This is a genomic window from Rhizobium sp. RSm-3 (genome assembly GCF_001854685.1).
GTDB lineage: Bacteria > Pseudomonadota > Alphaproteobacteria > Rhizobiales > Rhizobiaceae > Rhizobium > Rhizobium ecuadorense.
In genome coordinates this window covers 1-55749 of record NZ_MAWZ01000010.1, presented here as the reverse complement: position 1 = coordinate 55749, position 55749 = coordinate 1, and the positions used below count along the sequence as shown (strand labels likewise).

Below are 55749 nucleotides of genomic sequence, written 5' to 3'. Positions count from 1 at the left end.
GGCCGGCTATCTCTTCCTTGCCGAGGATGAACGCGGCGATCAGGTCTTGCGACGCAATCACGGGACCCAGCGCTCCTGCGGCGCCGAGGTGACGCTTCTCGATCCTGACGGCCTCGGCCGGCGGTTTCCCTGGCTCAATCTCGAAGGGCTGACGCTCGGCAGCACCGGTGAGCGTGGCGAGGGCTGGTTCGACAGCGTCGGCTTGCTGCAGGGCTTTCGCAAGAAAGCGCGTTCGCTCGGCGTCGAATACATCGAAGACGAGGTCGTCGCCGTTAACAGAGAGGGAGACCGCATCGTTTCCGTGTCGACGAAGGGCGGCCAGACGATTGCCTGCGGCACGATGGTCAACACGTCGGGCACCAACGGCAGACAAGTTGCGCAGATGGCCGGGCTGGACGTTCCCGTGGAGCCGCGGCGCCGTTCGCTGTTCGTCGTCGATTGCCGCACGCCGCTTGAGGGAAAAGTCGGCCTGACGATCGATCCCACCGGCGTTTTCTTCCGGCCGGAGGGCAAGTTTTATCTGATGGGCACCTATCCCAAACACGATCCGGAAGTGGACCCGAACGATTTCGACGTCATGTATGACGAATTCGATGAGGAAATCTGGCCGATCCTGGCGAACCGGGTTCCGGCCTTCGAAGCGATCAAGGTCGTCAACTCCTGGGCCGGTCATTACGACTACTGCACCCTAGACCACAATGTCGTCCTCGGGCCGCATTCGGAAGTCGGGAATTTCCTCTTTGCAAACGGCTTCTCCGGCCACGGCCTGCAGCAGTCGCCCGCAATGGGAAGGGGGCTTTCGGAACTGATCGCCTATGGCGGCTTCAGGACGCTTGATCTTTCGCCATTCGGCTACGAGCGGGTGACAGCAAACCGGCCCTTCCTTGAAGACGCGGTCATTTAACGAACAGGAGAGGGGAACCCGATGAGAAACGAAACATCCAAGCGCAGCGGCGGCCAGGTGCTCGTCGATGCCTTGCGCATCCACGGTGTCGATCGCGTGTTCGGCGTGCCGGGCGAAAGCTATCTTGCCGCCCTCGATGCCTTCCACGATCTGGAAGACGCCATCGAATTCGTCATCTGCCGCCAGGAAGGCGGTGCAGCCTATATGGCGGAAGCCTACGGCAAGATGACGGGCAAGCCCGGCATCTGCTTCGTGACCCGCGGGCCGGGCGCCACGAATGCGTCCATCGGCGTGCATACGGCTTTCCAGGATTCGACGCCGATGATCCTGTTCATCGGCCAGGTGGCGCGCGACCAGATGGAGCGCGAAGCCTTCCAGGAGATCGATTATCGCCGCATGTTCGGGCAGATGGCGAAGTGGGTTGTCGAGATTGAGGATGCCGCCCGCATTCCTGAACTCATCAGCCAGGCTTTCCATCGCGCCGTCAACGGCCGCCCCGGCCCCGTGGTCGTCGCCCTTCCCGAGGACATGCTGACCGACATGGTCGACGTCGCCGATACCCCGCCTTACAAGAAGGTTGAGGGCTTTGCCGGCGAACGGCAGCTGGAAGAATTGCTCGGCCTTCTCTCCCAGGCAAAACGGCCGATGGCCGTCGTTGGCGGCGGCGGCTGGACGCAGCAGGCCGTGGATGACCTTAAGGTCTTTTCCGAAGCCTTCAGCCTGCCGATCGCCGCGTCCTTCCGCTGTCAGGACCTGTTCGATAACCGCCACGAAAACTATGCCGGCGATCTCGGCCTTGCCGCAGGGCCGAAGCTGATCCGGCACATCAAGGATTGCGACCTGCTGATATCGATCGGCGCCCGTCTCGGAGAAATGACGACAGGCGCCTATACGCTGATCGACATTCCCGTCCCGAAGCAATTGCTCGTTCACATCCATCCGGGCGCAGAAGAGCTGGGGCGGGTTTATCATGCAAGCCTGCCGATCAACGCCAGCGTCGCCGGTTTCCTTTCGCAGGCGGCCAAGCTGAAGCCGTCCGTCGCTCCGGCATGGACGGACTGGACCAGAGCGGCCCATGCCGATTACCTGGAAAACCTCGTCCATCCGGAGGTGCCGGGTCCGGTGCAGATGGGTGATATCATGGAATGGCTGCGCGGCCATCTGAAGCCCGATGCGATCCTGACCACAGGCGCCGGCAATTATTCCGCCTGGGCGCACCGCTTCTATCAGTACCGCACATTCCGCACCCAGCTCGGGCCGACCAACGGTTCCATGGGGTATGGGGTGCCGGCGGCGGTCGCCGCCAAGATCACCGACCCTTCGCGCACGGTGGTTGCCTTTGCCGGCGACGGATGTTTCCTGATGAACGGCCAGGAACTTGCAACCGCCATGCAATATGACGCGCGGGCGATCTTTCTCGTCATCAACAACGGCATGTACGGCACGATCCGCATGCATCAGGAGCGCAGCTATCCCGGCCGCGTTTCCGGCACTCGACTGACGAACCCGGACTTTGCCGCGCTGGCGCGGTCCTATGGTCTGCATGGCGAGGCCGTCGAAAAGACGGAGGATTTCGCCGGCGCTTTCGAACGCTGCGAAGCGTCAGGCAAGCCCGGCCTCATCGAAATCCGGATCGACCCGGAAGCGCTGACGCCGAAAATGACCTTGACGCAGATTCGCGAACAGGCGATCGCCCAAGGCAAGTGATTGCGGGGAAGTGTTTGCGCTAAAACGCGCCGTCCGGAAAGACGGGCGGCGCGTATCAATCCTCTGTTTCGCTGTTCGCCGGCTCGTCCAGCATAGTGCGGTAACGATGGAGGCTTTCTTCCAGATGGGTGATCAGCGCGTTCTTCGCGGCCTTGACGTCCCCCTGGGTGATCGCTGCCAGAATGGCGGCATGTTCCTTGTTGATCTTCTTCAGATAGCCGCTATAGCCGCGCGCCGATTGCCGATGCTTGAGCACGAGATCGAAATTGATGCTCTCCATCACCGCTTCCAGAAAACTCGGGAAATGCGGATTGCGGGTGGCGCGGGCGATCGCGAGGTGGAATTCGTAATCGGCGCGCGCCTCGACGACGGCATCCTCGGTGACGAGGTTTTCGAGGTAATCGTAGGCGCGGGCGATTTCGGCCAGCGCCTCCGGCGTGCGTCTTGCGGCCGCGAGCGCGACGGACTGGATCTCCACACCGAGCCGCAATTCCAGGATCTGCATCGCCGAGCGTATGTCCTCGATGCGGCTGATCTCGAAATTGAGGGTCTTGGCGTCCTTCTCGGAGACATAGACGCCGGCACCCTGGCGCGCGATTACCCTGCCGCCGACCTTGAGGGAAGTGAGCGCCTCGCGAATGACTGTTCGGGAAACGCCGAATTCTTCGCAGAGCTGGGCACTTGACGGAATTTTCTCGCCGGGCGCATAAAGGCCGGAGTCGATGCGTTCCATCAGCTTCGCAACGACGATTTCAGCGAGATTGCCTCGTTGCGTGATGATTGACACTTTGTGCGCTCCGGTTTGGACAACCAGATTTAGCACATATCACATGTCATGCCACATCCGCTTATGCGATGGCGGCTTTATCCGACATTATCTTGTCGATGACCTGAAACGGATGAGGGATCCGTTTGTGATCGATTTCCTTCACCTGCGAACGGCACGAATAGCCGGTGGCCATGAGGATATCGGTATCGCCGGCCGCATCCAGCTCCGGTTTCCAGCTCATCGCGTAGAGACGCTCGGAGATCGGCCGGTTGCGGGCCTCGTGTCCGAAGGTGCCGGCCATGCCGCAACAGCCGGTTTGCGCTGCCCGAAGGTCGATGCCGAGCCTTTCGAATACTTTTTGCCATTGTCCGACGGAGGCAACCGCATTGGTACGCTCAGTGCAATGGGCCATCAGCCGAAAGCTTTTGCCTTCGGCGGCTGAAGGTGAGGCTGCAAGCCGGCCGAGATTGGCGATCAGCCATTCCTGCGGAAGCAGGACGGTCGCCTTCAGCATCCCCTTATATTCGCTGCGAAAGGCGAGTGTCATCGATGGATCGAGCCCGACGAGCGCCAAGCCTGTCTCGTCCAGTCGCTGCAGATAGCGGGCAGTCCGCTCGGCTGCGGCCGCGAAGCGTCCGAGATAGCCGTGAACATGCAGGGCTTTGCCATTGACATGGGAGGCGGCAAGAAAGGGCGTCAGCCCCATTTTCCGAGCAACCCGGATGGCCGCGAGCGCCACATCGGGATCGAAATAGGCGGTGAAGGCATCGGTGACGAAAACGACGCTCTGCTGCCTTTCCTCGCGCGACAGGGCTTCGATTGCCTGAGCGGTCGCAAGCGGCACGCCGAGGCGGGCGGCTTCCTTTGCCAGCGAAATCTGCGGCAGATGCGGCAAGGAGGTCAGCCCGGCGACACGCATCATCGTCCTGCCGGCGCGCGTGCCGACGATGAGGTTATAGGCAGGCCGGATGCGCCGGACGAGCGGCAGGGTGGTTTCGATCGCCGCGACCAGCGGATCCTTCAGCGGGCGGAGATAGCGTCCATAATAGAGTTCCAGGAATTTCGAGCGGAAGGCCGGTACGCTCACCTTCACCGGACATTGCCCAGCGCAGGCCTTGCAGGCGAGACATGTGTCCATCGCCGCGCGCACCTCATGGGAAAAGTCATCCCGATTGGCCGGGTTCAGCGAGTTGAAGGCGCGGTGCGCGAGACTTACGAGGGACGTGCCGCGTCGCAGGCGTGTCGCCTCCTGGCGGGGATCGATGCCTTTTTCGGCAAGCAGCCTCAGCCATTCCCGCATCAGCGCAGCGCGGCCCTTGGGTGAAAAGCGCCGGTCGCGCGTCGCCTTGTAGGAGGGGCACATCGGGCTCGTTTCGTCGAAATCGAAACAGGCGCCGTTGCCGTTGCAATAGGCGGCGTTGTCGAAGGCGGAGCGGATCTCGTTGCCGATGATGCGGTCGGTATCTCCGCGCAGCGGGACATCGTCGATCTTGGTCAGCACTTCCGCGGAAGGGGTCGCGATCTTGCCCGGATTGAGCCGATTCTCAGGATCGAACGCCCGCTTGATCTCCTGCAGGCTTGGATAAAGATCGCCGAAAAATTCCGGCACATATTCCGAACGCACGCCCTTGCCATGCTCTCCCCAGAGCACGCCGCCATATTTGCGGGTGAGCGCCACGACGGCGTCGCTGATGTCGCGCACCAGGCTGATATGATCGTCGCGGGTGAGGTCGAGCGCTGGCCGCACGTGCAGGACGCCGGCATCGACATGGCCGAACATGCCGTAGGAAAGGCCTGCGCCATCGAGAAGCGCACGGAATTCGCGAATATAGGCCGCAAGGTTTTCCGGCGGCACGGCCGTATCCTCGACGAAGGCGACGGGTCTGACCGGCCCCTCCACATTTCCGAGCAGGCCGACCGCCCGCTTGCGCATCGACCAGATCGCTTCGGCGTCGGCATGGCCCCGGGCGATCGTATAGCCGGCATGGCGCGCATTCGCGTCCGTGTCGAGCGCGGCGGTGACTTCCGAAAGCTTGCGCTCGAGTTCCTCTTCATCATCGGCGAGCACTTCGGCGATGTTGATGCCGTTGGTCGCGCTCGCCGGATCGTCGGGAAAGAAGCGGGCAATGCCGGTCCAGACGATATCGCCTTTCGCGAGGCCGAGCACTTTCTCGTCGATCGTCTCCACCGAGGCGACCTTCAGCGCCACCAGCTTGCGGGCATCCTCCAGGGCGGTGTTGAAGTCCCCGTAGCGGATGTTGATCAGCGCCGCATGGGCCGGGATCGGCAGAAGGTTGAGTTCGGCTTCGGCGATCATCGCCAGCGTTCCCTCCGAGCCGCAGAGAACGGCGTTGAGGTCGAAGCGTCCGTCGCCGCGCCTGACATGGGCGAGATCGTAGCCGGTCATGTAGCGGTTCAGCTTCGGAAAGATCTCGGTAATCCGCTCGCGCTTTTCCCGCGCGATCCGTTCAACCGTCCTGTGGATCTCGCCGATGCGGCCCTCTCGCGCGGCGATCCCCGCGAATGCCTCTGCGTCGAGCGGACGCGACCAAAGGTCGGACCCATCCGTAAGCACGATGCGCAGGCCGAGGACGTGGTTGCTCGTCTTGCCGTAGAGGCAGGAGCCCTGGCCGCAGGCATCGGTGGAGATCATGCCGCCGATGGTGGCGCGATTGGAAGTGGAGAGTTCCGGTGCGAAGAAGAGACCGTAGGGCTTCAGCGCCCGGTTCAGCTCATCCTTGACGACGCCGGCCTGGACGCGCGCAATCCTTCGGACCGGATCGATTTCCAGAATGGACGTCATGTGCCGCGAGCAGTCCACCACGACGCCCGATGTCAGGGATTGACCATTCGTGCCGGTGCCGCCTCCGCGTGGTGCGATGCTTATCCCCCGGAAGGCCGGTTCCGATAGAGTGGCCGCCACGAGCTGCAGGTCTTCGATGCCCCTCGGAAAAACGATGCCGGTCGGCTCGATCTGGTAGATTGAGTTGTCGGTCGAAAACACCGTTCGGCTGGCCGCGCCGGTCTCGATATCGCCGCTAAACCCCGCCTCGACGAGGCGCTGGAAGAAATCTGCGGGAGGAAGGGAGATCGAGACCTTCGGCTGCAGGCGTGGAATCATTTCGAAACCTTCAGAATGCACTTGAGCTTTGCTAAACTTGGCATATAAGTGATAACATACAATACTGATGGCGCAACGCCAAACAACGAGGTGGAACTTTGAAGAACCAGACCGCAATCATCGTCGGCGGCGCTTCCGGGCTCGGATTGACGACCGCGAAGCTCATGATCACCCATGGGGCCACCAGGATCGGGCTCATCGATCGCAATGAGGAACTGCTGGCCTCGTCGGCTGCGGCGCTGCGCGCGCTCGGCGCCGAGGTTGCGACGGCCGTTGCCGATATTTCCCGGGCGGAAACGGCGCATCGCGGCTTCAACCAGATCGCCGGCACGCTCGGCCGCATCCATGTGCTCGTCAACAGCGCCGCCATCTATCCCAGGCGGCCTATCCTTGAGATCACCGACGAGGAGTGGGATCTCGAAAATGCGATCAACGTCAAGGGCACCTATCATATGATGGTCGCCGCCGTCCTGCATATGCGCCAGTACGTGAACGCGCCCGAGGTGACGGGGCGGATCGTCAACGTGACCTCGGTCGATGCTTTCAAGGCCCACCCCCAAAACGCCCATTATGCCGCAACCAAGGCGGCCGTCGTCAGCCTGACGAAATCCTTCGCCCAGGAATGCGCCAAGGACCAGATCCTTGTCAATTCCGTGGCGCCCGCGGGTTTTGCCACGGATCGGGCGAGGGAACTCGGATTCCTGCCCGAGCTCGCCAAGGCCAGCGCGCTCGGCCGTGCGGCAGAGCCGGTCGAGATGGCGGAATGGATCGTCATGATGGCGTCGAGCCGCAACACCTATGCCACCGGCGAAAACGTCGTCGTCAGCGGAGGCTATATCTATGTCTGAGCCGCTGCCCTATCGGGTCGCCGTCGTCACGGGTGCGACGAGCGGCATCGGCCGCGCCACCGTCGGCAGGCTGCGCGACATGGGGCTGACGGTTTATGCCGTCGGCCGAAACGCCGAAGCGCTCGATGAACTGGCCGGGGAGAGCGGGGCGAAGCCGATCCGGGCCGATGTCCGCGATACCGCTGAAATCGTGCGGCAGCTTGAAGGCGTTGACGTCGATATCCTGATCAACAATGCCGGCATTCTCTCGACGCGGGCGACTTTCGCCGAGATCGAACCTTCCGAGATCGATGCCATGATCGATATCAATCTCAAGGCGCCGATGCATCTGACCCGCGCATTCCTGCCTGCCATGGTCGAACGAAAGCGTGGCCACCTCATCTACATCGGTTCGAGCGGCGGTCAGGCGCCATATCCGAATATGGGCGCCTACGGGCCGTCGAAGGCCGGGCTCAGCCTGTTTTGCGACAATCTGCGCTGCGACCTGCTCGGAAGCTCGGTGCGGGTGACGGAGGTGGTGCCGGGCCGCGTGCAGACGGACCTCTATCGAACCGCAATGGCCGGCAATCAGGCGCGAACTCTGCTTTACGACGGCTACCGCCCGATACAGCCCGCTCACATCGCCTCGATCATCGCGAATGCCATCGAGCTTCCTGTTTTCGTCGACGTGTCCCGGATCGAGGTCTTCCCGACCGACCAGGCGACCGGCGGCGGCACGATGGTCAAATTCTCTGAGCAGTAAGCGGGCGATCCGCAGACGTGCCAACGATGGCCGAGCCTTCCGCACCGGCATTCCGGCGCCTCGATCGCACGGCAAACGATGCCGACACCGAGGCGCCGGTCTCCCCCTCCAGGGAACAGAAGTGCTGCTCCGGCGTTCGAAATGAAAGAAGATGATTCCCACGTCTTTCCGGAGTGCCTGTCATGGAAGAAAAGGCCAATACAATCAAAGATCTCAGCGTCGAGGAACGCGAGGAGATCTTCGTTGACATCGCCCGTACGCTGGAAGACACGGCACGTGAGGCCCTTGTCGAGGGCGATGCGCAATTTGCAGAACTTTCCATCAACATGGCTGAAGCAATTCGGGTCAGCGCCGACGAACTGGCCCGTGACGATCCCGAGAATGCCGAGCGCGTGCTGCTGCGGGCAACGGCGATGATCTCGCAGTTCGAGGCCTTGCACCCCTATCGCATGGTGAGTATCGCCGTTCATTGACGGCCGGGATAGCGCCCGGGCGCTCCGGCCCGAGCCTCCACTCAAATCATTGCCATCGGTGGGAACTCTTGCAACCCCGCGAGGGTTATCGGATCGAAATATCTTTGCATGAGTGGAAGGATGACCGGTATGACACGCAGATCCGCCGTGCCGCCGGAAAGCGGCACTGACGACGCACGCTCCGCCGACACGCAGCAGGCGGCGGATGATCGTCGCAGGACGTTGGAGAATGCCCGCAGGAATGTAGGCACGGTGATAGGCGGAGCCGACACCGAAACACCCAGCCTGAAACTTGCGAAGGAATATTTGAGACTCGGTGGCTGCCGCCGGTCCAAAATTGACGACAACATCACCGAAGTCCGCCAATGGGACGAGGATCCGCCGGAGGCCGAACGGTTCTGGAAGGAACGGGTGGAGACGCTTTCGAAAGATGAGCGTAAACAGGTGGAGGATTTTCTTCCGACCATCAACACACCCTGAATGGCTGATTCAAATGTGCTTGGAGGAGATCATGGCTATAGACAAGCACGAGCAGATACGTCGCCGTGCTTACGAAATCTGGGAGGCCGAGGGTCGCCCGGATGGTGCGGACCAGCGCCATTGGCTGCAAGCCTGCGATGAACTGGCCGGCGAGGACGAGCATGAGACGCTGCAGGACCTGCTCGATGAAGACGACAGGGATGATGCGGCGCTGCTTCAGGGCGCCGGTGAGAGCGGCGATTTCGATCGGCCGCCACCAAAGCGCGGCCGGGTTACCCAGGTTTTTCCCGTGCCTGATATCGAAATGACGACGGGCGAAAAGCCGTCCCAGCGGAAGATCAGGAAGACCGAAGGGCCGTGATCCGATGCAGCATCTCGACCACGCCATCCAAATCGCTCTCGAGGCGCATGAAGACCAGGTTGACAAGACTGACCGGCCGTTCTTCGAGCACTGCCAGCGGGTAGCACTTCTCGTTTCCGGCGACGATACCCGAACGGTCGCCTATCTTCATGACGTCGTCGAGAAGGGAAGCGGGTGGACGCTCGACAGGTTGAGGGAGGAAGGCTTTCCGCCGGCAATTATCTCCGCGGTCGATGCCCTGACGCGGCGGCCCGACGAGCCGGATGACGATTTCGTCAGACGTGCGGCATCCAATCCGCTGGCCCTGCCGGTCAAACAGGCCGACCTCGAAGACAATCTCCGCCAGGCCGAACATGCCGGCAAGAAAACGGAAAAATACCAGCGCGGCCTGGATCTCCTGCGTACCCTGAGGAACTGGCAATAAGAGCGCTCGGCAGCGCGCGCGCGCGCTACTGCGCCTTCATCTCATGTGCCGCGAGCGGCCACGGGCGTTTGCCCCATTTCACGTTTTGTTGGCAAACCACACGATCGGAGTGCCGAGCACCCCTCCCTTGCGCATCGCTGCCTTCAGTTCTTCCAGCTTACTGAAAGCCTGAGCCGCTTCCAGCGTGGCAAACTCGTGCGTAACGGTAATGTCGTTCGGATTGTCGGTGGCCCGGTAGACGGCTTCCGCCGTAACGCCATTGGCCTTTTGCACCTGTTGAAACGCATCGTATGTCTTGCGCCAGGTGGCGTAGTCGGAGACCTCGTGTCTGACGAATAACGTCGTCATATCATCCTCCCTCGTTGCGTTTCCAAGTCTCGTTGAGATGTGTGCTACGATTGAACCAGGAACATCATGGTCTCGGGCAGGACGCCGTCACTCGCCATCGCATCAGCCGCGGCCTTGGTCTGCATGAAGTCCATCAACTTTTGCATGTCCGCAACGTCCATGACCAAACCGACGCGGTTAGAGGTTTGCGGGTCTGTAAAGGTGCGAATATTCGTGACGCCGATGGGTTCTAGCACCTGCTTGCGAACAGGCGAGGCGAGCCAGTGTTTCGTGTCTTTGACGTCGTGATAGATCATTATGGTAGGCATTGCATCCTCCTCCCATAGTTCCAAAATGAAATCATAGTATACCACCAAGCCTGTCAGGATTTCACTTCAATAATATTTATTTAGGAGAATTAAGTTATGAAATTGAGAGGGTAGGTATGATTATTATCAGTAATCCGAAAATATTAATGGCGCACGAGAAGGTAAATACATAGCTCGGAAAATCTGAAAGATGGGTACGCACTTTAGTATACGATGACAATATCGGTCGACGTATCATCGACAATCGAAGCCGCGCAGGAGAGGTTCAGCAATGAACGAACGCCTACCATTTGATCTCAAGGCCTATGTGCGCGGCATTGAAACAAGGCCATGTTTTATCTGCGGCTTGGTCAGGAACGAGCCCGCTTGCTTTCATCATCGCATTTTCGAGGACGATGAGACCATCATCTTTCTGAGCAAATATCCGACTCTTCCGGGTTATTGCCTGGTCAGTCCGAAGGAGCACCGTGAGGATCTGGCGCAAGATATATCGACAGACGAATATCTTCGATTGCAGGAGAAGGTTCACATCTTGTCGCGCGCCCTCAAAAGGCTGTTCGACGCCGAGCGAATTTATGTGCTTTCACTCGGCAGTCAGCAAGCCAATAGCCATTTACATTTTCACGTTGTTCCCTTGCCTTCAGGCGTGCCGCTTGAAAAGCAGCAATACCATGCGTTGATGGCAGAGCATGGCGTTCTGCAGATACCGGACGATCAAATGGCAGAATGGGCGCAGCAGATCGCTGAGGCGTACCATTCCGAGCTGATTAATCGCAGTTAGGCCTCACCACGCCCGAGTGGTCCGAGGATGGTGATGCCTTCGCTGCGTGCGGCGTCCGCCATCTTTCGGTCGGCCGTCGCCAGAGGTTGGTCTTGTGTTTTCGCCAGGGCGACGTAACTCGCTTCATATCCCGACGATGTGATCCGCGAAGTGTAATGAGTTGGTGTGGTGGCGGGATTGCAGCTACATCAGGAGAGCAAAGGCCGGCACGCGCATGCCGTTTTCGCGAAAGTGCCGCTGCAGTTCGTCGAGATCCGGGCAAGCCGGCGGATTGGCGAGCGCCTCTGCCCAGTTCTCCCCGCTGGGCAATGCCATCGCCGCGGTGACGAGGACGGTGGTCCCTGCGCCGATTTCGCCGCGGAGCTGCGGCAGAAGGGTCTTGGCGTGGATGAGGTTGGTGTTGGGGATCGGGCTCATCGCGTGGCCGGCCCTCGGACGGGCCGACAGATCCACGATCGCGCTGACATCCGTGCGTCCGTACCAGACGGCCCTGCCTTCCGCCTGTTCGGATCGATCGGCATTGAAATCGGCGCGTTCGATCGCAAAGCCACCCTCGATGGTGCTGAGCGTACGCGGCGTGGCGATGCGGTGGATGCGGATGTGCCAGGGGTTTGCGGGAACGAGCCAGGTTTCGATGGTGACATCATTCCAGGGGCGCCAGCGTGAATAGAGCCGGTCGCCTGCTATCAGCGCCTCGTCGAGGGTTTCGCGCATGCGGAAATGGGTGCCGTCGTCGGAGAGGCCGAGCATGCCCTCAAAGCTTGCGGCGGCAAAATTCCGGTCGTCGGCTTCGATATTGAAGGCGTAGCGGGTGGAATAGACGAATTTCGAATATTTCTCGTTGGCGCCGCGCATCTTGTCGTGCTGCTGGCCGGAGGAGAGCACGACGACATTTCCGGGCGTGTGCATGGCGACCATACCCGCCGGCTTCAACGTCACCGCTTCCGGGAATTGCGGCTGCGGCGCCTCTTCGGCGGTCCAGAAGGGATGGTCCTCGGGCAGGGCGAGCGGCAGGAAGAATTTCAGCGCCCAATAAGGCGAGCCGGGAGAATTATAACTCTCGCTCATCAGCAGGTTCGGATAGCCGTAGCCGATGGACAGAACGCCGTCGCGGTCCGCGATCGGCAGTACCGACCACCAGCGGATATGGCGCATGTAATAGCCCTTGATCTCCGCCCAGGGCAGCGCCTCGACGCCGGCAAAGGCAAGCGCGCCCCAGAAGCCGCCGGCCGCGAAACGGTAGGTCTGGCTGCGGCCGAATGCAAGGGCAGCGCCATCCGGGCCGAACCAATGGCGGACATCCCTCGCGAAGGTCCGGGCGCGATCGCGGAAGCGATCCTTGCGGGCATCGTCGCCGCGCGCCAGCACCGTATGGATCAGGCCGTAGAAATGCATGGCGAAGGGGATGTAATGATCGACCCGCCGCACCGGCCCGTCGCGATACCAGCCCTCGCCGAGATCGAAAGCCTCCAGCTCGTCGAGATAGGCGACGGTCTTCCCGTAGTCGAAAGGAATACCAACGCGCTCCAGCCCGAGATCGATGAGGACGCGGAAGAATTTCCAGTTGTTGTCGATGAATTCCAGTTCGCGTGCCGCGATGAGGTAGGCAGAGACCGTCTTCTTGTCGGTGTCATCAAGCGGCTCCCAGATATGTTCGGGCACGAGCGCCAGCGCAAAGCCGACGGCGGCAAGCTCGACCAGCCGCTGGTTGCGGTCGGCGAGATCGCCCCAATATTCGGGATGATCAGGGTTGGTCCCATTTGCGAGGCCGCGCCGATAGAGATCCCAATGCGGAAAATGGCCGCCGCCGGCGGCAAGGGGGACGATGCCCCAGAGCGGCCGCGCAAATCCTTCCAGATCCGCCGCCGCCCGGTCGAAGATCGCGCCGGTGGCGCCCAGGCGCACACGGGCGCCACCTTCGGAAAAATAGGGCAGAAGCGGCTCGAAGAGATCGTTGACGGCCTTTGCCAGATCATCGCGAGTCTTCAGGGGATTGCCGGAAAGCGGATTGGCTCTGGTGGGATCATATATCATCGTCAGCTCAAAATTTCCTGAAACAGGATCGGCCGCGGGCCATGTGATGGTCCGCGGCCGCCGGCATTTCGTGAGGCTACTTGATGGCCTTCACGCCTTCGGTCATTTCCTTCAAGCCGTCATCGATGGGGGTGTTGTCGGTCATGATCGCATCGTGGACGCGGTTGAGCACGACTTCGATCTTGGCGGCGTTCGGATTGACCGCCATTTCCAGATAGGCCTTCGATGGTATCAGCGCCTCCTTGCTGGCCTCGTCTGCGGGGAAACCGGGTGTCGCCGCGATCTTTGCACTGACGTCGGCGGTCTTGAGCGCCGGGAAGGTGCCCGTCGACGCGACGACTGCCGCGCCTTCCGGGCCGGTGACGAACTTGATGAAGTCGAGGGCGGCAGCCTTGTGCTCGGAATTGGCGTTGACCGCCAGCCCCGAGATCTGTGCGGCCGTCGTGCCGGCTGCCACACCGTCGGGATGCGGGAACTTCACGATGCCCCAGTTCTTGCTCTTCGATTCACCCGATTTCACCTTGGCGATCTGGGTGCCGACGAACCAGGTTCCCATCGGCAGCATGCCGATCGTGCCGTTGAAGAAGAGCGCCGAGTAATGCGTGTTCGATGTCTTCAGGAAGGCATAAGAGGGGATGGCGCCATCCTTCTGCAGGGTGAGCGCGCGCTCGTACCAGGACTTCAGGAAGGCGTAATCGCCATCGACCAGCGTGTGTTTTCCATCGAGGATGCCGGGCAATTGGACGGTCGAGCGCCATGTATGCAGCAGCGCGCCATAGGTCTTGTTGGTGCCCATGCCGCCCGTGAGCTTCTCGGCGGTCTCGTCGAACTGCGCCCAGGTCATGTCGTTGCTGGGGTAGGGGACACCTGCCTTGTCGAAGATGTCCTTGTTGTAATAGACGATCCAGAAGTCGGAGCGGAACGGCAGCGAATAGATCTTGCCGTCGATGGTCAACTCCTCGATCAGGCCGCCATAGGGCGCCGGATCGATCTTCTGATCGGTCACAAAGCCGCTGAGATCGGCGATGTTGCCGGCGCGCACCAGATTGGTGTAGCCCGGCACGTCCTTGATGGTGACGATGTCGATATCTTTCGAGCCGCCGGTCAGCTGCGTCGAGATCATCTGCTGGTAGTCCTGCGAGCCGAGGTCCATCGGCTCAAACTTCACGTTCGGATGCTTGGCCTGATAGGCTTCGATCAGCGGCTTGTAGTAGGCAGTCTTGTCCCAGTCCCACAAAGCCCATTTCAGCGTCACGGCGTCCTGAGCAAGCGCTGCGCCTGCCGTCGTCGCGGCCAGAGTGAAACCTGCCACGGCAAGTTTCACCGTCCTCCCGATATTATCCAAATACATTCCTGTTCTCCTTCCCTGGATCAGTTATTTATGAAGCGTCTTGTGCATGCGGTTTGGCGTGCGTCGGCAAGTCCAGGACCATCTCCGCCGCGCGATGGGCGGCGAATGCGACGGCGAACATTCCGAGTGAAAAATTGAAGGTCGCCGGCATGAACACGGAAACCGGATAGAAGAGGATGTGCGCCAGCCACAGCGCGGCGTTGAAGGCGAGCGCGGCAAGCGCTGGGAGAGGGCGGGCGACGGAGGCAAGTGCGGCGAGGCGAAAGAGTCGTAGAGCCGGCAGGTCGCGCATCACCATCAGGACGATGAGATGGCAGGCGGTGACCGCGAGGAAAGCGGCCGCGACGAGGGCGATCGCCAGCGGGGCGGCGAGCGCCAGATTGTCCCGGGCGCCGGCGGCATATGTGGCAATCGCATGGACGCCGATGGCAAGCGCGCCCGCCAGGACCAGGCCGCAGGCGGTGGCGCGCCAGAAATAGCGCAGGAACGCCTCGGTGAAATCGCGCAGGAGATAAGTGTTGCGGTCTTCCACCAATGCCACCGAGACGCGGGCCGTGGCGGCGAGTGCTGCCGGCAGTGTCACCACGAAGAGTGAAGCGAGAATGAACAGGATGTTGAGCTTGACCATCTCCCACCATTCGCGGACGAGGATTTCGGCAAACAGAGCAAGGCCGGTCCTCTTCGGAGCATCCTTGGGAATGCCCGGCCCCTCCTTCGTCCACATCTCCCGCAACCATTGCATGGCCATCTCTCCAGGCGCTCAGTAGAGAATCGAGCGTTCCGTTTCCGTGTCGAACAGCTGCGCATTGCTCATGTCGGCGACGAGGCTCGCCTCCTCGCCGATATCGGGCCGGAAGCGCGGCGACACACGGGCGATGAGATTGCGTCCGCCGGCGACCATGTTCAGGTGCACTTCCGAGCCCATCGGTTCGGCAAGCTCCACCACCGCCTTCAGAGGCGCGAGATTTTCGGGCGGAATGTCGGCCGGCGGCAGTTCGTGGAAGTTCTCCGGGCGGATGCCGAGCACCAGTTCGCGGCCCTCATAGGGAGCGATCCTGCTCTTGTCGAAATGGGCGGGCAGCGGCAATTCTCGGCCGTCGAAGACGGCAACGTAGCTATCACCCCGGCGCTGAATGGTCGAGGGCAGCATGTTCATCTGTGGCGCGCCGATGAAGCCGGCGACGAACATGTTGACGGGGCGGTCGTAGAGGTTCTGCGGTGTGTCGACCTGCTGGATATGGCCGTCCTTCATGACGACGATCCGGTCGGCCATGGTCATGGCTTCTACCTGGTCGTGGGTAACGTAGATGAAGGTGGCGTTGAGGCGCTTGTGCAGCTTGGTGATCTCAGAGCGCATCGTGCCGCGCAGCTTGGCGTCGAGATTGGACAGCGGCTCGTCGAGCAGGAAGACGGCCGGGTTGCGCACCATGGCGCGGCCGAGCGCGACACGCTGGCGCTGGCCGCCCGAAAGCGCCTTCGGCTTGCGGTTCAGGAGATGGGTGATGTCGAGGATCTTGGCGGCATCCTGCACCTGTTTATCGATGAAATCACGCGACACTTTGCGCAGCTGCAGGCCGAAGGCCATGTTCTTGTAGACGGTCATATGCGGGTAGAGCGCATAGTTCTGGAAGACCATGGCGATATCCCGATCCTTGGAGGGGACGTCGTTCATGACGTCGCCGCCGATCTTGAGTTCTCCGCCCGAGATCTCCTCGAGGCCGGCGATCATCCTGAGCGTCGTCGATTTTCCGCAGCCGGAGGGGCCGACCAGGATGATGAATTCCTTGTCTGATATTTCGAGGTCGATATCGTGGACGACGGTGAGGGCGCCGTAGGATTTGTTCAGCTCTTTAAGTGAAATGCTGGCCATCGGGTTCTCCTGACGTCACCAATAGGAAGACCAGCGGCGCGAAAGGCGCGTCAAAGCTTCCATGTAATAATAATCTCCCCAGGAGACGCACTCATCGACGCCCTCGCCACGGCAGGTGTTGAACGGCGATTTCTTCGAATAGGTGGCGTGCAGCACCAGTCCGTTGGAGACAGTGGGATCCTTGACCGCATAATGGTCGGTCAGGCTCTTCATCATGCGGCGCGCGAGCGTGCGATAGCGTTCGGCGGCTTCGGCGTCGACGAGCTCGGCCATTTCAAGCAGCCCGCAGGCGGTGATCGAGGCCGAGGAGCTGTCGCGCGGCTCGCCGTCGCCATCCGAAAACACCAGATCCCAATAGGGCACCATGTCGGCCGGCAGCCGGTTGAGATAGAAGGCGAGCAGCCGGTCGAAGCTCCTGATATATTTCTCGATCCGCTCGTAGCGATAGGAGATCGCCATGCCCGCTATGCCCCAGGCCTGTCCGCGCGCCCAGGCGCTGTCATCCCTGTAGCCCTGCTTGGTGGCGCCGCGCACCGGCGCGCCGGTGACTGGGTCCATGTAGAAGGTGTGATAGGTGGAATCATCCGGCCGCACCGAATTGGCAAGCGTGGTGCGGGCATGAATGAGCGCGATCTCGCGATATTTCGGATCGCCGGTTTCGCGGCTTGCCCAATAGAGTAGCGGCAGGTTCAACAGGCAGTCGATGATATAGCGGTATTCTTCCGCCTTGCCCTTGCGGCCCCAGGCCTGGATGAACTGGCCGATCGGCTGGAAACGTTCGATCAACTGGTCGGCGGCGAGGATCGCGGCTTTACGGCCGTCCTCGTCTCCGACGAGTTTCCAGGCGGCGATGCAGGAGGGCGAATAGAGGAAGCCCATGTCGTGGTGATCGGTCTCGATGCGGTTGACGATCCGATGCAGGAAGGACTGGACCTGGATCTGCGCGGCATGGCGGAACACCGGCTCGCCGCTATGCTCGAAGGCAAGCCACAGCTCGCCCGGCCAGAAGCCGGCGGTCCATTGGTCGTTCGCCACGGCGGGATAGACATTGTTCACGCTCGAATGGTTCTGCGCGGCATAGGTGAAATCGGGAAGGTTGCGCCTGACTTGCTCGACGGCAAGATCGAGTGCGGCATTCACTTCCTTGTCGGTGATCGGCTGCGGGGCAACTGTTGAAACGGCATTCATGGCTTTAACCCTTCAGTCCCGTCGAGGCGATGCCTTCGACGAAGAAGCGCTGCAGAGCGAGGAAGACGACGAGAACGGGCACGAGGGCGACGACGGAGGCCGCCATGATCAGCCCGTATTCGGCCGAATATTGCGAGATGAACATGCGCAGGCCGATCTGGACGGTCTTCAGCTCGGTCTTGGTGAGATAGATCATCGGCCCGAGGAAATCGTTCCAGGTGCTGACGAAGGTGAAGATCGTCAGCGTCGAGAGGGCGGGCTTGGAGAGCGGCAGCATGATGCGCGCCCAGATCTGATATTCGTTCATACCGTCGATGCGGGCCGCTTCGCAAAGCTCGGTCGGGATCGACATGTAGAATTGCCGCATCAGGAAGACGCCGAAGGCGGTGAAGGCCTGCAGGCAGATCAGCGCCAGATGCGTGTTGTTGAGGCCGAACTCGCGCATCAGCAGGAATTGCGGCACCATATAAACCTGCCAGGGCATGGCGATGGTGGCGATATAACCAAGGAACAGCGTGTTCTTATAAGGGAAGTTTAGCTTGGCGAAAGCGTAGGCGGCAAAGCTGGAGGTCAGGAGCTGCAGCAGCGTGACGATGATCGTCAGTTTCGAGGTGTTGTAGATGAAGAGCGCAAGCGGGATCTTCGTCCAGATGTCGACGTAGTTCTGCCATTGCGGCTCAGACGGTATCCATTCGATCGGGAAGGCGAAGACGTCGCGGCTGAGTTTCAGCGATGCCGAGAGCATCCAGGCGAAGGGCATCAGCATCACCACCGTTACCGTAATGACGATGGCATAGAGAAGGACCGTTTTGACGGTGACCCTGCGTCCGGCGATCCTCATGCTTCGTCCTCCCTCTGGCGGCGGAACTGGAACACCGTGACCGCGAGCACAAGGAAGAACAGCACCAGCGAAATCATGCTGGAATAGCCGAGATCCCAGGAAATGAAGGCCTCGTTATAGATGTGGTAGACGAGCACGAGCGTCGAGGTGCCGGGGCCGCCCTGGGTGATCATGAAGATCTGGTCGAACACCTTGAAGGACTGGATCGTCAGCATGACGGTGACGAAAAAGGTCGTCGGCCCGAGCTGTGGTACGGTGACATGGATAAATTTCTGCCAGGAATTGGCGCCGTCGAGGTCGGCGGCTTCATAGAGCTCGGCATTGATGCCCTGCAAGCCGGCCAGGTAGATGACCATGTAATAGCCCATGTTCTTCCAGATGCCGAAGAGGATCACCGTCACCATCGCCCAGTGACGATCGGCCGCCCATCCCGGCATGTTCTTCGGGTCGAGGCCGAGCGTGTAGAGGATCATGTTCACCGGTCCCATCTCGGGATTGAAGATCATGTTCCAGACGACGGCGACCGCGACCAGCGAAGCGACATAGGGAAAGAACATCGCCGTGCGGAAGAAATTCCGCCCCGCGATCTTCTGGTTGAGAAGGACGGCGAGGCCGAGCGCGCAGAGCAGCGTCGCCGGCACCGAGGCGACCGTATAGATGATCGTGTTCCAGAAGGCCGCGACGAAGGCCTTGTCGTCGAACAGCCGCCAGAAATTATCCAGCCCGGCGAAGGTGATGGCATTCGAGCCGTCCCAATGCATGAAGGCGAGCGCAAAAGCGAAGAGGATCGGGCCGAGCGTGAAGACGGCGAAACCGAGGAAATTCGGCGCGATGAAGGAATAGGCGACGAGCGCGCTGCGAATCTTGCGCTGGCGCTTGGACAGAGCCGCGACCTTCCGGCGTGGAGTTGCCGGGGCGCCATCCCTGGCGATGACCGAATTCGATATGGACACCGATGCTTCCTCCTGGTCGAGCATTCCGTTGGCGGCTTCCGGGCTTCTTTAACTAAATCCAGAGCCGTTCGGGCGGATGGGCGCCGCCTGTTCTTCCTCCTGCCAAGGACATAGCACATCTCCGGTATTGGTCAAACAAGTTCTGAATAGATCATACAAATTTTATGGCGAGCGCCGAAAACATATGATAGGTGAGGATGGAGGCCAGAGGCCGGTCGATGCTTTTTCCGCTACGGGGAGGGACATGTTCAGCGAGATTTCAGGCGCGTTGCCGGACGTCCTCGGCGATTTCACGCCGGGAGCCGTCTGCTCCGATCGTGAAAGATGGAACGGAGTGCCGCAGGCGGTGCGGGACGTGGTCGTGCGCGACGCCGAAGCCACACTTGTGCGCTCATGGCCTCTGATCACCGTTTCGGATTACCGGGAATATACGGCGACCGGCAATCGCTCGCGCTTCGAGGCGCTTTATTTCACGCGGCGGCGGATGCTCAACGATCTGGTGCTGGGCGAACTCGTCGAAGGGAGCGGCCGGTTCCTGCCCGGCATCGTCGACGGCATCTTCCTGATCGCCGAGGAGAGCGGTTGGCAGCTTCCGGCGCATAATGCCTATGGGCGCGGCGGCCCGCGTCTGCCGCTTCCCGACAACTCGCAGCCGGTCGTCGATCTCTTCGCCGCCGAAACGGCAGCCCTTCTGGCAACGATCGTCGCCTTGCTCGGCGATGCGCTCGACGGCGTCAGCCCGGAGATTGCCGCGCGTGTGAAACTCGAGATCGAGGCCCGCATCCTGACGCCCTATCTCGGCCGGCATTTCTGGTGGATGGGCCACGGCGACGAGCGGATGAACAACTGGACGGCCTGGATCACCCAGAACGTCCTGCTGACCACCTTCTCGCTGACGACCGATCAGCCGGTGCGCCGCGCCGTCGCCGAAAAGGCGCTCGGCAGCCTCGATGCCTTCCTGAAGGACTACGCCGAGGACGGCGCCTGCGAGGAAGGCGTGGTCTATTATCGCCACGCCGCACTCTGCCTGCATGGCGCGCTGACCGTGCTCGATAGCGTGGCGCCCGGCCTGTTCGGCGAGGTCTGGCGGCAGCCGAAGATCCGCAACATGGCCGAATATATCGCCCATATGCATGTGGCCGGCCGCCATTATTTCAACTTCGCGGATTCCTCCGCCGCGGTCGAACCCTGCAGCGCGCGCGAATATCTGTTCGGCAAGGCTGTTGGTTCCGAGATGCTGTCGGCCTTCGCCGCGGCCGACCGGGCGGCAGCCGAGAGCCCGCATCTGCCGGGGGAATGGAACCTCTGGTATCGCGTGCAGGAACTGCTGACCGGGCCGGCGATTCCGAAGGCCGAGCCGAATGCGGCGCCCGGGCGGGATATCTTCTATCCCGGCATCGGCCTGTTCGTCGCCCGCGACGGGCAGTTTTCGCTCGCGGTCAAGGGCGGCAACAATGGCGAGGGCCACAATCACAACGATGTCGGCAGCGTGACGCTCTACAAGAACGGACGTCCTTTCCTGATCGATGTCGGCGTCGAGACCTACACCGCCAAGACCTTCTCGCCGCGGCGCTACGAGATCTGGACGATGCAATCGGCCTATCACAACCTGCCGACATTTTCAGGCGTTATGCAGTCCGCCGGCGAAGCCTTCGGCGCTAGGAATGTCGAGGTCGAATTCGGCGAGGCGAGCGCGCGCATATCCCTCGAAATATCAGGCGCCTATCCCGAGGAAGCGCAACTTCGCAGCTATCGCCGCGCGGTCTCCCTGCTGCGAGGCCGCCATGTCGAGATCGTCGATACCCATGACGGCGACCGGCCGGCGCTCCTGTCGCTGATGACGTGCCTCGCGCCGACCGTCATCTCCGACAGGATCGATCTCGCCGATCTCGGCAGCATTTTTGCCGAGGGCGCCGGCGAAATCGAAATCGACGAGATCGAGGTGGACGACGCCAGGCTGAGATCGGGCTGGCCCGAAAAGCTCTATCGGCTGCGTGTGCCGCTTGCCGGCAAGCGCCTGAGATTGCAGATAAATTAAAGAGTTAGAGCATGATGTCCTCCGAAAACCGCTCACAGTTTTCGGCATCATGCTCTGAGGAGGACGAACATGGAGTTGACGCTGAAGATCGTGGATGCCGACGGGTTCGTGCTGGCAAGCGCCACCGGGCGGGACGAGACCTTTCTCGTCTATCGCCAGAGCTATCGCGACGGAGACTGCGTCGTCGTCGAGGCTTCCGAGCCTGGCCATGCCTTCCTTGCTCTCGATAGCGCAATCCACCCCGCTTTGGTCTACATCAGGGAAAGCGCCTATTACCTCGCCGTGCCTTTCGGAGACAAGCGCAAGTCCTATTCGCCGAACGCCTTCAAGGGCGATATCCACCGGCTTTCGGTGCGAAGCGCGCGGCCCGACGAGCTCGCCCAGCGGCGCAATCTCGCTTTGAACCCCTGGGACGATCACGCCAATCGGGCGCTCTTTCCGCATGCCCGCGCCAATGTCGAAACCCGCGGCGAAGCGGTGTTCGCGGCGCGCAACGCAATCGACGGCGAGAAGGCCAACGACAATCACGGTTTCTGGCCGTACACCAGTTGGGGCATCAATCGCGATCCTGAAGCCGCCCTGACGGTGGAATTCGGCCGGCCGGTTCGGATCGACGAGATCGTCTTCTACCTCCGGGCGGATTTCCCGCATGATTCCTGGTGGGAGCAGGCGAGCGTCACCTTCTCGAACGGCAGGACCTCCTTCTTTCCGCTGATAAAATCGGGCGCCGCGCAGGGTTTTTCCATAGAGCCCTGCATCGTCGAGTGGGTGGAACTGCACGGGCTGATCAAGGCGCAGGACGGCTCCCCCTATCCGGCGCTGACACAGATCGAAATCTGGGGAACGGAGGCGCCCGGCGCTGCAGCCGTCGCCGTCGAAGACGAGGCCCGGCACGCCGCCCTTCCTCCTACTCTATGAACCCGCGGCCGACCTCGGCCGAGCCGCGCTCGGCGGGCTATCGTGCAGCCTGTTCCAGGCGCGCCGCAACTGCCGGGCCGAGCCGAAGCCGGCGCGCATCGCTACGGCCTCCATATCCAGTCTCGAGCCTGCGAGCATCTCGCGGGCGAGAGCGACGCGCATGCGGTTGATGAAATCCGTAACGCTCATGCCCGTCTGCTCGTTGAACAGCCGCGAAAGGTTGCGCGGGCTGGCGCCGCTGAGGCGCGCGAGCGATGCGACCGACCAGTTCTGAGCCGGATCGGCGGCCACCGCATCCTGTGCACGATGAATGACCGGGTGGATGTGGTTGCGACCTTCGAGCCAGGGCGAAAGCTGTGGGTCCGAGCCGCCGCGCCTGACATAGACCACGAGATACCGCGCGACCGCGACAGCGCATGCGTGGCCGGCCGCTTCGGCGACGATATGCAACATCAGGTCTATGCCGGCGGTGATGCCGGCGCTTGTCAGGCGCTCGCCATCCTCGACATAGAGCCGGTTGTCCCGGATACGCGCCGTCGGCGCGAGCCTCGCCAGGTCCTCCACGCAGCCATGATGGGTGGTGCATTCGCGGCCGTCGAGCATTCCGGCCTCGGCCGCGAGCAAGGCGCCGGAGCAGATCGAGACCAGCCGAAGCCCCGGACGGATAGCGCGCTTCAGCCACGCGACGATGGCGGCCTGGGCGTCGCGCTCCTGCTCGTCCCACGGACGGTTGTTTTCCATCGGAGCGTCGGCGCTGCCGGCGATGACGACAAGCGCCTTGTCGGGCAAGTGCTCCGGCAGGGAGGCGACGCCGGTAACGGCAAGGCCGATCGAACTGCCGACCGTTGCCGACGGACCGATATAGGTGACGCTGAAGCGCACTGTCCGCTGTTCGAGGTTCGCCTTGCGCAGCACTTCAATTGGCCCGGCCACGTCGAGCAGCAGCACGCGCGGCGGCACGACGACGAAGACGGGGATATCGAGGGGCTGCGCGGCCTCGCTCATGCGGCGAGTTGCTCTGTGTGTGCCGCCAGCGCCTGTTCGACAGTCGCGATCCTGGCGAAACGGTCCGACAGGACCAGTTCCGTGCGGCCCCGGATTTCTGTGGCGCTCCAGGTGCGGCCCGCCGCGTCGGTCATCGGGAAGGTCAGAGTGGCTTCGCCGACATAATCGACCTGATAGCCGAGATCCGATGCGTGGCGGGTCGTGGTCTCGCAGCATTGTTCGGTGCGAATCCCGGAAACGATGATACGGCGCACGCCATTTTCGGTCAGCCAGACGTCGAGCCCGGAACCGACGAGCGCGCTGTGACGGCTCTTTCTAAAGGTCGCGTTCGGAGTGATCCGGAGCGGGGCGAGCGTCCTGACGAAGCCGGAGCTTTCCGAAAACGGCCCGCTTCCGTCGACATGGAAGATCTGGATGACGGGTATCCCGCTGGCCTGCGCGCCGTCGATCAGAGCCTGCTGACGATCGATATAGGCGGATGCGGGACTTTCGTCCCAATAATCGCGCTGCCGGAAGGACTCCTGAGCGTCGATGACGAGAAGGACAGTATCATGACCGGACATTTCTTGCTCCATTGACGTTGATCATGAAGCCATACTCTGTCATCCCAGGACAGAGGAAAATGCACGCTCCGGACAAATAGCGGACATTTCACGCCAGCATCTGCCGGGGCGGCATCCACGGGGCGGCAGGTAACATCCAACACCTGGCGGTCTTGAATTCGCCCGCTTCCGCTCGACCCTCTGCCCATGCTAAGGGGAACGGATGAGACTGCTTGTGGTGGAGGACAACAAGGATCTGGCGGCCTGGCTGGGCAAGGCCCTGCGGCAGGCGCAATATGCGATCGATATCGCTTATGACGGCGAGGATGCGGAGCATCTGCTCAAGGTGGCGGAGTATTCGGCGATGATCCTCGACCTTTCGCTGCCGAAGCTTGACGGATTGACGCTTCTGAAGCGGCTGAGACAGTCGGGGAACAAGCTCCCGGTCATCATCCTGACAGCCAATGCGAGCCTGGACGGCCGCGTGGCGGGGCTCGACAGCGGCGCCGACGACTATCTCGCCAAGCCCTTCGAAATCGCCGAGCTGGAAGCGAGGATCCGTGCGGTGGTGCGCCGCGGGCAGGATCGGGCATCATCCGAGATCACCGTCGGCAACCTGCGTTTTTCCGGCGGCACGCGGCAGTTTTTTGTCGAAGACGAGCCGCTGCAACTGACGCCGCGGGAATATGCCGTGCTCGAACAGCTTGTCATGAAGCTTGGCAACACGGTCTCGAAAGCCGCGCTTTCCGAAAGCGTCTTCGGTTTCGACGACGAGGCGGATCCGAGCGCCATCGAAATCTACGTCCACAGGCTCAGAAAGAAGCTCGAAAGCAGTTCGGTTCAGATCGCGACGTTGCGCGGGCTCGGTTATCTCCTCCGATATGTCGAATAGCGTCGTCACAAAGGCCGGTGCGACGATCGCGCGGCTCAGCCAGAGCTTGAGAGTGCAACTGCTCTGCTGGGTGCTGCTGACGCTGTTCGGCGCGATCGGCTTCAATCTTTACGACAGCTTCTGGACGGCTGATGCGACGGCAAAGCTGGTGACGGATCGAACGCTTCTGGCTTCGGCCCGCGTCATCGCCGAGGCCGTCCGTGTCGACGAGGGTGGCAATGTTCAGGTGGATGTGCCGCCGGCTGCACTCGAAATGTTCGACACGGGCTTCGGCGACCGGGTGTTTTACCAGGTGATCACCGCCTGGGGCAGCCTGGTGAGTGGCTTTCCCGATTTGCCCTTGCCGAGGGTCCAGCGGGCCGGTGAGGATCGGGTGTTCCATGGCGCCGACGTGCGCGTCATCATGCTCGACCATCCCGTCGTCGGCCTTCCCGATGACGGCACCATTTCCGTGACCGTCGCCGTGACGCATAACAGCCAGCATGCGATGCAAAAGCAGCTTTGGCTTTCGGATTTTTCGAAGCAGTTCGTGCTCGTCTTCGTCGCCAGCCTGGTGACCATCCTCGGGCTCCAACGCGGCCTGGCGCCTGCTCTGAGACTTCGGGACGCCGTGCGCCAGCGCGGGCGCAACCGTCTCGATCCGCTGCCGCCTGAGATGGTGCAGAGCGAACTGCGTCCGCTCGTCCATGCGCTCAACGACTATATGGAGCGTGTCCAGAACCAGATGGCCGCACAGCGACGGTTCGTATCGAATGCCGCCCATCAGCTCAGAACACCTCTGGCGCTGATTTCGACGCAGGCGAGTGTGGCGGCTCGCGAAGAAGATGCGGCTCGCCGCGACGAGGCGCTCGTCGCCCTTCGCACCAGCACGCGGCAGATTTCGCGCCTCGCCAGCCAGCTGCTGACCTTGTCGCGCGCCGAGCCGGGAAGCAGACGGCCCCGCAGCGATGCGACCGACCTCAGCAAGGCTGCCCGCGAGATCCTGGAAGCGCATGCCGAAGAGGCGCTCCGGCGCAATATCGACGTCGGATTGGAAGCGGACCGACCCGTCATCGTCGAGGGCGACGGCACGATGTTGCGGGAAATGCTGGTCAACCTCATAGACAACGCCATTCGCTATACCCGGGCCAATGGAAGGATAACCGTCGCGGTCGGACAGGCCGATGGACATGCCGTCGTCACTGTCGAAGACAATGGGCCGGGTATTCCAGAGGTGGAGCGCGAACAGGTGTTTGAACGCTTCTACCGGATCATGGGGACCGAAGCCGAGGGAAGTGGCCTGGGGCTTGCGATCGTTCGGGAGGTCGTGGAAGGCGCGGGAGGTTCGGTGTCGCTGGGGGATGCGGCAGGCGGCGGTCTCGTCGTGACCGTGCGGATTCCGCTCGCGTAAATCCGAGATGCATCGAATGGATGAAGGCCGGGCATCGAGCCCGGCCCTCGTTCGATCTGCCTTGGGAGGAGCTGATCTGATTATTGGGTATCGAGGTGTTGCTGCGGCCGCCACTTCGCCAGCCGGTTTTCGATCAGCGTCATAACGTATTCCGCAATAAGCGTGACGACCATGACGAGGAGGATTGCCGCGAACATGCCGGCTGCGTCGAAGGTGCCCTTGGCGATCGAGATGAGCTGACCGATGCCGAAGCGGGCGCCGACGAATTCGCCGACGATGGCGCCGATGATCGCAAAGCCGAAGGAGACGTGCAGGCTGGCGAAGATCCAGCTCATCGCCGAGGGAATGACCACTGTGCGGGTCACCTGCCAGTCCGAAGCGCCGAGGATGCGGGCATTGGCGATCATGTTGCGGTCGGCTTCGCGCACGCCCTGGAAGGCGTTGGCAAAGACGACGAAGAACACCATGATGAAGGCGAGCGCCACCTTGGACGGCAGCCCGAGGCCCATGATCATGATGAAGATCGGCGCAAGCACCACACGGGGGATCGAGTTGATCGCTTTGATGTAGACGGAGAAAATATCCGACAGGAAGCGGTTGCGGCCGAGGCCGATGCCGACGAAGACGCCGGTGATCGAGCCGGCGAAGAAGCCGATCAGCGCCTCTTCCATCGTCACCCAGAGATTGTACCAGAGCGACCCTTCGGTGGTGCCCTCGGTCGCCCATTCGTAGAGGCGCTCAACGACGCCGCTCGGGCTCGAGTAGAAGAACGGATCGATCCACTGCATGTTGGAGGAGAGCTCCCACATGCCGATTACGAAGACCAGGATGGCGATCTGCCAGAAGCGCACAAGCGTCTTGCGCCGGCGTATTGCCTTCAGAGCGGAGGCTTCGATCTCGGCATCCGAAGTACCCGGACGAAACAGCGCGGCCGAACCGGCCTCAAGAGTGGTGTGTGCCATGATATCCTCCCTCAGGCCGCTTCGCTTGCGCGGCGGTAGCTGGTCTCGACCTCTTCGCGCAGGTCCTCCCAGATCGTCTTGCAGTAATCGATGAAGCTCTGCTCGTAGCGGATCTCCGACACGACGCGCGGGCGGGGAAGATCGATCGTGTAGACCGACTTGACGGTGGCGGGGCCGGCTGTGAGCACATAGACCTTGTCGGCGAGCGCCACGGCCTCTTCGAGATCGTGGGTGACGAAGACTACCGAGGCTTTGCGCTCGGCCCAGAGCTTCAGGAGCTCCTCATGCATGACGGTGCGGGTCTGCACGTCGAGCGCCGAGAAGGGCTCGTCCATCAGCAGGATCTCCGGTTCGTTGATGAAGGTCTGCGCCAGCGAGACGCGCTTGCGCATGCCGCCCGAGAGCTGATGGGGGTAGTGGTGGAGAAACTTCGACAGGCCGACGCGCGCCAGCCAGTCGCGGGCGATCTTCTCAGCCTCGGCGCGTGACTTGCCGCGAAACAGCGGCCCGGCCATGACGTTGTCGATGACGTTCTTCCAGGGGAACAGCGCGTCGGTCTGGAATGCGAAGCCGACACGCGGATCGATGCCGGTGATCGGCCCGCCCATCAGACGGACTTCGCCGGCGGAGGGGCGTGCGAGGCCCGTCACGAGATTAAGCGTCGTCGATTTGCCGCATCCGGTGGGGCCGACGACGGCGACGAATTCGCCGCGGGCGACCGTCATGTTGAAATCGCGCAGCGCAGTGAGCGACTTGCCGGTCGGCGAGACGAAGCGGCGGCTGACATTGATCAGCTCGATCGCCGGGACCTGTTTGTTGTCCTGTTGCATGGTGATACCTGAGGCGTGCTTGAGGGCGCGCACGCAAAGCCCATGATCGAACGAAGGCCGCTCCCGCTTGGGAGTCGGGAGCGGCGCGACTGACTTACTTGACGTTCTTGACGAATTCCGTCGTGTAGGTCTTGGAAAGGTCGATCTGCTTGCCCTTGACGTTCTTGGAGAACTCCGAGAGCACGGCAAGCACGGTCTTCGGGCCATCTTCCGGCATGACGCCGTCAGGTGTGAACATGCCCTTGCCCTCGTCGAGGGCTTTGATGTAGCCGTCCTTGTCGCCGACGTAGAAATCCTTCGGCATCTTGTCGGCGATTTCGGCGGCCGAATGCGTGTTGATGTACTTCAGCGTCTTGACGAAGGCGTTGGCGAGCTTCTGCGCCTCTTCCTTGTGGGCGTCGACCCAGGCGGTTTCCATGTAGAGCGAGGCGGCCGGATAGGTGCCGCCGAGCGCCTTTCGGGTTGATTCGACCGTGCGCATATCGACGAGAACGCTGGCTTCGCCGGTTTTGACCAGCCGCGAAATGGTCGGTTCGGTCGTCATGCCGGCCTGGATCTGATCCTGTTGCATGGCGGCAATGAAGGTGCCGCCGGCGCCGACGGGAACGGTAACGACATCGCCCGGCTGAAGGCCGGCCTTCGAGGCCATGAAGAGCGTCAGGAAGTTGGTGGACGAGCCGAGGCCGGTGACGCCGAGGGTCTTGCCCTTGAAATCGGCCGGCGATTTGATCTCGGGATGCTTGCTCGAGACCATCTCGACCTCACCCGGCGCCTGGCTGAACTGGACGAGGGATTCGACGAATTTGCCCTTGGCCTGCAGGTCCACGCAGTGATCGTAGAAGCCGACGACACCCTGGACGGCGCCTGCCAGCAGCTGGTTTTCGGCATCGACGCCGGCAGCTTCGTTCAGCAGCTCGACGTCGAGGCCCTCGTCTTTGAAGTAACCGAGGGATTCGGCGAGTTTGGCGGGCAGATAGATCTGCTTCTCATAGCCGCCGACCATGATGGTGATCTTGTCGGCCGCATGGGCAGCTGTTGAAGCAAAGGATGCCGCGGTCAGCAGCGCGGAAAAAGCGACGGTGTGAAAAAGGCTGCGTGAAAAACGCATTGATATCTCCTCCTGGTGGTGTGACTGCATCGTCGTCTCGCCACTTCGACCGTGTCTCCTCCACGATGCTGCCCTTTCCTATGACCTCGAAGCTTTCAATTAGCTTTCAGCCGCAGACGGGGTAACCAGTCCGTCCATGCATCCCGCTGATGCGCGCCGTGCAGGGGCCTTCACAATAAAGGCGGCTGCGCAACCGGCCAACAGGTTCGTTCCTGACGACATATTCGCATGGCGGTTGGCTGGTTAATTCTGGAAAACCTGAAGTGCGGGCAGCGCTTCTGGCAGGCCTCAGCTCGTAAAGCTCCGCAGATCCTTCAGCAGGTTCCGATATCTGGCCTGGCTGCCGACCAGATGCTCCCGCATGGCGTTGCGCGCGGCCTGGTCATCCCTGTCCGAGATCGCCATGACGATCGCTTCGTGTTCCCTGTGGATCAGTTTTCGGTAAGCGGTCTGCTCGGCAGTTCTCGTTTCCGGAACGAGCCGCGACTGCGGGATGATCACGGTTCCCTGCGATTCCAGGAAGTGTTTGAACAGCGGGTTGTTCGTCGCCTCGGCGATCGCGACATGGAGGTCGAGATCCGCCTCGCGAATGGATTGATCCGTCTCGATGCGCTGGAGGATTTTCCGGTGGCATTCGAAGATCGCCTCCTCCTGCGCCGGCGAGCGGCGCAAGGCGGCAAGTCCCGCCGCCTCGATTTCGACAGGCGTCCGGATTTCGAGCACTTCCAGATCGGAGGCGACGCGGGCCTTGTCGAGTTTTCGGCCTGACAGCGCCGGATCGGCGCCGATCACGAAAATGCCCGCGCCCTGACGCACCTCGACCAGTCCGTCGGAACGAAGTGCGGCGACAGCCTCGCGCACGACGGTTCGGCTGACACTATGCGTCTCGGTCAGTTCATGCTCGCTCGGAAGCTTGTCGCCGGCGGAATACTGGCCGCTGAGGATGGCTTGCCGAAGGCTTTCGCCGACCTGTGAGACCAGCGATCCCGTGCCTCTGCTGCGATCCTTCGTCTGCATAGCCACGCCTTGACCCCCGCTCCGGCTTTGATCCGGATGCTGCCAAGGTCGGTGACATGCGACATCCTGATTCATCACACATGTATGACAAATTTCCCTTTCTTTCAATGGAGGAAAAGAGCGCTAACATTCATGGGGTTCGATATTGGACATAATCGGAACCAATCACTATGATTGATCATGATTGAAGGAGGTTTTGATGGAAACCAAAGTGCTGACTGCGCATGTTCCCCTGCCCCTTGCGCAAAAGGTCGATCAACTCGCCGCAAGGCTTGAGCGCTCGCGCGGGTGGATCGTCAAGCAGGCGCTGACGGCATGGATCGATCAGGAGGAGGAGCGTCGCCGTTTGACGCTGGAAGCGCTGGCTGATGTGGATGAAGGCAAAGTGGTCGATCATCAGTCCGTCCAGGCCTGGGCCGATAGTCTCGACAGTGACGCGCCGGTTTCGTTGCCTCGTTAATGGAACTCAAATGGACGAGCAAAGCGGTCTCGGACATTGACCGCCTCTATGCCTTTCTCGCTCCGGTCAATCGACAGGCGGCGGCTCGGACTGTGCAGGCCTTGACGGCAGCGCCGCTGCGGCTGCTTGAGCAGCCGCGCCTTGGCGAGCGGCTGGAGGAGTTCGATCCTCGGGAGGTCCGCCGCATTCTCGTTGGCCAATACGAGCTACGTTATGAAATACGGCAGTCGGCCATCTATGTATTGCGGCTCTGGCATACGCGTGAAGACCGGTAAAAACGAACAGGGGTTGGGCACGTTATTGAAAGTGTCCTCCAGAGGCGCTGCCGGCTGAGAGTTGCTCAAAGCCGCCTGGTTGACTCCCCGCGCACGAATCTCGGCGTCAGGATGAAATCCTGCGGCGGCTCGGCGGCGGCTTCGGGGCTTGATATTCTTGCCAGCAGGCGCTGCGCCGCGAGTTCGCCGAGCTTCTGAGCATCCTGCACGACCATGGTGATGCGCGGGGTGATAACGTTGCTCCAGGGCACGTCGTCGACCATCGCCAAAGACACGTCGTCGGGGCAGCGGAAGCCCATTTCCTGCATCACCTGCAGGGCCGCCAGGCCCATCATGTTGTTGGCGCCGATGATGGCGGTCGGGCGGTCGCGCCGTGTCAGCAGCCGCATCGCCTGCGCGTGGCCGCCGGTCCTGGTGTAGCCGCCTTCCACCACCAGCGAGGGGTCGATATCCGCCCCGGCGGCGGACATCGTATCCATAAAACCCTTCAGGCGCTCATCGGCGGTATGCAGGCCGGAGGGGCCGGAAATGAAACCGATGCGGCGGTGGCCGAGCTGCAGCAGATGCTCCGTCAGGATGGTCGTCGTCAGCGGATTGTCGGAGCCGACGAAATCGCGCGCCGCGCCCTCCACCTTCTGGTCGAACATCACGATCGGGGTCTTGAAGTCGCGCAGGAATGCCGCGTATTCCGCGCCGTGGCCGTTTGTCGCCAGCGCGATGCCGGCGATCTTCTGCGCTTCCATCCGCTCCAGCAACGCCCGTTCGAGTTCGGCCCGGCCGGAAGAATCGGCGATCAGCACGAAATAACCGTGGTCGAGCGCCTGGTGCTCGATCTCCCGGCGGATGTCACCGAAGAACATGTTGCCGAGATTGGCTGAGACGAAACCGATCAGCGAACTGCGGCCGCGCGCCAGCGTCTGGGCGACCGGATCGATGCGGTAGCCCGTCGATTTGATCGCCTGCTGGATGCGGTCGAGCGTCTCGGCGCCGACCCGCTTCGGGCTGTTGAGCGCGAGCGAGACGGTCGAGATCGAAACTCCCGCGAGCCGCGCGACATCTCGTATGGTCGTCATGTCTATCGAACCGGTTCTAAAGCCTTGTTATGTCAGTTTCTATTTCTCGGTGCAACAGACTTGTCTGAAATGGCCTATCGGAGCAGTAAAAACTTTTCAGCGACGGTTGTGGTGGAATCGGCTTGACAGGTGGGGCTTCAAGGAAGATGTTCAGTCACCGAACCGGTTCGATATGATGTCGAGCCGGAAAACAGGGAGGAGAAACCTGTGACGAGTTCGGAGCGCCAGCCGCAAAATCCGGTATCGGGAGTGGGTAAGCACACCTGGTTCAGCCATGACAGACTGGGCATGTTCATCCATTGGGGCCTCTATGCTCTCGGGGCGCGGCACGAATGGTTGAAGAACCGTGAAGAGCTGACCGACGAGCATTACCAGCGCTATTTCGACAATTTCGATCCCGATCTCTACGATCCCAAGGAGTGGGCTCGGCGGGCGCGTCTTGCCGGCATGAAATATGTCGTGGTGACGACCAAGCATCACGAGGGTTTCTGCCTGTGGGACAGCAAGGTCACCGATTATAAGGCGCCGAATACGCCTTGCGGCAGGGATCTGCTGACGCCGCTGGTCGAGGCCTTCCGCGCCGAGGGGCTGAAGATCGGCTTCTATTATTCGCTGCTCGACTGGCACCATCCTGATTTTCCGATCGACGTCCACCATCCCCTCCGCAACCATCTGGACGCCAAGGCGCTGAATGCCGGCCGCAACATCGCTAACTACGCCGCCTATATGCGCGAACAGGTGCGCGAACTCCTGACCGGCTTCGGCCGCATCGACATCATCTGGTTCGATTTCAGCTATCCCGGCCGCGAATATCACGGCCTGCCCGGCAAGGGGCGCGCCGACTGGGAGAGCGAACGGCTGATCGAGCTGGTGCGCGAGCTGCAGCCCGAGATCATCGTCAACAACCGCCTCGATCTGCCGCCGGGCCAGTTGCCCGACGTGACGACGCCGGAGCAATATACGCCGCGCGTGGCGCCTGCCATCGCCAGCCAAGGGGTGCTCTGGGAAGCCTGCCACACCTTCAGCGGCTCCTGGGGCTATCACCGCGACGAGGATAGCTGGAAGAGCCCGGAACAGATCATCCAGCTGCTGATCGATTCCGTCGCGCTCGGCGGCAACCTGCTGATGAACGTCGGCCCGACCGGCCGCGGCACCTTCGACGCGCGCGCCGTCGATGCGCTTGAGGTCTACCAGAACTGGATGGCGGTCAACGGCCGCTCCATCTATGGGGCCGGGCCATCGGAACTGCCGGTACCGGCTGGATGCCGCTACACCCAGCGCGGCACCCGTGTCTATCTGCATGTCTATAACTGGCCTTACCGCCACATCCACATCGAGGGCCTCGCCGACAGGATCGCCTATGCGCAATTCCTGCATGATGCCAGTGAAGTGCGCTGGCTCAGCCATACGAGGGATGTGGATTCCAATATCGGCGTGATGGTGCCGGAAGGCATGATCACGTTCGAACTGCCGGTCCGGCGACCTGACGTTACCGTCCCGGTGATCGAGATCGTCCTCAAGGCGTGAGCTCGGTCGCATCCGCGTGTTCATTGCGTCATGGAGGGAGGAGAAACCCATGAAGGTTCTGAAGAAAACGCTTTTGCTCGCCGCAATCGGCGGCAGTCTTTTTGCCACAGCCGCATCGGCTGAGCAGGTCAACCTGACCTGGCAGATGTGGACCGGTTCCGATGCCGACACCAAGGGCTGGCAGCACCTGGCCGACATGGTCACCGCCAAATACCCCGATATCAAGGTGACGCTGACGACGACGGGCTGGGTCGACTACTGGACGAGGCTGCCGGTGCTGGCGGCGTCCGGCCAACTCGCCGACATCGTTTCCATGCAGTCGCTGCGCATGCCGAATTTCTATTCGCTGCTTGAGCCTCTGAATGACCGGATCGCGGCCGACAAGTTCGACGTCGGCGCCTTCACCCCCTCGATCATCGGCGGCATGTCCGTCGACAAGCAGCTTTACGGCCTTCCCTACGACGTCGGTCCGTGGGTCATCTATTATAACCAGGACGCGCTGGAAGCCGCCGGCATTCCGCTGCCGAAGCCGGGCTGGACGCTCGCCGAATTCACCGATGCCGCCAAGAAGCTGACCAAGGACGGCAAATACGGTTTCGGCATCACCCCGCAGAACTATTCGGTCCTCGCCTCGGCCTGGGGCGATAAATATGTCAACGATTCAGGCGCGCTCGACCTGACCAATCCGGGCGCCATTGGCGCGGCCGAGAAGGTGATCGGCTTTGCCGCCAAGGACAAGATCGCGCCGCTGGTGCCGTCGAGCGCCGATGCCGGCACGGTCATCCAGGGCCGGTTCTATTCGGGCAATGTCGCCATGTATGTCGATGGTCCCTGGTCGATCATCGGCATGAAGGACAAGGTCAAATTCAAAATCGGTTCCACTTCCCTCCCGCGCGCAGACGCGGAGCTCACGGCCGTCACGGCGGGCTCAGGTTTCGGCATCGCCACGACGAGCAAGAACAAGGATGCGGCCTGGAAGGCGATCCAGGTGCTGACCAGCCCGGAGGCATTGCAATATCTCGCCGAACAGGGCCGCGCGCTGCCGGCGCGAACGGCATCGCAATCCTCCTGGTACAAGGTGGCAGCCAAGGACATCACCAATGGCGGCGAGGCCATCGACTATTCCTTGGCGCATTCCGTGCCCTACGTGATCACCAATAATTGGGCGGCGGTGGAAAACCTCTTCAACCAGTATTTCCCGCCGGCCTTCGGCGGCAGCGCCGATGCCAAGCAGACGATGGAGTCGATCCAGAGCCTCGCGCAGCAATAATGCATGTCGCCCGGAAGTGTGCAGCGGTTCCGGGACAACGACATGCATCAAAACAAAGGGCTAAAGCATGTCGCGCAAAAGTGTGCGCGGTTTTGCGGCGACGACATGCATGAAAACAAGAGGTTAAAGCGCGGCGGCAGGATTGCCGCGCATGGAGGAAGACATGTCGCAAAGCGCCGTCGCCGAAATTCCCCTGCAGCCCGGTCGGCCGCGGCGCTTTCTGAAACCCGAGACGCAGACGGCCATGCTGTTCCTGCTGCCGAGCTTTCTCGGCTTCATGATCTTCATGGCCCTGCCGATCCTGGCGTCGCTGGCGCTCTCCTTCACCAACTGGCAGCTGATCTCGACGCCGTCCTTCGTCGGCTTTCAGAACTATATCAAACTCTTCACCGTCGATCCGGCCTTCTACGCCATATTGCGGAATACGCTGTTCTTCGCCGTCGAGTATTTGGCTGTGAATATCATCGTCTCGCTGACGCTGGCGGTGTGGATATCCAGCCTGAAGCGCGGCAAGGCGATCTTCCGGGTGATCTTCTTCCTGCCGACCTTTACGCCGACGATCGCCGCCTCGGTGGTGTGGCTGCTGATCTTCACGCCGGACGGGCTGGCCGACACCATCATCCGCGCACTCGGCCTCGGCCTGCCGAATTTCCTGCTGAGTTCGAGCTGGGCGATGCAGGCGGTCGTGCTCGTTACGCTCTGGGCCAATGTCGGCTACAACGTCGTGATGTTCAACGCCGCGCTCGATCTCGTGCCGAAGCACTATCTCGAGGCGGCGACGATCGACGGCGCCAATGCCTGGCAGCGCTTCTGGCGCATCCGTCTGCCGCTAATCTCGCCGACGGTGTTCTTCGCGACCGTGATGACGGCGATCACCTCGCTGCAGGTCTTCGACGAGATCTTCGCGATGACGCGCGGCGGCCCGGGCTCGGCGACGGCGACCCTCGGCTTTGCCATCTACCAGAAGGGCTTCACCAACTTCCAGATGGGTTATGCCTCCGCTCTTGCCTGGGTGATGTTCGTCATGATCATGGCGCTCACCATCCTGCAGTTCCACATGCAGCGCAAATGGGTGCATTATGACGACTGACCCGAACTCACGGCATCCGCATTCCGTCTCTGCGGGCCGGCATCGCATCTTGCGGCGCATCGGCAACTTTTTGAGTTATGCGGGACTTTCGCTGATCGCGCTGCTTTTCCTCTTTCCCTTCTTCTGGATGGTGTCGAACGCGGTGCGCTCCAATACCGAGGTGATGGCCGTGCCGGTTCGCATCTTCCCCGAGGAGTATCATTGGGGCACCTTCGTCGAAGCGCTGGTGTCCCTGCCGTTCGGCACCTTCCTGCTGAATTCCCTTGTTGTCGCCTGCGGCGTTACGGCGATCGTGATTGCGGTATCCTGCCTTTCCGCCTACGCCTTCGCCCGGCTGAGGTTTCCCGGCCGCGAGGGGCTGCTGCTCACCTATCTCAGCACGTTGATGATCCCGCAGGTGATGCTGGTGATCCCGCTCTTTCTCCTGGTCAGCAAGCTCGGCTGGATCAACACCTATCACGGCATGATCCTGCCGGTCGCTTTCTCCTCTTTCGGCACCTTCCTGATGCGGCAGTTCATCCTCGGTATTCCCAAGGATCTCGACGAGGCGGCGATGATGGATGGCGCTTCGAGGCTGCGCATTCTGGTCAAGATCATCGTGCCGCTCGCCATGCCGGCGATCGGCCTTTTGTCGCTCTTCACCTTCATCGCCCAGTGGAAGAGTTTCCTGTGGCCGCTGATCGCCACCAGCGGGGTGGAAAAAGCCACGCTGCCGCTCGGGCTCACTTTGTTCCAGACCCAGCAGGGCACGGCGTGGAACTACATCATGGCGGGCGCGACGATCTCCATGCTGCCGGGTGTCGTCCTGGCCATCGTGCTGCAAAGGGTGATCTATAGAGGCATCACTGTCAGCTCCGGCTTCGGTGGAAGGTAGTTCCAGTTAAACAAAGACTTGAAGGCGCCGCATCAAGTTCGTCTCGACGTCCTTCAAGTCCGACCGAGTGCCGCCGAAGAACGCGCTTCTGCCGCCGCTAGATCATTCCCGCGCGCTTAACTTTCGCTTCACGTCGAAAAGTAAAATTTAACCAAGATTTGAAATAACGCGTTCATATCCGAATTGCACAGGGGAATTCATGAAAACCGCCACGCTTGCATCCATCGCCCTGGCGATATCGGTCTCTGTTGCCAATGCACAGACGATCGGGGTTTCGATGACCAATCTTGATAAGTTCAGAGAGATGCTTGTGAACGGCGTCGTCTCGCACGGGAAGACGATATCAGGCCTCAAGCTCGTCGCCCAGAATGCCAATGGCGACAATGAGCTGCAGAGGAAGCAGGTTCAGCAGTTCGTCGCGGACAAGGTCGATGCCATTATCATGATGCTGTCTGATGGCGATCTCGGGCCGCAAATGACCAAGATTGCAGCGGATGCCGGCATTCCGCTGATCTACATCAACACGACGCCCTCCAATCTCTTGGACTTGCCGGACAATCAGGTCGTTGTCGCCTCCGATGAGAAAGACTCCGGTACGCTGGAGACGAAGCAAGTATGCTCTCTCCTCAAGGGCAAGGGCCGCGTGGTCGTGCTGATGGGCGAGGTCTTCCATGTGGCCGCCCGCACCCGCACCCAGGACATATCAGATGTCATCGCGACGCCGGAATGCAAAGGTCTTGAGATCGTCGAGCAGCAAGCGGCCTATTGGTCGCGCGATTATGCCGATCAGCAGATGCAGGAATGGCTGGCGGCCGGCGTCAAGTTCGATGCTGTGATCGCCAACAATGACGAGATGGCGCTCGGTGCGATCCGCGCCATGAAGAAAGCCAATATTCCGATGAAGGACGTCGTCGTCGGCGGCGTCGATGCGACCGACGACGCGCTCGCCGCAATGGTAGCGGGCGATCTCGATGTCACCGTTCTCCAGAGCGCCGTCGGGCAGGGCGCGGCTGCGGTCGATGCCGCCATGAAGCTCATCAAAAAGGAGAAGGTGCCGCGCGAAAACAACGTTCCCTTCGAACTCGTCACACCTGAGAACATTGCCCAATACCTGCCGAAGAGCCAGTGAGCATAAGAGGCCTATGATGTTGCATTTCTGGAATAAATTCGGCATTCGCGCGCAGATCACCGCAGGTTTCGTGCCGCTGATCCTGCTGATGAGCCTACTTACCGTCAGCGCGATCTCCGGCATGAACGGGCTCGCCGCGATCTTCGCCTCCTATCGCGCCACCGCCGGCCAGAGTCTGGCCATCTCCGACTACAGCGACCAGCTGCACGAAATCCAGATGTCGGCGGAGGCTTTCCGCTCGACGCCGACACAGGCTGTCGTCGACAGCTTCCGCGCCGGTGTGAAGGCTTTCGAGGCGGACGATCCGCGTTTTGCCGGCAACAAGGACCTGCAGTCGGGGCTTGCAGAAATCCGCCAGGATATTGCCGCCTACGGCAAGGCATTCGAACAGATCGTCTCCCTGCAGGCCCGGCGCGACCTGCTGATCTCCAAGGTTACCGAATTCGGGCCCTGGACCAGTATCGCGCTCAATGACGTCATGCGCAGCGCCTGGCGCCAGAATGACGTGGCCCTGCTGCACATGACGGCGGAAACGCTGGAAGCCCTGAACCGCAGCCTTTATTTCTCCGAGCGCTTCGTCCATTCCAACGATTTCGCCGCCTATGACACGGCGCAGGCAGCGCTTGCCGAAGCGGTGGCGCTGAACGATGCCGCCGCCAAGGCCGCCAAGAACGAGCTGCAGAAGAAGCGCCTGATGGGCGCCGGCCAGCTCATGCAGAACTACACCGCCCGTCTCGGCGACATGAAGGAGGTACTGCAGACCTCCGGCAATATTCGTCAGACGCAGCTCGGCGTGCTTGCGCCAAAAATATCAGGCGAGTTCATGGATTTGCAGGCGACTGTGACGGGCGCCCAGAAGAATCTGGACGGTTCGGTGGACGCGACGGTCGCTTCCGCGACCAGCACGACGCTCGTCATCAGCGGCCTGCTGATCGTCATCGGCCTGGTGCTCTCCTATTTCGTCGGTCGGCTGATTTCCTCGGCGGTGCGCAAGATGGCCCAGTCCATGGAGCAGCTTGCCCGCGGCGAGGAGGGGATCGCGATAACGGGGGTCGAGCATCGCCACGAACTGGGAGCCATGGCGCGTTCGCTGAAGGTTTTCCAGGAGACGGGCCGTGCCAAGCTGATCGCCGAAGCCAATGCCGAGCGAGCTCGCCTCGCCGCCGAAGAAGAACGGCTGCGCCAGGAGGCCGAGCGGCTCAGCGATGCGCAGGTGATGGAACATGCCTTCCGCCAGATCTCCGTCGGCCTCGATGCGCTGTCGAAGGGTGATCTCACCGTTCGCGTCGGCGAAGTCGACCATCGCTACGTCAGGATCCGCGATCATTTCAACAACTCGGTCGCGAGCCTCGAGGAAGCGGTCGACTCCGTCATTCGCGCGGTCGCCACCATTCGGTCCGGTCTGTCGGAAATCTCCACGGCTTCCAACGATCTCGCCCGCCGCACCGAACAGCAGGCAGCGTCCCTGGAAGAAACGGTCGCCGCACTCGGCGACGTCACCCGCGGCGTCAACGGCACGGCCGAAGGTGCGGGCCGCGCCCAGGCTGTCGTGGCGACGGCCCGCACCAATGCCGAAAAGGGCGGCGAGATCGTCGCCCGCGCCATCGACGCGATGACGGAGATTCAAAATTCGTCGTCCAAGATCGGCAACATCATCAGCGTCATCGACGAAATCGCCTTCCAGACCAATCTCTTGGCGCTGAATGCCGGCGTCGAAGCGGCGCGTGCCGGTGAAGCCGGCAAGGGCTTTGCGGTGGTTGCCCAGGAAGTGCGCGAACTCGCTCAGCGTTCTGCCAATGCGGCAAGGGAGATCAAGCAACTGATCTCCACCTCCTCGGCACAGGTCAAAAACGGCGTCGAGCTGGTCGGCGAATCCGGCCTCTCGCTCGAACAGATCGTCGAGCAGGTCACCGCGATGAATGCGACCGTCGCCGAGATCGCCGTTGCCGCCCGCGAACAGGCAACCAGCCTGCGCGAGGTCTCGGCCGCCGGCGACCAGATGGACAAGGTGACGCAACAGAACGCCGCGATGGTCGAGGAAACCACGGCCGCCGCCCAGAGCCTGACCCAGGAAACCGAAAGCCTTGCCGAGTTGCTGCGACGGTTCAGAACGAGCAGCGGCCGGGCATCGGGCCACCGCCAATACGCAATGGCGTCCTGACGGCGCACCAATTTAAGCTAACGAACGCCGCCGCCTCGAAAGGGCGGCGGCTTAGTTCTTTGAAAAGCTCGCCCTTTAATCGGCGTTAGTCCAGGCATTGTGCTGCGGCTATCCGGTTGGCGGAAAGCTGCCCTCACCCCGGCAAGGGCTAGGGTGAGGGCGGACGTCGCCTCAGTGGCTCCCGGATGTCGGGCCATGCGGGCCGCCGGCGATGCTCTTGCGGACGTGGCGAACCGCGGTCCAGACGGCGAAAAGCACGAGCGGGATGGCGGCGAGCACGGCGAGCTTGGCCATGTGCGGATCGACACCGAGTTCGGAAATACTTTCGAGGCAGATCTTCGCCAGGCCGACGGTGTAATAGGTGATGGCGATGACGGAGAAGCCTTCGACCGCCTGCTGGATATGCACCTGGATGCGCGCCCGCTCTTCCATTGAGGTCAAGAGCGAGGCGTTCTGATCTTCGAGCTGGACCTGCACGGTGGTTCTCAATAGGTCACCGGCGAGACTGACGCGTTCGGCGAGTTCATCGAGGCGGCGTTCGGCGGCATGCACCGAGCGGACGGCCGGCTGGAAGCGCCGGCGGATGAAGGTGCCGATCCGCTGGCGCTGCTCGACGCGTTCTTCGCGCAGTTCCGACACCCGGCTGGCGACGATTTCGGCATAGGCTGTCGTCGCCCCGAAGCGGTGGCGGGCAAGGGCAGAGAAATTGAGAACATCTGACGAAAGCCTGGTGACCTCGGATAGCAGCGCCTTGTCGACTTTGACGGCGCTCTGCATGTGCGCGATCAGGAGATCGAGGCGCTGGTCGAAGGCCGAAAGCTGCGAGATCGTCTCGCGCGCCATCGGCATCGCCAGCATCGCCATCATCCTGTACGTCTCGATCTCCAGGAACCGCCGGACCATGCGGCCGGTGCGATAGGCGTTGAGGTTGCGGTTGAAGAACAGGAATTCGACGAAACCGCTGTCGCTCAGCCGGAAGTTCGTATGCACTTCGGCATCGCCGCCGCCGACCTCGGAGGCGACATAATCAAGATTCGGTTTTTCGAGAGCCTGTCCGTTCTTTTCGTCGCGCACGAGCACCCGGACGGCAGCGATCACCTTTCCTTCGATCTTGCGGTAGCAGGCCTGAAAGGCTTCCGGCGGATGGGTACCGGGCGCGGAGGCCGCGGGCGTGACGAAGGTCAGCGTCAGGAACTCGGTATGGGCCTCCCACTTCAGCCGGCCGTCGCCGAAGCGGCCGATGCCGTGGTTGCCTCCGTGGGTGGTCGAGACGTCCTCAAGCCCCGGCAAGGAAACCGGCAGCGGAGGCGAGCCGTTGTCGCCGACGATGGCGACGTGCCAGACATCGGTGTCGCCGTCGAAGTAAAGCGAGGGCCGCGCATGGAGCTCGTCATGCAACTCCCTGCGCAGCGGATGCTCGGAACCCATCGGCATGGAGATGCACCTCTATATGGTAGACAGATCGACGGCTGACATGACCGGAGTTGCCGGCTTTTGGAATTGACCACGACGCCTATAGCCTCTCACGAGGCTCGTGTCACGACGGCTTCACCATCGGATGTGGAGACTGCATCGGTTGCCGCTTGACTCATTCATAATTAAAAAATATATATTATATTAGAATATATACTGACTTTTTTTGCCACGGAGCCAATCATGCCTGTCACCGCAATTTCGGAGAAACTCTCGATCTCGCCGCAGCCAAGTATCGAGGACATCCGGTTGCTGCGTGATAGCGGGTTCCGGACGCTCATTAACAACAGGCCTGACCGCGAAGACTCCATTCAGCCGGGGACGCGCGCGCAAGGTCAGGAGGCGAGACGCTGCGGCCTGTCCTACACGTTCATTCCGGTTACGGCCGATACGATCACCGAGGCGGATGTGCGCGCTTTCCAGCGGGCCGTCGCCGAGGCGGAAGGGCCGGTCGTTGCGCATTGCCAGACGGGCAGACGGTCTTTGAGCCTTTACCTCATTGGTAAGGTTCTCGATGGTCGCATGTCTGTCGGCGAAGTCGTCGAGTTCGGACGCAGCCGCGGTTTCGATACTGCTTCCGCCGCAGCCTGGCTCGGGAAGCATGCCGCGCGCAGGCCGCAGGTGAAGGGTTTCTTCGACAAGCGCACCTGGAGCGTCCAGTACGTGGTGTCCGATCCCGTCACGCGCAAATGTGCCATCATCGATCCGGTTCTCGACTTCGACGAGAAGGCCGGAGCAACGGCGACCATCAGTGCCGATGCTATTCTCAACTATATCAGTGATCGCGACCTGATCGTTGAATGGATTCTCGATACGCATCCGCATGCCGACCACTTCTCGGCGGCCCGGTATCTGAAGGGGAAGACCGGCGCTCGCACGGCTATTGGCGAGCGCGTCGTTGACGTCCAGAAGCTGTGGAAAGGCATCTATAATTGGCCGGACCTCGCGACCGATGGTTCGCAATGGGACCGGCTGTTCGCCCATGGCGAAACCTTTAAGATTGGTTCGATCGACGCGAAGGTGCTGTTCTCTCCCGGGCACACGCTAGCCTCCGTCACCTATGTGATTGGCGACGCTGCCTTTGTGCACGACACGCTTTTCATGCCCGACAGCGGCACGGCACGCGCCGACTTTCCTGGCGGCGATGCCCGTATTCTCTGGAGGTCGATCCAGGACATCCTGGCGCAGCCGGACGATACCCGGATCTTCACGGGCCACGATTATCAGCCCGACGGTCGCGAACCTCGCTGGGAAAGCACGGTCGCGGATCAGAAGAAATCCAATCCGCATCTTGCCGACGTGACGGAGGAAGAGTTCGTGGCGCTGCGAACGAAGCGCGACAAGACGCTGCCGATGCCGAAGCTGATCCTGCATGCCTTGCAGGTGAACATATGCGGCGGGCGCCTGCCGGAACCGGAAGCCAACGGTAAGCGCTATCTCAAGTTTCCCTTGAACGCATTGCAGGGAGCCGCATGGGCATGAGTTCCGATCCGAAAGAGATGATGAAAGCGGGGCTATCGCCCGCCGAGCTGTTGTCGCGTGCCGGCGAGGTCGCCGACCTGTTGAAGACACTGTCTCACCCGGCGCGCCTGATGATCGTCTGCACGCTTGTACAGGGGGAGTATGCGGTCGGCGAGCTGGAAGAGAAGGTGGACGTCCACCAGCCGCATCTGTCGCAGCATCTGACGGTGCTGCGCGGTTCGGGCATCGTCGAAACCCGGCGGGAAGGCAAGCAGATCTTCTACCGGCTGACGGAGGAGAAGGCGGCCCAACTGGTCGGCGCGCTGTACGACATTTTCTGCGTGAAGGAAGAAAAATGAGTGCCTATCTTCCATCGTTGATGGGAGGCGTGCTGATCGGCGCCTCCGCGGTCATGTTTCTCCTCCTCAACGGCCGGATTGCCGGGGTCAGCGGGATCGTCGGTCGACTGATACAAGGCGCCGGCATAACCGACAACCTTGCCTTCGTCCTTGGATTGCTACTCGGGCCGCTATCCTACCTCATGATGTTCGGCGACTTGCCGGCCGTGCAGATCACCGCCGGCTGGCCGCCGATCGTGGTTGCCGGACTGCTCGTCGGTTTCGGCTCGAGAATGGGATCGGGCTGCACCAGCGGACACGGTGTACTCGGGCTTGCCCGCTTGTCGCCAAGATCGATGGTGGCGGTCGCCACCTTTCTGACGGCAGGCGTGGTCGCCGTCGCAGCTCTGAGAACGTTCGGATCATGAACCTGAAACTTCGCCGATCCTCCGCAGCCTTCGCATCCGGCATCGTCTTCGGCTTTGGGCTATCCTTATCCGGCATGCTGAATCCAGTTCGCGTTCAAGGCTTCCTCGATATCTTCGGCGCTTGGGATCCAAGCTTGGCATTCGTTCTCGGCGGCGCGGTGATCGTCACTTTCATCGGCGTGCAGGTGATGAAACGGATGACGCATCCAGCCTTCGACGACAGCTTCCATGTGCCTGAGAGCCGTGAGATCGATGCTCCTTTGGTCGTCGGTTCCGCCCTTTTCGGTCTGGGCTGGGGGATCGGCGGATTCTGTCCCGGCCCGGCAGTCGCTTCCCTCTCAATCGGCCTTCCCCAGACGGTCCTTTTGGTCGCCGCAATGCTGGTCGGGATGACCTTGCATGACAGGGTATGGAACCGACGCCCGTGAACTATTCGAGTTTATCGATAATCGGTTCCGGCGGGCTCGTCGGGTTCATGCTCGGCCTCCTGGGCGGAGGCGGATCCATTCTGGCCACCCCACTGCTGCTCTATGTCGTCGGCTTGGCGCAGCCGCATGTCGCCATAGGCACCGGGGCGCTTGCGGTTTCGGTGAACGCATTCGCCAACTTTGCCGGCCATGCAATCAAGGGGCACGTTTGGTGGCGCTGCGCGGTCGTCTTCTCCTTACTCGGCATTGTCGGCGCTCTCGCCGGTTCCAGCCTTGGCAAGGCGATGGACGGAGACCATCTGATCTTCCTGTTCGGCATTCTGATGCTGGTCGTCGGCGTCCTGATGTTGAAGCCTAAAAAGGCGGTGGCGGCAGAATGTCGCCCGGTCGACTTGAGGATGTGCCTTGCCACCGGCGCCGTGGCACTTGCCGCCGGCGCGACATCCGGGTTCTTCGGCATCGGCGGAGGATTTCTGATCGTTCCCGGGCTGAGGCTGGCCACAGGCATGCCGATGATCAATGCGGTCGGCACCTCGCTTCTGTCTGTCGGTGTGTTCGGGCTGGCGACGGCCCTGAACTATGCCAGTTCCGGGCTGGTGGACTGGTGGCTTGCCGCCGAGTTCATCGGTGGCGGCCTCATAGGGGGAACGTTCGGCATGCTCCTTGCCGCCCGTCTAAGCGCGTACAAGAACGTCCTCAACCGCCTCTTCGCCGTGCTCGTCTTCGTGGTCGCGGGTTACATCCTGTATCGGAACGCGGGACCATTTCTGCCGAGGTGAGTGCGCCTGGAAGACAATGGATCGCACACGGTCTCCGCATCTGGCTGCGCGTTCAGAGCGACCGCCATGCAATGAAGCAAGCATCTGCACGCTGCCGCCGGCCGCCATCGCGACGATGAAGGCCGTTTCGGCTTCGCCGAGGAAAGCGAAAATAACGCCTAGGACGGCGACGTTGATCGTCGCTCCCACCATGCGGGCGACGTTGATCAGGGCGCTCGCCGTGCCGGCGCGATCGGCGGTCACGGTCGACACCGCGACTGCCGTCAGAGGCCCTGTCGCCATGCCCATGCCGACGCCGGCCAAAAAAGATAAGCCGAGCAGGAGGTTGCCGAGACTCATCGCCGCCAGCCCCGCCGAGATGGCGCTCTTCTTTCCCAAGCGTTCCGTGATCGAACCAGAGAAGGGCGAGATGGCGATGAAGCTGAGCGCCATCGGCAGCAGCGGCTGGACTGCCAGATTGACGACGGATGTATCGATCTGCGCCACGGCCACGCCGAGGCACAGAATTGCGAGTGCGGCAGGCTTCAGGTTTGAGCGGGACTGCCTGCTTCGTTCGATGACATTCATGACGCTACCTTTCCTTGGGGAAAGACCTAGCGTGGTTGAGTTGATCGACAATTCGAAACCGATCGAACTGTTCGAGACTGGAATGTAAGCAGGGCAAAAAAACGATCAGCCACGGCCCGTTGCGAGACCGTGGCTGATGCAGCGCGCATTCTGCGGAGGGCGCAGGCGCGGCCGATTACTTGTTGGCGGCGAGCGCCACGTTGACCTTGTCGACGTCCGCGCTCATCGCCTTGAAGGTGTCTTCGAGGGAAAGCTCGCCGACGATCAGCTGGCTCATCCGCTGGACGATGAGCTGATAGATGGCGGAAGATCCCTTGAGGCGTTCCAGGTCGCGGGCGGCCTTCGGGGCGCTGTCGCGGCTTGCGAGGAAGACGGCCATGGCGTCCCTGGCGTTCTTGCTCTCAAGCTTGTACTGCGGGTCTTTGATGTCGGCGCCGGTCAGGATGACGTAGTTTTCGGCGACTTCGCGCTGGACCTTTTCAGAGCCGAGGAACTCGATGAAGGAGGCGACGGCCTGCGGGTACTTGGTGCGCTTGAAGCCGACGATCGCGGTACCACCAGGCATTGCGTAGCAACCGGCATCGCCGCAGGGCGCACTGATCGCCGTCCAGTCGAAGGCGTCGCCGATCTTTTTCTGGAACGGATTGACCATCCAGTTGCCGGCGATATAGGTCACGACATTGCCGTTGACGAACTCGTCACCCATGTTCTTGTACTGGGTTCCGCCGGCCGCGCCCCACATTTCCTTCGGGAAAGAGCCGTCCTTCGTCCAGTTGTAGAGATCGGTGATGTAGTGCTTGGCGGCATCGTCGGGGAAGGCGAACTTGCCGTCCTTGACGTAGTTCGAGCCGTAGGAGAAGGCAGCACCCGAGAAGCGGTGGCCCGAGCGGTCCATCGTGAAGGGGATCTGGGCGCCGGTCGCCTTGGCGACGCGAGCGGAAGCTTCGACGATGTCCTTCAGCGTGGCAGTCGGCTTCGGAAGCGGTTCTTTCGCCTGTTCGAACAGCGTCTTGTTGACGAAGGGCAGGTTGAAGGTCTGAGACGCGACATAGCCGTTGATCGAGTTCGGATCGTTGACGCCGGGGAAACGAAGCGTGTTCAGGCTGTCGCCGTGCAGCTTGGCGAATCCGTCCGGGTCTTTCATCAAGGGGCGCATGTCGAGGTAGTAGGGCGCCAGCTGCCAGTCGGTGATCTTGGCGACATCCGGGCCTTCGCCGACGGCAAGCTGCACCGGCAGCTGCTTGGCGACGGCATCATAACCGGAGGAGACGAAATTCACCTTGATGTCGGGATGCGCGGTCTCGAATTCCTTGCTCAGTGCTTCCATCCGCTCGACATAAGCCTGGTCGTCGTCAGTGAAGAGAAAGGTGATCGTCTGGGTTTCGGCCATGGCCACGCTGGACCATGCAAAAGAAACGGTGGCAAGCGCCAGTGCGAAAGCCCCTGAAAGATACGTTTTCATTTTCATCCTCCCATGAAAACATTTTCATCAATCGCGGCCTCAGCCATCGATATGTAAATTTCATATACTTGACATTCGTCCCGTCAAGCTATTTTCTATGCGAATAGCGATGTTTTTGAGCAATTTTCAAAAATCAGGCGCCCAAATGACCTAATGAAAATATTTTCATAGGATTGCGGAGGAGGCGATCTGTGAAAGCGGAAAGCATCAAGCAGCCGGACGGCATGGCGCCGGCATACAGCGTGGCTGAGGGGCAGACGATAACGGCATGGGCCGTTTCAGCCCTCATTGTCCGCTATTTTCCCGGTGAGCCGGCGCTCGCCGAAGATCGGGTCAACTATCGCTTTATCAACGGTTTCGTCGATGTCGGCGACCTGCCTTGCCGCAAGGCCTTCTGGTCCACCATGGTCGGTCGCGAGCTCGCCCCCGACACCTCCTGGCCGACCGAAAGCCTTTATCTTCCCGGCTCGAACCGCCGCGTCGAGTTTACCAGCTTCTGGCATGTGCCGACGCATGTCAGCCGATGGCTGAAGGGCACGTTCAGGACGGAAGCTCCGCGTACGCTCAATCTCGCGCTCAAGACCTGCGGCGGCGTTCGCATCTGGGTCAACGGGCAGGAGGCGGTACGCTTCGAGCCCTTCAGGCGCAATGTGGAAAGTGCAACTGAAATAGTGCTGTCGCTCGACGCCGGCGACAACGAGATTCTCGTCCATAGCGAAGACCTCGCCGAGCGCGACACGACCTGGTTCTTCGAGCTCGAAATGCTGGACAAGGAGCCGCTCTCGGTGCTGCTGCCGGTATCGCTTGATCAGGATGAGGTGCGCGAGCTGGAAGCGCTTTCGCGCGGCGTGCGACCGGCCCGCGACGTCTTCGTCAACCAGCCGCTGGAGATCATCTTCGACACGGCGCCGGAGCGCGACCTGCCGGTGGAAATCAAGGTTGTCGGCCATGGCCACGAGCGGCCGGTTCTCGCCCATTCGAAACTGATCCTGCGTGCCCATCAGAACAGCCTGACGGCCGACGATGTCTGCGGCATTGCCGACGGTTATCACGGCATCCACATGACGATCGGTTCCGGGCCGGGTTCGGTCACCCGCGTCATCGATGCCGCCTTCATGTGCAGCCTTTCGCCCTTGCCTGAAGAGACCTCGCTTTCCGCCCGCAAGCGCCACGCCCTGGAATACAGCGCTCGCTTCGGGGCCAACCGCGCCGGGCGTCTCATCGCGATGATGGAAACCGGCCATCAAGACCATGAAAGCTTCGACCGTATCGTCGATGCGACACTCGCCTCGATCGATGCGCGGGAGGATTGCTCCGATTTCGTCATGGTGCCGCTTTTGTGGTTGCTCGGCGCCTATGGCGAGCGGATGCCCGAGGCGACGGTCGATCGCATCCGCCGTTCCGTTCTCTCCTACCGTTACTGGGTCGACGAGCCGGGCAATGACGCGATGTGGTTCTGGAGCGAGAACCATGTGCTCTGCTTCCATACGAGCCAGTTGCTGGCCGGCCTTCTCCTGCCCGACGCGGTGTTCTCGGCCTCCGGGCGGACGGGACGACAGCAGGCGGAGCTCGCCGCCGGGCGCCTCGGGCGCTGGTTCGACAGCGTCGAGGCTCATGGCCTGGCGGAGTGGAATTCGGCGGCCTATTACCCGATCGATTTCATCGGTTTGCTGGCGCTGGAGCGCTGGGCCGAGCGCGGGATCGCCGATCGTGCCCGCGGCCAGATCGATCTCATCTTCCGGATGATCGCCCTTCACACGCTCGCCGGCGTTCCGGCCGGATCGCAGGGTCGCGCCTACGACAAGGAACTGCGTGCCGGCCCGCTGACCGAGCTTGCGCCCTTCGCCCAGGTCGCCTTCGGAACTGGTTGGTTGAACAACGGTGTCGCCGCGCTGACGATGTTCTGCGCCGGCAGCTACGAGCCGCCCGCCGATCTGACCGAGCTTGCCGCCCTTCCCAGGGGCAGAAGCGTCGAGGCGCGTTACAGCCAGGGGCTCGAGAGCGGCAAGCTCGTGTTGTTCAAGAACGAGGCGGCGCAGCTTTCGACGGTCGTCGATCACAAGACCGGCCAGAAAGGCCACCAGCAGCATGTCCTCGATGTCAGGCTGGCCGGCCATCCGATGGCGAGGTTGTGGGTCAATCATCCGGGCGAAGACGATCCCTGGGGCAATCAAAGGCCGTCCTATTGGGCCGGCAATGGCATCCTGCCGCGCGTCGCCCAGCATCGCGACGTCGCGTTGCTGATCGAGGATACTCGCGACGCACGGCATGCATGGACGCATGCCTATATCGGCCGCGACGGCCTGGACGATCTCATCGTCGAAGACAAATGGCTGATCGCGCGGTCCGGCCGGGGATTTGCCGCCCTCTGGGCCTCGAACGGCCTGGAGCTGATCGCCGATGGGCCGACCGCCGGCCGCGAGGCGCGCTCCTACGGTCCGCTCTGCGGCTGGGCTGCTATCGTCGGATGCGGCAATGGCGACGCCTTCAAGGCCTTCCTCGAGCGCCTGTGCCAGACGACGGTTTCCTTCGATCCCGCGCTTCGGCATCTCTCATTGACGCCGCCGGGCGGCCCCGCGCTCTCGCTTTCCTATGCCGACGGTCTTTCGATCGCCGGCAAGCCCCGGCCGTACACCCATGACCAGCCGCACCCGATCCTCACCCACGACAGTGCCGCGTCCCAAGCCGGCACTGACGGACCGTTCTACTCGTAAAACATAGGTCTCCAGCATGAACACAACATCTGTCGATAACGCCGCGCTCCTGACGACGATCGATCGCGTGGCGACGGCTTTCAGCCGGCTCAGAGGCATCAAGGAAGGTCTCGTCAGCGAAAGCGCCACCACCGGGATCCAGTTCGACGAATGGGACTGGGAGGTCGGCGTCGGCCTTTACGGGTTTTTGCGACGCGCAATTTCCACCAATGACCAGAAGGCGCTGCAGGAGCTCGTCGCCTGGTATGCCGGCCAGATCGAACGCGGCCTGCCGCCGCGCCAGATCAACAGCACGGCGCCGATGCTGCCGCTGGCAATCCTCGTCCAGCATGTCGACCGTCCCGATTTCCGCGCGCTCGTCGAGGACTGGGCCGAATGGCTCGTCAAGGAATTGCCGAAGACCGAGGAGGGCGGCTTCCAGCACGTCGTCAAGGAACGCCTCAACGAGGGCGAATTGTGGGACGACACGCTGTTCATGGCCTGCCTGTTCCTCGCCCGGGCCGGCGTGCTCTGCGAGCGCAGCGACTGGATCGACGAGGCCGTCTATCAATTCGTGATCCACACGCGCTATCTCTCCGATCCGGTGAGCGGTCTCTGGTATCACGGCTGGACCTTCAACGGCCGGCATAATTTCGCCAATGCCTTCTGGGCGCGCGGCAATGCCTGGATCACCGTCGCCATTCCGGAACTCTTCGATCTCGTCCCGACGCTCGGCGAGAAGGACCGGCGTTTCCTGTCGAACGTTCTCGTCAGCCAGGTGCGCTCGCTGAAGACCTATCAGCGGCCGGACGGGATGTTCACGACGCTTCTGGACGATCCGTCCTCGCCGCTCGAAACCTCGGCCACGGCAGGCATCGCCTATGGCATCCTGCGCGCCGTCGACGCCGGCATTCTCGATAAGAGCGACAAGGTTCATGCGGAGCGCGCGCTTGCAGCGGTGCTGGCGCAGATCGATGAGGAAGGCGTTGTCCACGGCGTCTCGGACGGCACGCCAATGGGGCACGACCTCGATTTCTACCGGCGCATCCCGAACATCCCAACGCCTTACGGCCAGGCGCTGACCATGCTGCTGCTGACGGAAGTCTTTCTCGAAGGCGGTCAGCGCCAATGACTTCAACCTCCCTCGTCGCGATCGAGGCGTTCGACGGCGACAATACCGACCGCCTCCAGGCGGAGATCGACAGCCTTTCGGCTTCCGGCGGCGGACGCCTGGAACTCCTGGCGGGCATTCACCTCTGCCGGGGGCTCCGGCTTCGCTCCGGTGTCGATCTTCATCTGGCCGCCGGCGCGATCCTGCGTCCCGTTCCCGACTATGCGGCTTACGCGCATACGACTGTTTCGGTGATCGCCGAGAAGTCGGATCGCGGCATGATCGTCGCCAAGGGCGCGCGGCGGATCAGCCTGACGGGGCCGGGACGCATCGAAGCCGGTTGTGACAGCTTCATCATCGGCGACGACGAGACGGTCGGAACCTTCATCCCGGCCGAATTCCGCCCCCGCGTCGTCGTCTTCGAGGGTTGCGACGAGGTCGAGATCAGCGCGCTGCATATCAGCCGCTCACCGATGTGGACGCTGCATTTCGTCGACTGCACCGATGTCAGGGTCCGGAACGTGAGGATCGACAACGACCGCCGCCTTCCCAACACGGATGGCATCGTGCTCGATGCCTGCCGCGGCGCCGTCATCGAGGATTGCACGATATCGACGGCCGACGACGGTATCTGCCTGAAGACCAGCATCGGTCCTGAAGGTGTCGCCATCGGCCGGTGCGAAAACATTCTTGTCCGCCGCTGCTCGGTTCAGAGCCTCAGCTGCGCGCTGAAGATCGGCACGGAAACGCATGGCGACGTCACCAATGTCGTCTTCGAGGATTGCAGCGTTTCCGCCTCCAACCGGGCGCTCGGCATCTTCTCCCGCGACGGCGGCCGGATATCGAACGTCAGGTTTTCAAGGATAGCGGTAGAGTGCCGCGAAACACCCGATGGTTTCTGGGGCTCGGGGGAGGCGCTGACCGTCAATGTCGTCGACCGTGTCACCGAGCGTCCCGCGGGTGCGATTGAAAACCTCATCGTCGAGGACGTGACCGGGCAGATGGAAGGGGCGATCACAGTCATTGCGGCCGCGCCTGCAGGCATCCGCAACGTTTGGCTGCGGCGCGTCGGCATAGAACAGCGGCCGGGCCTGCTCGGCACCGGACAGACCTATGACCTGCGTCCGACCAATGCCGATCTCGCCCCGAAGGCTGACGGCGGTGGCCGCGCCAATGCCTGGACGCGCGGCTCGGACGGGCGGGTGATCGGCCTGCAGGACTATCCGGCAGGAATGCCCGCCGTCTATGTGGCTGGGGTCGCCGGGATTTTGATGAACGAGGTGCGGATCACAAGGCCGACACCGCTGCCGCAAGGCTGGAACGCAATCGACGTCGTGTTCGAAACGGCGGCACCCGATGGGAGTAGGGCATGGCAGAACTGAAACTTTCCACCGTCAACAAGTCGTATGGCTCCGTCAAAGTGCTGCACGACGTCGAACTCGATATCAAGGACGGCGAGTTCGTCGTCTTCGTCGGCCCGTCGGGATGCGGCAAGTCGACCCTGCTGCGCGTCATCGCTGGCCTTGAAGAAGTCACGTCTGGCGGAATTTCGATCGGGGCGAGGGACGTCAGCGCCCTTTCGCCGGCCGAGCGCAAGATCGCCATGGTCTTCCAGTCCTACGCGCTCTATCCGCATATGAGCGTTCGCAAGAACCTCGCTTTCGGCCTTGAAAATCTGAAGTTCAAGCGCGCCGAGATCGAGGCGCGAATTGCCGAGGCTGCCAGGATGCTGGCGATCGAACCCTATCTCGACCGGCGTCCGAAGCAGCTTTCGGGCGGCCAGCGCCAGCGCGTGGCGATCGGCCGGGCCATCGTGCGTGAACCCGACATTTTCCTCTTCGACGAGCCGCTTTCCAATCTCGACGCGGCGTTGCGTGTCCAGACCCGCGCCGAGATCACCAAGCTGCATCGCGAGATCAAGACGACGATGATCTATGTCACGCACGACCAGGTCGAGGCGATGACGATGGCCGACAAGATCGTCGTGCTGCGCGCCGGGCGGGTAGAGCAGGTCGGTGCGCCGCTCGAACTCTTCGACCACCCGCGCAATCTTTTCGTCGCCGGTTTCCTCGGCTCGCCGCGCATGAACATCATCAAGGGCAAGGTCTCGGCTATCGGTGAAAACGGTGTGGTCATCGATGTCGCCGGCGGCGGCAGGATCATCAGCGATGTCGATTCCACGGGCATCACGGTCGGGCAGGACGTGCTTGCCGGCATCAGGCCCGCGCATTTTTCCCGCTCCAGCGAAAAGGGCCTGCCGTTCATCGTCCAGTATCACGAGGGTCTCGGCACCGAGACCTATGTCTACGGCAACCTTGCGGGGCAGGAGGAGCAGATCATCATTCATGAGGCCGGCCATTTCGCGCCTGTTCAGGGCGACCGGATCATGATCGATGCCGTTCCGGAACGGGTCCATCTGTTCGATCCCGAAAGCGGCCTGGCCTTTGCCCGTCGATCAGGACAGGGGAGGGGCTGAACATGGCGGCGCTCAAGGCAGGTGCATTGCTGGCTCAGGCAGGCGACACGGCGATGAGGGTGGTCGAGGCTCCGATGAATGCGGTCGAACGCATTTTCGGCCGCAAGCGCATGCCTTGGCTGTTCCTGGCGCCGAACCTCGTTCTCTTCGCGATCTTCACATTCCTTCCGATTGCGATCGCGGTTGGCTACGCCTTCACCGGCGGCACCAATCTTTTCGTGTCGGAGCGGCCCTACGTCGGCCTGGACAATTTCCGCACGCTGCTTTCCTGCGGCAATTATCTGCAGCCGGGAACCTGCCAGGAATCGCTGTTCTGGACGGCGGTGTGGAACACGCTTTGGTTCGTGGGGTTCAACGTCGTCGCGACTTTGCTGGTGGCGCTGATCACCGCGCTGATCCTCAATCGGGCGATTTTTGCGCGCGGCTTTTTCAGGGCGATGTTCTTCTACCCCGTCCTGCTGTCGCCCGTCGTCATCGGCCTGATCTGGAAATGGTTCCTCGATCGCAACGGGCTGCTGAACGCCTTCTTTCAGATGATCGGCGTTCCCCCTGAAATCTTCCTGCTGGATGTCGGCTGGTCGCGCTTCTTCGTCGTCGTGGTGTCGGTCTGGTTCCATATGGGCTTCTACACGCTCATCCTGCTCGCCGGTCTGCAGGCGATTCCGAAGGAACTCTACGAGGCCGCTTCCATCGACGCCGCTTCACCGCGCCGCACGCTTTTCAGGATCACGCTGCCGCTGCTGGCCCCGAACCTGCTCGTCGTCTTCATCCTTCTGATGATCAAATCCGTGCAGATCTTCGACGAAGCCTGGGTTCTGACCAATGGCGGCGGCCCGGGCACGGCCAACAGCTTCATCGTCCAATATATCTACCAGATGGCGTTCAGCAGCGACCTCCGCCTGTTCGGACTGGCCTCGGCCGCATCGGTTCTGATGGGGCTGGTGCTTCTGGTTCTCACCCTCATACAGCTGCGCCTCGGCAAGCGAATGGAGTCCTGAGATGAATAGCTCTATGAACCCGATCAGCTTCCTCTCTCGCACGCGCCGGGCCGGGCGCGTCGACATCACCGATATTCTGTCATGGGTCTGGCTGATCGGCGGAACGCTCGCCGTGCTCGTTCCCGTCGTCTGGGCCGGCCTGTCTTCGCTGAAGCCGGCGGCCGAGATCACCCGTTTTCCGCCGACGCTGCTGCCGCGCGCCGCCGTGGAGCAGACCGTGCCAGGGTTCGACAAACCGCTCAGCCTCTGGCAGGTTACCGTCGACGGTCAGCCGCGCGAAATGGCGATGGTGCGGCGCATCGGCCTCAAGGCGCAGATGGTCGATCCCGCAAATCCGGGGCAGCCGGTCAGCGTCGACGTCAAGGGGATGACGCCGGTGCAGCATCTGACCGTCGCCACCGAAAATTACACCGATCCGCTGACGCGCTTCAACTTCCTGACCTTTCTCAAGAATTCGGTGTTCGTCACCGTGGTTGCGACGCTGCTGACGCTGATCGTCAACGCCATGGCGGCCTTCGCCCTGTCGAAATACAAATTCAAAGGCGACACGACGGTCTTCGTGATCATCATTTCCACCCTGATGATCCCGCTCGCCGTTGTCATGGTCCCGGCCTATCTCGTCATTGTCGGGGTCGGGCTCGCCGATAATCTCTGGGGCGTTATCCTGCCGACGGTGGCCTCCCCGACGGCGGTCTTCCTGCTGCGGCAATATATGCTGACCATACCCGATGAGCTGATCGAGGCGGCGCGCGTCGACGCGGCGAGCGAATTCTGCATCTTCTGGCGCATCATCCTGCCGCTGACGGCGCCCGCTCTCGCAGTGCTGGCGATCTTCTCCGTGCTCTGGCGCTGGAACGACTTCCTCTGGCCGCTCATCGTCCTCAACAGCCGCGAGAACTTCACGCTGCAGGTCGGCCTCAACGCCTTCCAGGGAGAGTTCTCCGTGCAGTGGCACTATATCCTGGCGATGACCTTCCTCAGCCTGCTGCCCGTCACCGTCGTCTTCCTGTTCCTGCAGAAATACATCACCACCGGTATTGCCGGAACCGGGATGAAGTGAACCGACCTGGCGCAGCCCCCAGAAATCGGGGCCGAGACGTGGAGCAATATCCTCCCAAGCCTTGAAGACCGCATTCCGCTCTCCCCGCGCCGGCTAAAGCCCGCCGCATCGAATTCGATCGATGCGGCGGGCTTCATGCCTTTATCGTGCATCGCTTCCCAGGGGGGATTTCTCGTTCGGGCTGTACAGGCCATGGCATTGGCACGCAGCGTCAGCGAACCGCCCCGCCTCGTGCGGCAATGTGGCTTTGAAGCAGGATGAGTGGGCCGAATTCTGATGTCGGTGTCGCAACGCCAGCAAAGCGTCCCAGCCTCCCGCTCTAGGAGCTGTGGACACTTATCTGAGCCATAGGATTGTTGCGGCCAGAGCGATCATGGCTTTGTAGTTTCGAACGGTTTTCTCATATCGTGT

Annotated in this window: 53 protein-coding genes (1 of these 53 only partly in view); 32 read left to right on the top strand and 21 right to left on the bottom strand. The window is 61.7% G+C overall.

Features of this window, described 5'->3' with window-relative positions:
- Both BBJ66_RS12245 and BBJ66_RS12240 read left to right on the top strand, forming a co-directional pair.
- Positions 1-904: the 3' portion of an NAD(P)/FAD-dependent oxidoreductase gene (locus BBJ66_RS12245; RefSeq protein ID WP_071087266.1), read on the top strand. Its footprint begins 290 nt before the window's first position; 904 of the gene's 1194 nt are visible here — the last part of the coding sequence; its start codon lies off the left edge, out of view; the stop codon is at positions 902-904.
- A 21-nt stretch (positions 905-925) separates the two neighbouring features.
- Entirely contained in the window at positions 926-2611 is a 1686-nt protein-coding gene (locus BBJ66_RS12240) for a thiamine pyrophosphate-binding protein (protein ID WP_071087264.1), read from the top strand.
- 55 nt (positions 2612-2666) lie between these two features.
- Here BBJ66_RS12240 and BBJ66_RS12235 read toward each other — a convergent pair whose 3' ends face one another.
- Both BBJ66_RS12235 and ydiJ read right to left on the bottom strand, forming a co-directional pair.
- Positions 2667-3398, bottom strand: coding sequence for a FadR/GntR family transcriptional regulator (locus BBJ66_RS12235; protein WP_071087262.1), 732 nt, complete (start codon positions 3396-3398; stop codon positions 2667-2669).
- 61 nt (positions 3399-3459) lie between these two features.
- Positions 3460-6501 (bottom strand): D-2-hydroxyglutarate dehydrogenase YdiJ, encoded by a 3042-nt coding sequence (ydiJ, locus tag BBJ66_RS12230; RefSeq protein WP_071087259.1) that lies wholly within the window; start codon positions 6499-6501, stop codon positions 3460-3462.
- Between the two features lie 98 nt (positions 6502-6599).
- Between ydiJ and BBJ66_RS12225 the strand changes: the two genes are divergently transcribed.
- From BBJ66_RS12225 to BBJ66_RS12200, 6 genes are all read left to right on the top strand, one after another.
- Positions 6600-7349 (top strand): SDR family NAD(P)-dependent oxidoreductase, encoded by a 750-nt coding sequence (locus tag BBJ66_RS12225; protein ID WP_071087257.1) that lies wholly within the window; start codon positions 6600-6602, stop codon positions 7347-7349.
- The gene (locus BBJ66_RS12220; protein WP_071087255.1) at positions 7342-8091 is read left to right on the top strand and encodes an SDR family oxidoreductase; all 750 of its coding nucleotides are present in this window, start codon (positions 7342-7344) and stop codon (positions 8089-8091) included. Before BBJ66_RS12225 ends, BBJ66_RS12220 begins: the two co-directional genes overlap by 8 nt.
- 182 nt (positions 8092-8273) lie before the next feature.
- Entirely contained in the window at positions 8274-8564 is a 291-nt protein-coding gene (locus BBJ66_RS12215) for a hypothetical protein (protein ID WP_071087253.1), read from the top strand.
- Between the two features lie 129 nt (positions 8565-8693).
- Complete coding sequence (locus BBJ66_RS12210; protein WP_071087251.1) at positions 8694-9044, top strand: hypothetical protein; 351 nt, start codon at positions 8694-8696, stop codon at positions 9042-9044.
- A 31-nt stretch (positions 9045-9075) separates the two neighbouring features.
- A complete protein-coding gene (locus BBJ66_RS12205) occupies positions 9076-9405 on the top strand; it encodes a DUF2934 domain-containing protein (RefSeq protein WP_071087249.1) in 330 nt (109 codons plus the stop codon).
- Positions 9406-9409: 4 nt separating this feature from the next.
- The gene (locus BBJ66_RS12200; RefSeq protein ID WP_049732572.1) at positions 9410-9829 is read left to right on the top strand and encodes an HD domain-containing protein; all 420 of its coding nucleotides are present in this window, start codon (positions 9410-9412) and stop codon (positions 9827-9829) included.
- 78 nt (positions 9830-9907) lie between these two features.
- On the opposite strand, the gene BBJ66_RS12195 is transcribed toward BBJ66_RS12200, so the two are convergent.
- Both BBJ66_RS12195 and BBJ66_RS12190 read right to left on the bottom strand, forming a co-directional pair.
- Entirely contained in the window at positions 9908-10177 is a 270-nt protein-coding gene (locus tag BBJ66_RS12195) for an antibiotic biosynthesis monooxygenase (protein ID WP_049732573.1), read from the bottom strand.
- A 44-nt stretch (positions 10178-10221) separates the two neighbouring features.
- Positions 10222-10485, bottom strand: a complete 264-nt coding sequence (locus BBJ66_RS12190) for a hypothetical protein (protein ID WP_049732587.1) — start codon at positions 10483-10485, stop codon at positions 10222-10224.
- 271 nt (positions 10486-10756) lie between these two features.
- Between BBJ66_RS12190 and BBJ66_RS12185 the strand changes: the two genes are divergently transcribed.
- Positions 10757-11266 (top strand): HIT family protein, encoded by a 510-nt coding sequence (locus BBJ66_RS12185; protein WP_071087246.1) that lies wholly within the window; start codon positions 10757-10759, stop codon positions 11264-11266.
- Positions 11267-11449: 183 nt separating this feature from the next.
- Here BBJ66_RS12185 and BBJ66_RS12180 read toward each other — a convergent pair whose 3' ends face one another.
- The 7 genes from BBJ66_RS12180 to BBJ66_RS12150 form a co-directional block, all read right to left on the bottom strand.
- Positions 11450-13300: a DUF2264 domain-containing protein gene (locus BBJ66_RS12180; RefSeq protein WP_071087244.1), complete on the bottom strand. Its 1851-nt coding sequence runs from the start codon at positions 13298-13300 to the stop codon at positions 11450-11452.
- 76 nt (positions 13301-13376) lie between these two features.
- The gene (locus BBJ66_RS12175; protein WP_049732576.1) at positions 13377-14651 is read right to left on the bottom strand and encodes an ABC transporter substrate-binding protein; all 1275 of its coding nucleotides are present in this window, start codon (positions 14649-14651) and stop codon (positions 13377-13379) included.
- A 28-nt stretch (positions 14652-14679) separates the two neighbouring features.
- Positions 14680-15393, bottom strand: coding sequence for a DUF624 domain-containing protein (locus BBJ66_RS12170; RefSeq protein WP_071087356.1), 714 nt, complete (start codon positions 15391-15393; stop codon positions 14680-14682).
- 18 nt (positions 15394-15411) lie between these two features.
- Positions 15412-16521, bottom strand: a complete 1110-nt coding sequence (locus BBJ66_RS12165; protein WP_049732577.1) for an ABC transporter ATP-binding protein — start codon at positions 16519-16521, stop codon at positions 15412-15414.
- Between the two features lie 15 nt (positions 16522-16536).
- Complete coding sequence (locus BBJ66_RS12160; protein ID WP_071087242.1) at positions 16537-17709, bottom strand: glycoside hydrolase family 88 protein; 1173 nt, start codon at positions 17707-17709, stop codon at positions 16537-16539.
- A gap of 4 nt (positions 17710-17713) precedes the next feature.
- Positions 17714-18550, bottom strand: a complete 837-nt coding sequence (locus tag BBJ66_RS12155; protein WP_049732579.1) for a carbohydrate ABC transporter permease — start codon at positions 18548-18550, stop codon at positions 17714-17716.
- On the bottom strand, positions 18547-19527 hold the full coding sequence (locus BBJ66_RS12150) for a carbohydrate ABC transporter permease (RefSeq protein ID WP_210293161.1): 981 nt from the start codon (positions 19525-19527) through the stop codon (positions 18547-18549). Before BBJ66_RS12150 ends, BBJ66_RS12155 begins: the two co-directional genes overlap by 4 nt.
- A gap of 220 nt (positions 19528-19747) precedes the next feature.
- On the opposite strand from BBJ66_RS12150, the gene BBJ66_RS12145 reads away from it, so the two are divergent.
- The gene (locus tag BBJ66_RS12145; RefSeq protein ID WP_071087240.1) at positions 19748-21541 is read left to right on the top strand and encodes a heparinase II/III domain-containing protein; all 1794 of its coding nucleotides are present in this window, start codon (positions 19748-19750) and stop codon (positions 21539-21541) included.
- Between the two features lie 69 nt (positions 21542-21610).
- The gene (locus BBJ66_RS12140; RefSeq protein WP_071087237.1) at positions 21611-22459 is read left to right on the top strand and encodes a carbohydrate-binding protein; all 849 of its coding nucleotides are present in this window, start codon (positions 21611-21613) and stop codon (positions 22457-22459) included.
- Here BBJ66_RS12140 and BBJ66_RS12135 read toward each other — a convergent pair.
- Both BBJ66_RS12135 and BBJ66_RS12130 read right to left on the bottom strand, forming a co-directional pair.
- A complete protein-coding gene (locus BBJ66_RS12135) occupies positions 22454-23464 on the bottom strand; it encodes a GlxA family transcriptional regulator (protein ID WP_071087235.1) in 1011 nt (336 codons plus the stop codon). The two genes, BBJ66_RS12140 and BBJ66_RS12135, sit on opposite strands and share 6 nt — an antisense overlap.
- Positions 23461-24039, bottom strand: coding sequence for an isochorismatase family protein (locus tag BBJ66_RS12130; protein WP_184341901.1), 579 nt, complete (start codon positions 24037-24039; stop codon positions 23461-23463). The genes BBJ66_RS12135 and BBJ66_RS12130 overlap by 4 nt, the downstream gene beginning before the upstream one ends.
- A 190-nt stretch (positions 24040-24229) precedes the next feature.
- Between BBJ66_RS12130 and BBJ66_RS12125 the strand changes: the two genes are divergently transcribed.
- Both BBJ66_RS12125 and BBJ66_RS12120 read left to right on the top strand, forming a co-directional pair.
- Positions 24230-24898 (top strand): response regulator, encoded by a 669-nt coding sequence (locus BBJ66_RS12125; RefSeq protein ID WP_049734922.1) that lies wholly within the window; start codon positions 24230-24232, stop codon positions 24896-24898.
- Positions 24888-26288, top strand: coding sequence for a sensor histidine kinase (locus tag BBJ66_RS12120; RefSeq protein ID WP_071087230.1), 1401 nt, complete (start codon positions 24888-24890; stop codon positions 26286-26288). Before BBJ66_RS12125 ends, BBJ66_RS12120 begins: the two co-directional genes overlap by 11 nt.
- 80 nt (positions 26289-26368) lie before the next feature.
- Here BBJ66_RS12120 and BBJ66_RS12115 read toward each other — a convergent pair whose 3' ends face one another.
- The 4 genes from BBJ66_RS12115 to BBJ66_RS12100 form a co-directional block, all read right to left on the bottom strand.
- The gene (locus BBJ66_RS12115; RefSeq protein WP_049734924.1) at positions 26369-27250 is read right to left on the bottom strand and encodes an ABC transporter permease; all 882 of its coding nucleotides are present in this window, start codon (positions 27248-27250) and stop codon (positions 26369-26371) included.
- Positions 27251-27261: 11 nt separating this feature from the next.
- Complete coding sequence (locus BBJ66_RS12110; RefSeq protein WP_049734925.1) at positions 27262-28080, bottom strand: ABC transporter ATP-binding protein; 819 nt, start codon at positions 28078-28080, stop codon at positions 27262-27264.
- A 94-nt stretch (positions 28081-28174) separates the two neighbouring features.
- Positions 28175-29188 (bottom strand): ABC transporter substrate-binding protein, encoded by a 1014-nt coding sequence (locus BBJ66_RS12105; protein WP_049734926.1) that lies wholly within the window; start codon positions 29186-29188, stop codon positions 28175-28177.
- A 288-nt stretch (positions 29189-29476) separates the two neighbouring features.
- Positions 29477-30205, bottom strand: a complete 729-nt coding sequence (locus BBJ66_RS12100; RefSeq protein WP_049734927.1) for a FadR/GntR family transcriptional regulator — start codon at positions 30203-30205, stop codon at positions 29477-29479.
- A 199-nt stretch (positions 30206-30404) separates the two neighbouring features.
- On the opposite strand from BBJ66_RS12100, the gene BBJ66_RS12095 reads away from it, so the two are divergent.
- Both BBJ66_RS12095 and BBJ66_RS12090 read left to right on the top strand, forming a co-directional pair.
- Positions 30405-30665 carry a CopG family ribbon-helix-helix protein gene (locus BBJ66_RS12095; protein ID WP_049734928.1) on the top strand — a complete coding sequence of 87 codons (261 nt, stop codon included), beginning with the start codon at positions 30405-30407 and terminating at the stop codon, positions 30663-30665.
- Entirely contained in the window at positions 30665-30940 is a 276-nt protein-coding gene (locus BBJ66_RS12090; RefSeq protein ID WP_049734929.1) for a type II toxin-antitoxin system RelE/ParE family toxin, read from the top strand. The genes BBJ66_RS12095 and BBJ66_RS12090 overlap by 1 nt, the downstream gene beginning before the upstream one ends.
- A gap of 65 nt (positions 30941-31005) precedes the next feature.
- Here BBJ66_RS12090 and BBJ66_RS12085 read toward each other — a convergent pair whose 3' ends face one another.
- Positions 31006-32013, bottom strand: coding sequence for a LacI family DNA-binding transcriptional regulator (locus BBJ66_RS12085; RefSeq protein ID WP_071087228.1), 1008 nt, complete (start codon positions 32011-32013; stop codon positions 31006-31008).
- A 207-nt stretch (positions 32014-32220) separates the two neighbouring features.
- On the opposite strand from BBJ66_RS12085, the gene BBJ66_RS12080 reads away from it, so the two are divergent.
- The 6 genes from BBJ66_RS12080 to BBJ66_RS12055 all read left to right on the top strand — a co-directional run bounded on the left by BBJ66_RS12080 (position 32221) and on the right by BBJ66_RS12055 (position 40064).
- Entirely contained in the window at positions 32221-33540 is a 1320-nt protein-coding gene (locus BBJ66_RS12080; RefSeq protein ID WP_049734931.1) for an alpha-L-fucosidase, read from the top strand.
- A gap of 49 nt (positions 33541-33589) precedes the next feature.
- A complete protein-coding gene (locus BBJ66_RS12075; protein WP_049734932.1) occupies positions 33590-34810 on the top strand; it encodes an ABC transporter substrate-binding protein in 1221 nt (406 codons plus the stop codon).
- 163 nt (positions 34811-34973) lie between these two features.
- Positions 34974-35900 (top strand): carbohydrate ABC transporter permease, encoded by a 927-nt coding sequence (locus tag BBJ66_RS12070; protein ID WP_071087354.1) that lies wholly within the window; start codon positions 34974-34976, stop codon positions 35898-35900.
- Positions 35890-36774, top strand: a complete 885-nt coding sequence (locus BBJ66_RS12065) for a carbohydrate ABC transporter permease (RefSeq protein WP_071087226.1) — start codon at positions 35890-35892, stop codon at positions 36772-36774. The genes BBJ66_RS12070 and BBJ66_RS12065 overlap by 11 nt, the downstream gene beginning before the upstream one ends.
- A gap of 199 nt (positions 36775-36973) precedes the next feature.
- Positions 36974-37903, top strand: coding sequence for a substrate-binding domain-containing protein (locus tag BBJ66_RS12060; RefSeq protein WP_071087224.1), 930 nt, complete (start codon positions 36974-36976; stop codon positions 37901-37903).
- 16 nt (positions 37904-37919) lie between these two features.
- Entirely contained in the window at positions 37920-40064 is a 2145-nt protein-coding gene (locus tag BBJ66_RS12055) for a methyl-accepting chemotaxis protein (protein WP_071087352.1), read from the top strand.
- A 171-nt stretch (positions 40065-40235) separates the two neighbouring features.
- Here BBJ66_RS12055 and BBJ66_RS12050 read toward each other — a convergent pair whose 3' ends face one another.
- Positions 40236-41498 carry a DUF3422 domain-containing protein gene (locus BBJ66_RS12050; protein ID WP_071087222.1) on the bottom strand — a complete coding sequence of 421 codons (1263 nt, stop codon included), beginning with the start codon at positions 41496-41498 and terminating at the stop codon, positions 40236-40238.
- A 222-nt stretch (positions 41499-41720) separates the two neighbouring features.
- On the opposite strand from BBJ66_RS12050, the gene blh reads away from it, so the two are divergent.
- The 5 genes from blh to BBJ66_RS12025 are packed head-to-tail and all read left to right on the top strand — an operon-like array spanning position 41721 to position 44971.
- Positions 41721-43019, top strand: coding sequence for a bifunctional sulfur transferase/dioxygenase Blh (blh, locus tag BBJ66_RS12045; RefSeq protein ID WP_071087220.1), 1299 nt, complete (start codon positions 41721-41723; stop codon positions 43017-43019).
- A complete protein-coding gene (bigR, locus tag BBJ66_RS12040; protein WP_116429630.1) occupies positions 43010-43357 on the top strand; it encodes a sulfite-sensing transcriptional repressor BigR in 348 nt (115 codons plus the stop codon). Before blh ends, bigR begins: the two co-directional genes overlap by 10 nt.
- Positions 43354-43764, top strand: coding sequence for a YeeE/YedE family protein (locus BBJ66_RS12035; RefSeq protein ID WP_071087218.1), 411 nt, complete (start codon positions 43354-43356; stop codon positions 43762-43764). Before bigR ends, BBJ66_RS12035 begins: the two co-directional genes overlap by 4 nt.
- Positions 43761-44192, top strand: coding sequence for a YeeE/YedE family protein (locus BBJ66_RS12030; protein WP_071087216.1), 432 nt, complete (start codon positions 43761-43763; stop codon positions 44190-44192). The genes BBJ66_RS12035 and BBJ66_RS12030 overlap by 4 nt, the downstream gene beginning before the upstream one ends.
- Positions 44174-44971 carry a sulfite exporter TauE/SafE family protein gene (locus BBJ66_RS12025; protein ID WP_071087214.1) on the top strand — a complete coding sequence of 266 codons (798 nt, stop codon included), beginning with the start codon at positions 44174-44176 and terminating at the stop codon, positions 44969-44971. Before BBJ66_RS12030 ends, BBJ66_RS12025 begins: the two co-directional genes overlap by 19 nt.
- Here BBJ66_RS12025 and BBJ66_RS35270 read toward each other — a convergent pair.
- Both BBJ66_RS35270 and BBJ66_RS12015 read right to left on the bottom strand, forming a co-directional pair.
- Entirely contained in the window at positions 44867-45457 is a 591-nt protein-coding gene (locus tag BBJ66_RS35270) for a hypothetical protein (protein ID WP_244511663.1), read from the bottom strand. The two genes, BBJ66_RS12025 and BBJ66_RS35270, sit on opposite strands and share 105 nt — an antisense overlap.
- A 256-nt stretch (positions 45458-45713) precedes the next feature.
- A complete protein-coding gene (locus BBJ66_RS12015; RefSeq protein ID WP_071087350.1) occupies positions 45714-47000 on the bottom strand; it encodes an ABC transporter substrate-binding protein in 1287 nt (428 codons plus the stop codon).
- 191 nt (positions 47001-47191) lie between these two features.
- Between BBJ66_RS12015 and BBJ66_RS12010 the strand changes: the two genes are divergently transcribed.
- The 6 genes from BBJ66_RS12010 to BBJ66_RS11985 are packed head-to-tail and all read left to right on the top strand — an operon-like array spanning position 47192 to position 55338.
- A complete protein-coding gene (locus tag BBJ66_RS12010) occupies positions 47192-49714 on the top strand; it encodes a hypothetical protein (RefSeq protein WP_071087210.1) in 2523 nt (840 codons plus the stop codon).
- A gap of 16 nt (positions 49715-49730) precedes the next feature.
- Entirely contained in the window at positions 49731-50825 is a 1095-nt protein-coding gene (bglB, locus tag BBJ66_RS12005) for a beta-galactosidase BglB (RefSeq protein ID WP_049734943.1), read from the top strand.
- Positions 50822-52186 (top strand): polygalacturonase PglB, encoded by a 1365-nt coding sequence (gene pglB / locus BBJ66_RS12000; protein ID WP_071087208.1) that lies wholly within the window; start codon positions 50822-50824, stop codon positions 52184-52186. Before bglB ends, pglB begins: the two co-directional genes overlap by 4 nt.
- Positions 52174-53280: an ABC transporter ATP-binding protein gene (locus BBJ66_RS11995; RefSeq protein ID WP_071087206.1), complete on the top strand. Its 1107-nt coding sequence runs from the start codon at positions 52174-52176 to the stop codon at positions 53278-53280. The genes pglB and BBJ66_RS11995 overlap by 13 nt, the downstream gene beginning before the upstream one ends.
- A gap of 2 nt (positions 53281-53282) precedes the next feature.
- The gene (locus tag BBJ66_RS11990) at positions 53283-54278 is read left to right on the top strand and encodes a carbohydrate ABC transporter permease (RefSeq protein WP_071087203.1); all 996 of its coding nucleotides are present in this window, start codon (positions 53283-53285) and stop codon (positions 54276-54278) included.
- 13 nt (positions 54279-54291) lie between these two features.
- Positions 54292-55338 carry a carbohydrate ABC transporter permease gene (locus BBJ66_RS11985; protein ID WP_190238085.1) on the top strand — a complete coding sequence of 349 codons (1047 nt, stop codon included), beginning with the start codon at positions 54292-54294 and terminating at the stop codon, positions 55336-55338.
- Positions 55339-55749: the final 411 nt, after the last annotated feature.

What these genes read in the sequence shown, in the direction of transcription:
- BBJ66_RS12090 (WP_049734929.1), top strand. Translation starts at nt 30,665, where the DNA reads ATGGAACTCAAATGGACGAGCAAAGCGGTCTCGGACATTGACCGCCTC.
- BBJ66_RS12120 (WP_071087230.1), top strand. Translation starts at nt 24,888, where the DNA reads ATGTCGAATAGCGTCGTCACAAAGGCCGGTGCGACGATCGCGCGGCTC.
- BBJ66_RS12115 (WP_049734924.1), bottom strand. Translation starts at nt 27,250, where the DNA reads ATGGCACACACCACTCTTGAGGCCGGTTCGGCCGCGCTGTTTCGTCCG.
- bglB (WP_049734943.1), top strand. Translation starts at nt 49,731, where the DNA reads ATGAACACAACATCTGTCGATAACGCCGCGCTCCTGACGACGATCGAT.
- BBJ66_RS11995 (WP_071087206.1), top strand. Translation starts at nt 52,174, where the DNA reads ATGGCAGAACTGAAACTTTCCACCGTCAACAAGTCGTATGGCTCCGTC.
- BBJ66_RS12180 (WP_071087244.1), bottom strand. Translation starts at nt 13,300, where the DNA reads ATGATATATGATCCCACCAGAGCCAATCCGCTTTCCGGCAATCCCCTG.
- BBJ66_RS12085 (WP_071087228.1), bottom strand. Translation starts at nt 32,013, where the DNA reads ATGACGACCATACGAGATGTCGCGCGGCTCGCGGGAGTTTCGATCTCG.
- BBJ66_RS12145 (WP_071087240.1), top strand. Translation starts at nt 19,748, where the DNA reads ATGTTCAGCGAGATTTCAGGCGCGTTGCCGGACGTCCTCGGCGATTTC.
- BBJ66_RS12015 (WP_071087350.1), bottom strand. Translation starts at nt 47,000, where the DNA reads ATGAAAACGTATCTTTCAGGGGCTTTCGCACTGGCGCTTGCCACCGTT.
- BBJ66_RS12025 (WP_071087214.1), top strand. Translation starts at nt 44,174, where the DNA reads ATGGAACCGACGCCCGTGAACTATTCGAGTTTATCGATAATCGGTTCC.
- BBJ66_RS12190 (WP_049732587.1), bottom strand. Translation starts at nt 10,485, where the DNA reads ATGCCTACCATAATGATCTATCACGACGTCAAAGACACGAAACACTGG.
- BBJ66_RS12130 (WP_184341901.1), bottom strand. Translation starts at nt 24,039, where the DNA reads ATGGAGCAAGAAATGTCCGGTCATGATACTGTCCTTCTCGTCATCGAC.
- BBJ66_RS12050 (WP_071087222.1), bottom strand. Translation starts at nt 41,498, where the DNA reads ATGCCGATGGGTTCCGAGCATCCGCTGCGCAGGGAGTTGCATGACGAG.
- BBJ66_RS12165 (WP_049732577.1), bottom strand. Translation starts at nt 16,521, where the DNA reads ATGGCCAGCATTTCACTTAAAGAGCTGAACAAATCCTACGGCGCCCTC.
- BBJ66_RS12160 (WP_071087242.1), bottom strand. Translation starts at nt 17,709, where the DNA reads ATGAATGCCGTTTCAACAGTTGCCCCGCAGCCGATCACCGACAAGGAA.
- BBJ66_RS12150 (WP_210293161.1), bottom strand. Translation starts at nt 19,527, where the DNA reads ATGCTCGACCAGGAGGAAGCATCGGTGTCCATATCGAATTCGGTCATC.
- BBJ66_RS12195 (WP_049732573.1), bottom strand. Translation starts at nt 10,177, where the DNA reads ATGACGACGTTATTCGTCAGACACGAGGTCTCCGACTACGCCACCTGG.
- BBJ66_RS12125 (WP_049734922.1), top strand. Translation starts at nt 24,230, where the DNA reads ATGAGACTGCTTGTGGTGGAGGACAACAAGGATCTGGCGGCCTGGCTG.
- bigR (WP_116429630.1), top strand. Translation starts at nt 43,010, where the DNA reads ATGGGCATGAGTTCCGATCCGAAAGAGATGATGAAAGCGGGGCTATCG.
- BBJ66_RS12140 (WP_071087237.1), top strand. Translation starts at nt 21,611, where the DNA reads ATGGAGTTGACGCTGAAGATCGTGGATGCCGACGGGTTCGTGCTGGCA.
- BBJ66_RS12070 (WP_071087354.1), top strand. Translation starts at nt 34,974, where the DNA reads ATGTCGCAAAGCGCCGTCGCCGAAATTCCCCTGCAGCCCGGTCGGCCG.
- BBJ66_RS12170 (WP_071087356.1), bottom strand. Translation starts at nt 15,393, where the DNA reads ATGCAATGGTTGCGGGAGATGTGGACGAAGGAGGGGCCGGGCATTCCC.
- BBJ66_RS12055 (WP_071087352.1), top strand. Translation starts at nt 37,920, where the DNA reads ATGTTGCATTTCTGGAATAAATTCGGCATTCGCGCGCAGATCACCGCA.
- BBJ66_RS12075 (WP_049734932.1), top strand. Translation starts at nt 33,590, where the DNA reads ATGAAGGTTCTGAAGAAAACGCTTTTGCTCGCCGCAATCGGCGGCAGT.
- blh (WP_071087220.1), top strand. Translation starts at nt 41,721, where the DNA reads ATGCCTGTCACCGCAATTTCGGAGAAACTCTCGATCTCGCCGCAGCCA.
- BBJ66_RS12100 (WP_049734927.1), bottom strand. Translation starts at nt 30,205, where the DNA reads ATGCAGACGAAGGATCGCAGCAGAGGCACGGGATCGCTGGTCTCACAG.
- BBJ66_RS12155 (WP_049732579.1), bottom strand. Translation starts at nt 18,550, where the DNA reads ATGAGGATCGCCGGACGCAGGGTCACCGTCAAAACGGTCCTTCTCTAT.
- BBJ66_RS12215 (WP_071087253.1), top strand. Translation starts at nt 8,274, where the DNA reads ATGGAAGAAAAGGCCAATACAATCAAAGATCTCAGCGTCGAGGAACGC.
- BBJ66_RS12135 (WP_071087235.1), bottom strand. Translation starts at nt 23,464, where the DNA reads ATGAGCGAGGCCGCGCAGCCCCTCGATATCCCCGTCTTCGTCGTCGTG.
- ydiJ (WP_071087259.1), bottom strand. Translation starts at nt 6,501, where the DNA reads ATGATTCCACGCCTGCAGCCGAAGGTCTCGATCTCCCTTCCTCCCGCA.
- BBJ66_RS12220 (WP_071087255.1), top strand. Translation starts at nt 7,342, where the DNA reads ATGTCTGAGCCGCTGCCCTATCGGGTCGCCGTCGTCACGGGTGCGACG.
- BBJ66_RS12065 (WP_071087226.1), top strand. Translation starts at nt 35,890, where the DNA reads ATGACGACTGACCCGAACTCACGGCATCCGCATTCCGTCTCTGCGGGC.
- BBJ66_RS12200 (WP_049732572.1), top strand. Translation starts at nt 9,410, where the DNA reads ATGCAGCATCTCGACCACGCCATCCAAATCGCTCTCGAGGCGCATGAA.
- pglB (WP_071087208.1), top strand. Translation starts at nt 50,822, where the DNA reads ATGACTTCAACCTCCCTCGTCGCGATCGAGGCGTTCGACGGCGACAAT.
- BBJ66_RS12110 (WP_049734925.1), bottom strand. Translation starts at nt 28,080, where the DNA reads ATGCAACAGGACAACAAACAGGTCCCGGCGATCGAGCTGATCAATGTC.
- BBJ66_RS11990 (WP_071087203.1), top strand. Translation starts at nt 53,283, where the DNA reads ATGGCGGCGCTCAAGGCAGGTGCATTGCTGGCTCAGGCAGGCGACACG.
- BBJ66_RS12105 (WP_049734926.1), bottom strand. Translation starts at nt 29,188, where the DNA reads ATGCGTTTTTCACGCAGCCTTTTTCACACCGTCGCTTTTTCCGCGCTG.
- BBJ66_RS12205 (WP_071087249.1), top strand. Translation starts at nt 9,076, where the DNA reads ATGGCTATAGACAAGCACGAGCAGATACGTCGCCGTGCTTACGAAATC.
- BBJ66_RS12240 (WP_071087264.1), top strand. Translation starts at nt 926, where the DNA reads ATGAGAAACGAAACATCCAAGCGCAGCGGCGGCCAGGTGCTCGTCGAT.
- BBJ66_RS12035 (WP_071087218.1), top strand. Translation starts at nt 43,354, where the DNA reads ATGAGTGCCTATCTTCCATCGTTGATGGGAGGCGTGCTGATCGGCGCC.
- BBJ66_RS12060 (WP_071087224.1), top strand. Translation starts at nt 36,974, where the DNA reads ATGAAAACCGCCACGCTTGCATCCATCGCCCTGGCGATATCGGTCTCT.
- BBJ66_RS11985 (WP_190238085.1), top strand. Translation starts at nt 54,292, where the DNA reads ATGAACCCGATCAGCTTCCTCTCTCGCACGCGCCGGGCCGGGCGCGTC.
- BBJ66_RS12095 (WP_049734928.1), top strand. Translation starts at nt 30,405, where the DNA reads ATGGAAACCAAAGTGCTGACTGCGCATGTTCCCCTGCCCCTTGCGCAA.
- BBJ66_RS12210 (WP_071087251.1), top strand. Translation starts at nt 8,694, where the DNA reads ATGACACGCAGATCCGCCGTGCCGCCGGAAAGCGGCACTGACGACGCA.
- BBJ66_RS12175 (WP_049732576.1), bottom strand. Translation starts at nt 14,651, where the DNA reads ATGTATTTGGATAATATCGGGAGGACGGTGAAACTTGCCGTGGCAGGT.
- BBJ66_RS12185 (WP_071087246.1), top strand. Translation starts at nt 10,757, where the DNA reads ATGAACGAACGCCTACCATTTGATCTCAAGGCCTATGTGCGCGGCATT.
- BBJ66_RS12030 (WP_071087216.1), top strand. Translation starts at nt 43,761, where the DNA reads ATGAACCTGAAACTTCGCCGATCCTCCGCAGCCTTCGCATCCGGCATC.